The sequence below is a fragment of the Ectobacillus funiculus genome, from assembly GCF_004138295.1.
Lineage (GTDB): Bacteria > Bacillota > Bacilli > Bacillales > Bacillaceae_G > Ectobacillus > Ectobacillus funiculus.
On sequence record NZ_SCFM01000024.1, the window covers coordinates 57,672 to 105,668 of the forward strand.

General features: G+C 38.8%; 44 protein-coding genes, 1 pseudogene and 1 riboswitch (1 of these 46 cut by a window edge). Of the genes and pseudogenes, 40 read left to right on the plus strand and 5 right to left on the minus strand.

Annotation, left to right across the window (positions count from 1 at the left end):
- Nucleotides 1–494, plus strand: the 3' portion of a protein-coding gene (locus tag EP737_RS15950; RefSeq protein ID WP_205650950.1) for an FAD-binding oxidoreductase. 877 nt of this gene lie to the left of the window's left edge; 494 of the gene's 1,371 nt are visible here — the last part of the coding sequence; the start codon falls outside the window, past its left edge; it ends in the stop codon at nucleotides 492–494.
- A 362-nt stretch (nucleotides 495–856) separates the two neighbouring features.
- Here EP737_RS15950 and EP737_RS15955 read toward each other — a convergent pair whose 3' ends face one another.
- Nucleotides 857–1,777: a LysR family transcriptional regulator gene (locus EP737_RS15955; protein WP_165350824.1), complete on the minus strand. Its 921-nt coding sequence runs from the start codon at nucleotides 1,775–1,777 to the stop codon at nucleotides 857–859.
- Between the two features lie 148 nt (nucleotides 1,778–1,925).
- Here EP737_RS15955 and EP737_RS15960 point away from each other — a divergent pair, with 148 nt between their 5' ends.
- From EP737_RS15960 to EP737_RS15975, 4 genes are all read left to right on the plus strand, one after another.
- Entirely contained in the window at nucleotides 1,926–2,438 is a 513-nt protein-coding gene (locus EP737_RS15960) for a GNAT family N-acetyltransferase (protein WP_129728960.1), read from the plus strand.
- A 70-nt stretch (nucleotides 2,439–2,508) separates the two neighbouring features.
- A complete protein-coding gene (locus tag EP737_RS26945) occupies nucleotides 2,509–2,820 on the plus strand; it encodes a GlpM family protein (RefSeq protein WP_205650951.1) in 312 nt (103 codons plus the stop codon).
- Nucleotides 2,821–3,203: 383 nt separating this feature from the next.
- A riboswitch (purine riboswitch) is annotated at nucleotides 3,204–3,305 on the plus strand.
- Nucleotides 3,306–3,359: 54 nt separating this feature from the next.
- Nucleotides 3,360–3,941, plus strand: a complete 582-nt coding sequence (locus EP737_RS15970) for an HD domain-containing protein (RefSeq protein ID WP_129728962.1) — start codon at nucleotides 3,360–3,362, stop codon at nucleotides 3,939–3,941.
- Nucleotides 3,942–4,163: 222 nt separating this feature from the next.
- Nucleotides 4,164–4,412 (plus strand): hypothetical protein, encoded by a 249-nt coding sequence (locus tag EP737_RS15975; protein WP_205650952.1) that lies wholly within the window; start codon nucleotides 4,164–4,166, stop codon nucleotides 4,410–4,412.
- Between the two features lie 333 nt (nucleotides 4,413–4,745).
- On the opposite strand, the gene EP737_RS15980 is transcribed toward EP737_RS15975, so the two are convergent.
- Nucleotides 4,746–4,919, minus strand: a complete 174-nt coding sequence (locus tag EP737_RS15980) for an aspartyl-phosphate phosphatase Spo0E family protein (RefSeq protein ID WP_129728964.1) — start codon at nucleotides 4,917–4,919, stop codon at nucleotides 4,746–4,748.
- Nucleotides 4,920–5,236: 317 nt separating this feature from the next.
- On the opposite strand from EP737_RS15980, the gene EP737_RS26030 reads away from it, so the two are divergent.
- The 3 genes from EP737_RS26030 (at nucleotide 5,237) to EP737_RS15995 (ending at nucleotide 6,393) form a co-directional block, all read left to right on the plus strand.
- Nucleotides 5,237–5,518 carry a hypothetical protein gene (locus EP737_RS26030; RefSeq protein WP_205650956.1) on the plus strand — a complete coding sequence of 94 codons (282 nt, stop codon included), beginning with the start codon at nucleotides 5,237–5,239 and terminating at the stop codon, nucleotides 5,516–5,518.
- A gap of 174 nt (nucleotides 5,519–5,692) precedes the next feature.
- Nucleotides 5,693–5,950, plus strand: a complete 258-nt coding sequence (locus EP737_RS26035) for a hypothetical protein (protein WP_129728966.1) — start codon at nucleotides 5,693–5,695, stop codon at nucleotides 5,948–5,950.
- Between the two features lie 122 nt (nucleotides 5,951–6,072).
- Entirely contained in the window at nucleotides 6,073–6,393 is a 321-nt protein-coding gene (locus EP737_RS15995; RefSeq protein ID WP_205650953.1) for a hypothetical protein, read from the plus strand.
- A gap of 542 nt (nucleotides 6,394–6,935) precedes the next feature.
- Here EP737_RS15995 and melA read toward each other — a convergent pair.
- On the minus strand, nucleotides 6,936–8,261 hold the full coding sequence (melA, locus tag EP737_RS16000) for an alpha-glucosidase/alpha-galactosidase (RefSeq protein ID WP_129728968.1): 1,326 nt from the start codon (nucleotides 8,259–8,261) through the stop codon (nucleotides 6,936–6,938).
- Between the two features lie 461 nt (nucleotides 8,262–8,722).
- On the opposite strand from melA, the gene EP737_RS16005 reads away from it, so the two are divergent.
- Nucleotides 8,723–9,229: a DUF6843 domain-containing protein gene (locus tag EP737_RS16005; RefSeq protein WP_129728969.1), complete on the plus strand. Its 507-nt coding sequence runs from the start codon at nucleotides 8,723–8,725 to the stop codon at nucleotides 9,227–9,229.
- Nucleotides 9,230–9,277: 48 nt separating this feature from the next.
- Here EP737_RS16005 and EP737_RS16010 read toward each other — a convergent pair whose 3' ends face one another.
- A complete protein-coding gene (locus EP737_RS16010) occupies nucleotides 9,278–9,502 on the minus strand; it encodes a hypothetical protein (protein ID WP_129728970.1) in 225 nt (74 codons plus the stop codon).
- A 156-nt stretch (nucleotides 9,503–9,658) separates the two neighbouring features.
- Nucleotides 9,659–10,186, minus strand: coding sequence for a tubby C-terminal domain-like protein (locus EP737_RS16015; RefSeq protein WP_129728971.1), 528 nt, complete (start codon nucleotides 10,184–10,186; stop codon nucleotides 9,659–9,661).
- A 171-nt stretch (nucleotides 10,187–10,357) separates the two neighbouring features.
- On the opposite strand from EP737_RS16015, the pseudogene EP737_RS16020 reads away from it, so the two are divergent.
- From EP737_RS16020 to EP737_RS16175, 31 genes and pseudogenes are all read left to right on the plus strand, one after another.
- A pseudogene (locus EP737_RS16020) lies at nucleotides 10,358–10,579 on the plus strand (RpiB/LacA/LacB family sugar-phosphate isomerase); the annotation flags it as partial.
- A gap of 803 nt (nucleotides 10,580–11,382) precedes the next feature.
- A complete protein-coding gene (locus EP737_RS16025) occupies nucleotides 11,383–12,450 on the plus strand; it encodes a Gfo/Idh/MocA family protein (protein WP_129728972.1) in 1,068 nt (355 codons plus the stop codon).
- Nucleotides 12,451–12,465: 15 nt separating this feature from the next.
- Entirely contained in the window at nucleotides 12,466–13,494 is a 1,029-nt protein-coding gene (locus EP737_RS16030; protein ID WP_129728973.1) for a Gfo/Idh/MocA family protein, read from the plus strand.
- Nucleotides 13,495–13,499: 5 nt separating this feature from the next.
- Nucleotides 13,500–14,600 carry a Gfo/Idh/MocA family protein gene (locus tag EP737_RS16035; protein ID WP_129728974.1) on the plus strand — a complete coding sequence of 367 codons (1,101 nt, stop codon included), beginning with the start codon at nucleotides 13,500–13,502 and terminating at the stop codon, nucleotides 14,598–14,600.
- A gap of 144 nt (nucleotides 14,601–14,744) precedes the next feature.
- Nucleotides 14,745–15,698: a carbohydrate ABC transporter permease gene (locus EP737_RS16040; RefSeq protein WP_129728975.1), complete on the plus strand. Its 954-nt coding sequence runs from the start codon at nucleotides 14,745–14,747 to the stop codon at nucleotides 15,696–15,698.
- Nucleotides 15,695–16,543: a carbohydrate ABC transporter permease gene (locus EP737_RS16045; protein ID WP_129728976.1), complete on the plus strand. Its 849-nt coding sequence runs from the start codon at nucleotides 15,695–15,697 to the stop codon at nucleotides 16,541–16,543. The genes EP737_RS16040 and EP737_RS16045 overlap by 4 nt, the downstream gene beginning before the upstream one ends.
- Before the next feature lie 68 nt (nucleotides 16,544–16,611).
- Nucleotides 16,612–18,342: a sensor histidine kinase gene (locus EP737_RS16050; RefSeq protein ID WP_129728977.1), complete on the plus strand. Its 1,731-nt coding sequence runs from the start codon at nucleotides 16,612–16,614 to the stop codon at nucleotides 18,340–18,342.
- A gap of 14 nt (nucleotides 18,343–18,356) precedes the next feature.
- Nucleotides 18,357–19,988 carry a response regulator transcription factor gene (locus EP737_RS16055; protein WP_129728978.1) on the plus strand — a complete coding sequence of 544 codons (1,632 nt, stop codon included), beginning with the start codon at nucleotides 18,357–18,359 and terminating at the stop codon, nucleotides 19,986–19,988.
- A 119-nt stretch (nucleotides 19,989–20,107) separates the two neighbouring features.
- A complete protein-coding gene (locus EP737_RS16060; RefSeq protein ID WP_129728979.1) occupies nucleotides 20,108–21,424 on the plus strand; it encodes an ABC transporter substrate-binding protein in 1,317 nt (438 codons plus the stop codon).
- Nucleotides 21,425–21,666: 242 nt separating this feature from the next.
- The gene (locus EP737_RS16065) at nucleotides 21,667–22,602 is read left to right on the plus strand and encodes an alpha/beta fold hydrolase (protein WP_129728980.1); all 936 of its coding nucleotides are present in this window, start codon (nucleotides 21,667–21,669) and stop codon (nucleotides 22,600–22,602) included.
- Nucleotides 22,603–23,003: 401 nt separating this feature from the next.
- The gene (locus EP737_RS16070; protein ID WP_129728981.1) at nucleotides 23,004–23,534 is read left to right on the plus strand and encodes a hypothetical protein; all 531 of its coding nucleotides are present in this window, start codon (nucleotides 23,004–23,006) and stop codon (nucleotides 23,532–23,534) included.
- Nucleotides 23,535–23,560: 26 nt separating this feature from the next.
- On the plus strand, nucleotides 23,561–24,220 hold the full coding sequence (locus EP737_RS16075; RefSeq protein WP_129728982.1) for a YesL family protein: 660 nt from the start codon (nucleotides 23,561–23,563) through the stop codon (nucleotides 24,218–24,220).
- Nucleotides 24,221–24,299: 79 nt separating this feature from the next.
- Nucleotides 24,300–25,703: a glucuronate isomerase gene (gene uxaC, locus EP737_RS16080; protein WP_129728983.1), complete on the plus strand. Its 1,404-nt coding sequence runs from the start codon at nucleotides 24,300–24,302 to the stop codon at nucleotides 25,701–25,703.
- Nucleotides 25,704–25,734: 31 nt separating this feature from the next.
- On the plus strand, nucleotides 25,735–27,003 hold the full coding sequence (locus tag EP737_RS16085) for a nickel pincer cofactor-dependent isomerase, group 22 (protein ID WP_129728984.1): 1,269 nt from the start codon (nucleotides 25,735–25,737) through the stop codon (nucleotides 27,001–27,003).
- Between the two features lie 22 nt (nucleotides 27,004–27,025).
- Nucleotides 27,026–27,796 carry an SDR family oxidoreductase gene (locus tag EP737_RS16090; protein ID WP_129728985.1) on the plus strand — a complete coding sequence of 257 codons (771 nt, stop codon included), beginning with the start codon at nucleotides 27,026–27,028 and terminating at the stop codon, nucleotides 27,794–27,796.
- A gap of 92 nt (nucleotides 27,797–27,888) precedes the next feature.
- Entirely contained in the window at nucleotides 27,889–28,689 is an 801-nt protein-coding gene (larE, locus tag EP737_RS16095; RefSeq protein ID WP_129728986.1) for an ATP-dependent sacrificial sulfur transferase LarE, read from the plus strand.
- A 338-nt stretch (nucleotides 28,690–29,027) separates the two neighbouring features.
- Nucleotides 29,028–29,801 carry a nickel pincer cofactor biosynthesis protein LarB gene (larB, locus tag EP737_RS16105; RefSeq protein ID WP_129728987.1) on the plus strand — a complete coding sequence of 258 codons (774 nt, stop codon included), beginning with the start codon at nucleotides 29,028–29,030 and terminating at the stop codon, nucleotides 29,799–29,801.
- Nucleotides 29,782–30,813 (plus strand): nickel pincer cofactor biosynthesis protein LarC, encoded by a 1,032-nt coding sequence (gene larC / locus EP737_RS26585; protein ID WP_129728988.1) that lies wholly within the window; start codon nucleotides 29,782–29,784, stop codon nucleotides 30,811–30,813. The genes larB and larC overlap by 20 nt, the downstream gene beginning before the upstream one ends.
- 31 nt (nucleotides 30,814–30,844) lie before the next feature.
- Nucleotides 30,845–31,312 carry a nickel pincer cofactor biosynthesis protein LarC2 gene (gene larC2, locus EP737_RS26590; protein WP_129728989.1) on the plus strand — a complete coding sequence of 156 codons (468 nt, stop codon included), beginning with the start codon at nucleotides 30,845–30,847 and terminating at the stop codon, nucleotides 31,310–31,312.
- A 419-nt stretch (nucleotides 31,313–31,731) separates the two neighbouring features.
- Nucleotides 31,732–32,517 (plus strand): DeoR/GlpR family DNA-binding transcription regulator, encoded by a 786-nt coding sequence (locus EP737_RS16120; protein ID WP_129728990.1) that lies wholly within the window; start codon nucleotides 31,732–31,734, stop codon nucleotides 32,515–32,517.
- Between the two features lie 7 nt (nucleotides 32,518–32,524).
- Nucleotides 32,525–33,679, plus strand: coding sequence for a diphosphate--fructose-6-phosphate 1-phosphotransferase (locus tag EP737_RS16125; protein ID WP_165350825.1), 1,155 nt, complete (start codon nucleotides 32,525–32,527; stop codon nucleotides 33,677–33,679).
- A gap of 26 nt (nucleotides 33,680–33,705) precedes the next feature.
- Complete coding sequence (locus EP737_RS16130; RefSeq protein ID WP_205650955.1) at nucleotides 33,706–33,936, plus strand: carbohydrate ABC transporter permease; 231 nt, start codon at nucleotides 33,706–33,708, stop codon at nucleotides 33,934–33,936.
- 1,817 nt (nucleotides 33,937–35,753) lie between these two features.
- Entirely contained in the window at nucleotides 35,754–36,674 is a 921-nt protein-coding gene (gene iolE / locus EP737_RS16135) for a myo-inosose-2 dehydratase (RefSeq protein WP_129728993.1), read from the plus strand.
- A gap of 427 nt (nucleotides 36,675–37,101) precedes the next feature.
- A complete protein-coding gene (locus tag EP737_RS16140; protein WP_246040284.1) occupies nucleotides 37,102–37,323 on the plus strand; it encodes an aspartyl-phosphate phosphatase Spo0E family protein in 222 nt (73 codons plus the stop codon).
- A gap of 493 nt (nucleotides 37,324–37,816) precedes the next feature.
- A complete protein-coding gene (locus EP737_RS16145; protein ID WP_129728994.1) occupies nucleotides 37,817–38,233 on the plus strand; it encodes a hypothetical protein in 417 nt (138 codons plus the stop codon).
- Between the two features lie 470 nt (nucleotides 38,234–38,703).
- Nucleotides 38,704–41,304, plus strand: a complete 2,601-nt coding sequence (gene ppsA / locus EP737_RS16150) for a phosphoenolpyruvate synthase (RefSeq protein WP_129728995.1) — start codon at nucleotides 38,704–38,706, stop codon at nucleotides 41,302–41,304.
- Between the two features lie 135 nt (nucleotides 41,305–41,439).
- Complete coding sequence (locus EP737_RS16155) at nucleotides 41,440–42,036, plus strand: class I SAM-dependent DNA methyltransferase (RefSeq protein ID WP_129728996.1); 597 nt, start codon at nucleotides 41,440–41,442, stop codon at nucleotides 42,034–42,036.
- A 532-nt stretch (nucleotides 42,037–42,568) separates the two neighbouring features.
- Nucleotides 42,569–44,107, plus strand: a complete 1,539-nt coding sequence (locus EP737_RS16160; RefSeq protein WP_129728997.1) for a spore germination protein — start codon at nucleotides 42,569–42,571, stop codon at nucleotides 44,105–44,107.
- Nucleotides 44,104–45,204, plus strand: a complete 1,101-nt coding sequence (locus tag EP737_RS16165; RefSeq protein WP_129728998.1) for a GerAB/ArcD/ProY family transporter — start codon at nucleotides 44,104–44,106, stop codon at nucleotides 45,202–45,204. The genes EP737_RS16160 and EP737_RS16165 overlap by 4 nt, the downstream gene beginning before the upstream one ends.
- Nucleotides 45,201–46,316: a Ger(x)C family spore germination protein gene (locus EP737_RS16170; RefSeq protein WP_129728999.1), complete on the plus strand. Its 1,116-nt coding sequence runs from the start codon at nucleotides 45,201–45,203 to the stop codon at nucleotides 46,314–46,316. Before EP737_RS16165 ends, EP737_RS16170 begins: the two co-directional genes overlap by 4 nt.
- A gap of 506 nt (nucleotides 46,317–46,822) precedes the next feature.
- Nucleotides 46,823–47,997, plus strand: a 1,175-nt coding sequence (locus EP737_RS16175; RefSeq protein ID WP_129729000.1) for a cation:dicarboxylate symporter family transporter, incomplete at its 3' end; no start/stop codon positions are given.

A 47,997-nucleotide genomic window follows, 5' to 3' on the forward strand; every position in this document is an offset into this window, starting at 1 on the left:
CTTGGCTCGAGGCGGTAGAACGGATAGCGGACACACAGCCAGATTCAGAGCCATTCAAGAGCGTAGGCCCTTTCGTCAATCAACTGTTGCCAGACAAGGGTATCGACATAATCCGAAACTTCATCAATAAGCCGCCCGCCTCCTCAGTCAGTGTCAGTGTTTTGTTACACGGACTGGGAGGGGCAGTTGCCAAGGTGCCGAGCAATGCTACAGCTTACTTCTATCGCAAGGCGTTGTATAACCTATCAATCTGGTCCACATGGAGTTCTTCGGAAGGGGCAGCTCCTGGCATCCGATGGGTAGAGGAATTCCGTAAAGCCATGCTCCCATTTACCCAGGGGATATACGTCAATACACCGGACCTCTCAATCAAGAACTGGCCCAAGGCTTACTACGGCAGCAACTTCAGCCGATTGACTCAAGTGAAGGCGAAATACGATCCAGAGAATATTTTCAAATTTCCTCAGAGTATTCCTCCAGCTCGGTACTGGTGAAGAGCATTTAAACCACTGAGAAGGGAGATGGGATCTAGCACAATTGCAAATAGAAAACCAAATGATATCTTACATGATATAAACAGCAAAGCCATCTATTAGGGGCTGTTGACAAAAGGGGGGAGCGCAAAGCGCTCTCCTCTTTTTTACAAGATAAGAAAGTATAACTTTTTGGGGTGATGTCTAGCTCCCAAGACCCAAAATGACAGACTCCGGGCTGAACCTCCACAAAAGGCAAAAAGCGCCTTTTACTCCGGCCCACCCTTACGCTACCATAAAAGGTGAGCCTTGTCCGCTTTTCTTATTATCCGTGGCAAAGAGTACATTTTCAAAAAAAGAAGAGCCTATTACATACACTGACTTTATATGCTCTTCGGCATAGATTTTTCTAAAGCTACTTTCAAAAAGTCAATATACACCAAAATTTCTTCTGACAAAAATACATCGTTTCGTTTCACCAACCCCACTTGAATCAGACTGTTGCCTTCCAAAGGAATAGAAATAATATTGGGGTTCATGTAATTGTTCACAATACAGCCTGTTCCCAGATTGTAGCCATCTGTATTTGATAGAAGATTATTCATGGTGCCTCTATCCTTCAGATAGACTAGTTTTCTGATATTGTCCACATTGATGGCTTCTTCCGCAAAATGGAGCAGTACATCATCCTGCTGGTAGGTCAGATAAGGATAGTCTCTTAACTGTTCCAAAGTAATGCATGTAAGATGAGCCAAAGGATGCTCTCTTCGGAGAAAGACGTGTTGCCTCAACGAAGCTAGGGGAGTAAACATTAATGATTTTGAAATAAAATAACGCTCAAAAAAACTTTTATTTAGATTGGTCAGAGATAAAATTCCAAGAACACTTCTGCTCGCATACACATCATCAATCACATCGGTTGTCTTTCCTTCCCGAATCGTCAGCTCATATTTCCGCTCGGCAAAATAATTCATTAAATTCGCAACAGCCTCTATAACAAAGCCGTAATGTTGAGAAGAAATAGAAACCTTTGTTAAGTCCATTGTCTTCTCCTTATTAAAATGATAAACGACGGACTCCATTTGTTCCAAAAGCATTCTAGCATAGAATAATAATTCCGTGCCTTCCTTTGTAAAGAGAACCCCTTTGTTCGTTCTGTCTAAAATGGTAATCCCTAAATCAGCTTCCAGTTCACGCACTGCTTTACTGATACTAGGTTGTGTCACGTAAAGTGCAGAGGCTGCTTTACTGATAGAATTATGCTTGGCAATCTCCACTATATACCGAATTTGTTGAAACGTCATGTTCTCACCATCCATTTTTCGATTCTGCCAAATGTTTTGCTATAACCGCATTCTATGGCAAATGATGAAAAAGTTCAATTTTACGTTATGTATGGAGAGTTCTAAAATAAATATAGAAAATCAAATTTATTGTGAAAGGAAGAAAAAAATGATAAGAGAGGCAACTAAAAAGGATTTAATAGATATGTTAGAGATATATAATGATGCAATTCTGAATACCACCGCTGTATACACTTATAAACCCCAGACTCTTGAAAGCAGACAAGTTTGGTATAACCAAAAGTTAGAAGAAGGTTGTCCAATATTAGTATGTGAACAAGATGACAAAGTAGTTGGATTTGCTACATTTGGTCCTTTTAGACCTTGGCCAGCTTATAAATATACAATAGAACATTCTGTATATGTTCATAAGGATTATAGGAATCAGCGTATTGCAACAAAATTAATGCAAGAGCTAATAAAAATCGCAAATGAAAGAGAATATGCAACACTTGTTGCTGGAATTGATGCAGCAAATGAAGGTAGTATAAAAATGCATGAGAGAATGGGATTTGAATGTTCTGGTGTAATTAAAAAAGCTGGATTTAAATTTGATAAATGGCTGGATCTTGTATTTTATCAATTGGATTTAAAGGGACCTAAAATACCCTCAGAAGAATAAAAATCAGTAACAATCAGTGACTAGAAAGAAGGGATTGGATTTTCAGTTGAATTTACTTATAAAATGTATTGTGGCTGTTATTATTATGGTCATTGTTCATTATATCTCAAAGACAAATAATTATTATATTGCTGGATTAATATTAAGCTTCCCTGGTTTAAGCATTATTGCGTATTATTTCATGTATTTAGAACAAGGCGCTTCAAAAGTCCGAGTAACAACATATTTTGCTATGTTATCGGCCATAACCTTTGTAATTTTTCTTTTAGTATTAAATTTTACCTTAAAAAAATACAATATATATAATTCGCTTTTAATAGCAAGTCTAGTTTGGATAACTACCTCATCAGTATTAATTGTAATATGGAAAAGTTACAATTAATTGAATAAAACAGACATTCTTGATAATAGCAGTGTTTTAAACGTTTTTGGTACTCCTCTTGCTTTTGGGCAGAGTGTTGGATAGCTTCTTCTGCGTATTTTTCTAATAGTAAGAATTGAACTACCCCCACCTACTCGCTAACGCACCCATCACGTGCTTGAAGTGGGGGTCTTCTGTCGGAAAATGATAAAAAACAATTGACAATGATTATCACTATCGTATATTATTATCTTGTTGATAATTGTTCTCATGACAGTTGTCCGTCTTCTCAATATACATTCCGAAGGGACCAATTATTGTTCCCTTTGGAGTCCCTTTTCATAAATAAGTTCGTAACACTTGAAACATTCTGGATGATTCGCTTCATTACGATCATCAGTTTAAATGAAAACATAGAGTTGAATAGTATAACCTCGTTAATATAGGGTATGAGGGTGTCTACCAGGAGCCGTAAAATCCTGATTACAAAAATGTGTGTTTTTTGCATTGCTTTGTAATTAGGATTTTTTAATTTTTAGTTTTTGAAAAAGGAGAAAGAAATGAGAGTAGGAAAGTGTATCACAACTTATACAGGAATTGAATTTTATCCATTAGACCCACGAGTACAAGAGGTCTCAACAAGAGATATCGCACACGCCTTGTCATTGTTGTGCAGAGCAAATGGACACTATCGTCATTTTTATAGTGTGGCACAACATTCTCTCAATTGTGCCAAGGAAGCTAGATTTAGAGGCTATTCGGAACGGTTACAGTTAGCATGTTTATTGCACGATGCTTCTGAAGCATACATTTCCGATATTACCAGACCCGTTAAACAAGAATTAAGCCAATATCTAAAAATGGAACAACGCCTCCAACAGTTCATCTACACTGTTTATGGATTATCTGACTTAACGCAGCATGAACGTAGTCTTATCAAGGAAATTGATGATGATATGCTTGCATATGAAATGAGACTATTGCTACATTCTCATGAAGTATGCAAGGGGGAACTAATTGGACAACATAACTTTCAGTTTGTGATGATGAAAGAGGTAGAGGATGAATTTGTAAGGCTTGTGAAGGAGTTACAAAACAAATTATCTCTTACATCAACAATGGAATCCCTAAGTACACCATAGTACTGTTAATAACGAGAATGATGTGAACAAGGAATTCCCTCCGGCTAAGTGATCAGGGGGATTTTTATAGGATTCTTATTTTAATTTTCTTTCTACAACGGGAATTATGGAAATACCATGGGAAATTTTTTTTGTTAAAGTTAAGGGAATAAAAAATATTTTTCTTTTTACAACTGTAAAACGCTTTCTATTTGCTATAATCTTACCAAAAGTTATTTCGGAATGATGGAGGCAGAAATGGATTGTGGAGATACTATCCTTTACAGAGGAAAACAATATGTAGTTGTTCATATCTTTAATGATGGACTTATAGAGATTGGGATTCCCCAATTTGATAATTGGTTGTCTGTTGAGACCATTCCAATCACAAAGATTGAACATATTATTGCAAGAAGTAAGAAACAAAAACCCCTCTTAAATAAAGTAAGTAAAGCGACTTTCGCTTTCGAGGACTATGTAAATAATGCATAAGACTAAGATATTTTGTACATCTTAAAAACGTAGAATACCCCTAATATTCTACACCTTGATACCTAAGGGCTTTTATAAGTCAAACCAAAAGACTTCATCTTGAATGGGGTCTTTTTGTCATGTATTTCTGATAAAGAAAATTATGTGAATAAGCAACACCCTTCAGTTAAATGACCTGAAGTGTGTTTTTCTTACGAATGTTATTTGTCTGTGTTAGCTAGCAAATATCAAGGGTTTTGCTACTTTGTAACTTTCGATAATGCCCGATTATATCAATTGGAAATATATACGGTAATACAAAAAGGGTACATCTCTTAATAAAGACATATCCTTTTACAGATTTTCCTGTAATTTCATTGCTGTACTTTGCTCTTTTAGGGAGAAATTTATCAGTACATCTAATTGTTGACTGCATTCAATGGTTTTAGGATGGGTTAATCCATATAGCCTACCTAAATAAAATAGTTGCTCTCTTTTTGTTTCGATTAAATTTGTAAGACTAAACATAGTAGCGACCCTTCTGTTTAAAATGGAATATTAAATAAGTTAAATAATACCTAAAAGTAAGTCTATATAAAACAGTCCAAATTATGGTATGTCAGTCTATAATAAATTCCCATTAAGTAACTTCAAGGAGATACAAGAACAGAGAAAGGAAACTCTAATAAAACAAGGAGTTTAAATTAACATGTCTTTGAGAAATCAGTGGTTAATCAATATTGCAACGATTGTACTTTCTTGTTCATCCTTACCTTTTTTAGGAAGACACAATATAAAAAGATTTCTTCCTGCATCGGCACTTGTTGTATTTTTAGAATCATTAAATGTTCAAGTTGGAGGGAAACGAAAATGGTGGATTTTTTATAATAAGCCAAACTCAGATTGGACTAGAAGGACTGACGTGCGAATCAAGCATTAAGAAGGGAAGAACCCTGAAGATGGAGAAAGCTAAAATTAGTGCCATTCAGCTATTTGCCCTGATGTTTATGTTTGAGATGGGAACTGCATTGGTCATACCATATGGAATAGCTGCTAAAAATATTTTTCTAATTACGAACTGTATTTTTTGTATTACAGCAATAAATGAAAATGATTTATTTATGTGAACACGAATACTCTCCGGATCGCTTAGCTGGAGAGTATTTTTTGTATAATCCTAGATAGATCAAATTCTGATAATGAGCGATTATGTTAAACTACTATATATAGTATATAGAGGAAATATCTTCTCAAAAGCCCATTACTAAGATGGTAAAATAAAGGGAAGAGGTGAATAAGTTATGAGTTTTTTGATAGATATATTGACATACGAAACTTGTATCATAGCCGTCGTAAGCGTTGTGCTTGCTGTTCGATATAGAAATTACATAGATTGGTTTTACTTAATTTTTCTCTTCTGTATGGCTGGGGGAGGCGTTTCTTCGGCAAAAAATCATTTTCCTTTAGGGATGATGATTTGTAACATATTCGCTGTTATATCCCTTTTCTGTGCAGTTCGGCAGGCGAAGGAGCGTATTGGTAGTAAAACTGCCTCCTAAAGAACGGGAGGGGGTTGCTGTATGGATTTAAGTTTATAATTGTTCCAAATCCGTAGAGCCACAATAATAGGACACTGTGTTCATGAAAGGAAAAGAGTATGACTATTTTTTGGGTTATAAGCATGGTTGCGATGGTGATTTTTGGTTTGTTCGGAAGTATCGTAATTATTACGACAGGGTATAAGCTTAAAAAGTTAGATCTGATTTTATTAGGTTTGTTTACCCTTCTTATGGTGTTTATTCCAATAGTAGGTGGATTCATTGGAATAGATACACAGCAGTACACAAAGTTATCTAATCAATCGTACTGGTTCATTTTTGCTCTTTTAGCAGTTTGTATAACTCTTAATGGCATGATACGAAAAGCAAAGGTTATATCTGTAACTGGTGGAACTATGGTTTGTATGACCATAATTCAGTTAGCGTTATTTTTTTCAATATAGACTAACTGAGTGAGATGAACGTATCTGTAAAAGGCCGAAAAGAGGAATTTTCTATATCGTCTGATTATGTAACCTGACGTGAGTACCATATGTATCCTAATCTTTATAACAAATCGCTTCTGCTGAAGGGTACAATTAGGGAAAAGGAGTAGGGATATGGATCAAAGTAACTCCTGACTATATAAAAAAAGATGCGTCATGAAGGAGGCCACTGAAAAAGTGCCTACCTTGAGTAAATAAGGGAATTTTAATCAATATACAGAAATTAAAAGGAGGATAATCATCTACATATAGTAGATGATTATCCTCCTGTCCTTCTTAAATGGACTTTTTCAGTGCCCTCGTCATGAAGAGGCATCTTTTTTATATACTTACAATTATTCATTTTGCTTTTCATATTTAAGCTAATCAATTTATCTAGTTGTTAACTGCATTGGATGGTTCGGAAGTTGTTAAAATCATATATTATGTTTAAATGAATTATTTGACTTCTCTTTTCCTCGATTAAAATTATAAGGTTCGACATGGGTAATAATTTTTTGTTATACGAACGAAATTGTCTTACGATCTTCAAATTTTGGAATCCAATTACCGTGTGCTTCAATTAAATCATCGCACATCGCAATGATATCGTCCATTGATAATTCTGCGGCTGTATGAGGGTCAAGCATTGCTGCCTGATAGATGTGTTCTCTTTTTTTCGTTACCGCTGCTTCAATTGTTAAAAGCTGTGTATTAATATTTGTACGGTTAAGGGCTGCTAACTGTTCTGGAAGATCTCCTACATAGCAAGGAATGATTCCACTGCGGTCAGCAACGCATGATACCTCAACAACGGCCTTTTCCGGTAAATTGCTAATTAGGCGTCCTGTATTGAGAATGTTGCCGCCGAATTTAAATGGAACATTGGTCTCAATCGCTTCAATAATGCGGGAACCATATTCATGAGAACGAGTATGGGTAAGCTGTGTATTGTTGACCATCTCGTCGCGCATTTTTCCCCAGCGTTCAATCTGCTCTACACAACGACGCGGATACTCATCAAGAGGGATATTGAATTTCTCGATTAGCTCCGGATAATTGCGTTTAATGAAGTACGGATGATATTCGGCATTATGCTCAGATGATTCTGTTACGTAATATCCGAATTTATCCATTAATTCGAAGCGGACCATATCATCATGCTTGGTTTGTTGTTTTTCCCTCGCACGGCGTTTAATTTCCGGATACAAATCTTTGCCGTCACGTTTAATTTCAAGGAGCCAGGCCATATGGTTAATACCGGCGATTTTTTCCTCGACGCCTTCATGATCCATTCCTAAAGACTTGAACAGGTGCTCGCTGCAAACTTGTACGCTGTGGCATAATCCGACTGTTTTGACATTTGTATAGCGCAGCATTGCTCCTGTTAATGTTGCCATCGGATTTGTGTAGTTTAAAAACAGAGCATCCGGACAAACCTCTTCGATATCCTTGGCGAAATCCCACATAACCGGAATGGTGCGAAGCGAACGGAAAATTCCGCCAATCCCCAGTGTGTCAGCAATTGTTTGACGAAGGCCATATTTTTTAGGAATTTCAAAATCTATAATGGTGCTTGGTTTGTAGCCGCCGACTTGAATCGCATTAATAATGTATTTTGCTCCTCGCAATGCTTCTTTGCGGTCCGAATAGGCTTTCACTACTATGTTTGCCTGTAAGCTTTGTTTTAAATTGTTTAACATATTTTCTGAGTCTTTCAAGCGTTGTTCATCTATATCAAATAATGCGAACTCGAAACCAGCTAATGCCGGAACATACATGCAGTCACCAAGAATATTTTTTGCAAAAACTGTACTTCCTGCTCCAATAAACGTGATCTTTGACATAAATTTACCTCCTGTAAAGTGAAACCGGGACTGTCCATCTAATCTTCTAGTAGGTAAAAAATTGTTTTGAAAATCAATTACTTTCCCGGATTCAATTTTGTGTTTTTTTGTTGTTATAATCATATTAAAACGTTATCATAACAACATCAACGGTAAGTTAGTGCGATTGAAGGGTAAAATATTGTGTTTGATTTATGGGGAAGATTTTGGAATATACAGTTCTCGTTTTCAAGATGTGCTGCCTAACGATCTGGAGAGCATTTCAGTGATCAGGTCGGGAAGAAAGAATGCCGGTATACTCTATGATTTGCATAGGATAAAGCGGAGTTTAGTTGATTTCCTATAATTATTTATTATGTAAACCTGACATGTATGGAATATACATCCAAAAATCCGAACAGGTCGCTTCTTTTGAATGGTACAATAAGGAAACTTGTTTTTATTTTAAAGGAGTGTTGTTTATGAGACAGGTAATATATGTGCTTATTTTTTTACTTTTCTTTTCAGCAGGATGTGCAATGAACGAAAGTAGCAAAACAAACGATATTTATCTAATACCTGAAGGTTATGAAGGATATGTTTATGCTTTTTACAACGTAAAAGGTGCTTCTGAAGTACAAAGAGAAGGGGATTATGAAGTTCATACAATCAATGATAAAGGCTATTTTGTTACTTCTACTTCTAACATGGACTACGGTACTGTAACAGATAAATATTACTATATAGATAAAAGTGGTAAGAGAACAAAAATTAACTCAAGTTGTATCAGGGGTATGGGGACAGGAAGTACAGAAAGATATGGAGGAGGAAATTCAGAAAAAAAGATTGAAATTCATTACACAGGAATTGAAGTAAGAACAAAAGGATGTAGTAAAGAGTTTACTGTTTCAAGTAACGGGATGGACAGTGCAGATACGGAGCGTGCGTTGAAGGAGATATTACTTCAATACTACAATATTACTGAATAATACATAGAGAAACGTTAGATACATTGACTTCCGGTAACGGACTTTACGTTAACTAGTGCTATTTTTATTATTGTATAGGGTAGGATCATTTATATCTACTGGGACATTTTTTTCATCAGTGCAATCATCATCTGTATTTTCTTTGAACTGAAGCATCTGTTTGGATTCAGGTTTATTTACTGCAGGATCAAAAACAGCAAAAGCCAGCCCTAATGCAGTGCCAAAGGACACGAACCCCTTTTTTGACCGTTTCCAGCTAAAAAATTTTTTCATAGTGTTTAATAGCTCCTTTACCCTTCTAGTACACCACTGAATAAATCAAATTATACAATAAATCTTAGTACAAACAAAGTAATGACTCCCGATAATAAGATCTTATGTAAACTTCACATGTATAAGGCATTGATTAACATATCCACTTTTAATGTGTTATTTATGTAGGATAAAGGTATGATAAAGTGTTATAAGTAAAAATATATGAAATGACTCATCATATAACTCTATGGTATGTCTTCGTGGTGGTAGTAATTTATCAAACGTAATCTCAGCTATCTTTTTACGCTCACTTAAAACATGAGTTGTATGATTTAGCATATTTCGTTTGATTAGATAAGTAACATCATCCATAACAAAAGAAAAATCGTGAGCTAAATTAATTTTAGCTATGTCTTTCAGTAATAAAGAAGATGCTCCTTTATCAGTTTGATATGATACATTCCATTTGCTACGATTTGTTAGGAGTATGGATTTAGCTTCAGCTTGTTTATTTCCTTCTACATCAGTAGTGGTGACATGAAGAAACCAGTTATGAAACATAAGATCTACCATATACTCTAATTTATTCGTAAAAACACGTTGGATATAGCCTATTTTTTTATTATCTTGATTAAAAATTTCTAACTGTTTAGTAGAATTTTTAATTAATAAAGAGTCTGTATAGTAAAAGGTTTTTGTCATATCCACTTTATTCCTTAAATTGAAATTATTAATTGATTATATAGTATCACAATTTATATAAATATATTTGAACTATTACTTCCTCTTTCGCAGATTATGCGAACATGAGGGCCCCTCCAAATGGAATTAACAAAATGGAGAGAGTAAAAAATTTCTTTACCCTCTTATCTTAATAAGGTAACAGGAATCCGTTGTGCGCTTGTACATGATACATTTAGTGCTAAGGCAACGAGAGAACATAATAATACAAATATATTAGCGATGGGAGAGCGTGTCATTGGTTCGGGGCTCGCTCGTGATATCGCAAAAATATGGTTAACAACACCTTTTGAAGGCGGCAGGCACGAAAATCGTGTTAATAAAATAACAGTATATGAAGCGACCAATGAGTGAAATCATAATTTCTGTCATGCGGGGGAGCTAGACAGAAGTTTTTGAAAGCGTTAACTAGTTAATGGGTGAAAAGTAACGATAGCATCTATAAAGGTTTGTAGAATCTCAGTATCCTTTTTGCTTTATGATACCACTCCAATAGATTACACTATTAGAAAATTTATTGGGTTATATGAAAGGCATTTGAAATGGAGGGGAGAAAAAGAGGTGCATGTGATACTAGAAACGGTGTATCTGTGTCATGCAGTAGCTTTTGAAGGAAACACTATTGATTTTTATCTTAGTAAAAATAGAAATGCCAGATTAGCCAAGTGCCTTTCAAAAAGCCTTGGCTTCTTCGCATGTATCTTCTTCTCGTGCAACCACAGTTGCTGTAGTTGCAACGCCCCATAAAAGAGGAATCTCGATCGTGATGGAATTTCAGTTCTTTACTTTGCATGTAAATGTGCCATTATCCCCCGATTAACTTGTAGATTCTTACACTTTAAGAAAGTATAAATTTCTGGCTGGAAGGCAATTCGACGTAGTGAGAAATTTTAGGAATAAGTATACGAGCAACTACGCCTCTGTCTTCACCCAAGGGCGGGGCTTGCCAGTCGACGAGTTTTCTTTATTATATTTTGAAAGGATTTGTGCATTACTCTTATATAAAACCAAATGTAAGCGTTTTATAATTTGATTAAACATACAATCATACATTACTGAAAGGGCTGTAATGAAGATTTCTTTCAGGCATCAGGATGGGACACAGCGACTTGAAATCTAGCTTCGGCTCATAATTGAAATGAGAGGGGAACTGTGAAATGAATTGTGAATTCAGATTTGCCATTATCGGCTGTGGAGTCATCAGTCAAACTCATCAAGAGCAAATTGCTGCGATTGATGGTGCTTCCTTAGTAGCTGTTTCAGATATCAATGAAGAAAAAGCAAGAAGAATGGCAGAAAAGACCGGAGCAGACTGGTACGTGGATTATCGTGAAATGCTGAAACGGGAGGATATCGATATTGTCAATATCTTGACACCTAGTGGCATGCATGCTGAAATGGCCATTGAAGCAGCAAGGGCTGGAAAGCATGTGATCGTGGAAAAGCCGATGGATATCACTTTGGAAAAGGCAAAAATGATGATACAAGAATGTAGGCAAGCGGGTGTTAAGCTTGCTATTATCTCACAGCATCGTTTTGATCCGTCAACTGCAAGAGTGAAAGCTGATGTGGAGGCTGGAAAGTTCGGCGATATGGTATTAGGCCAGGCAGCTGTGAATTGGTACAGAACGCAGGGCTATTATGACAGCGGAGATTGGCGCGGTACTTGGTCTTTAGATGGCGGCGGCGCCCTTATGAATCAATCCATCCATACAATTGATCTGCTTCAGTATTTAATGGGACCAGTGGACAGCATCCAAGCTTATACCGCAACATTGGCTCATGAACGAATTGAGGTAGAGGATGTGGCTGTGGCATCCATCCGCTTCAAAAATGGTGCGTTGGGTACAATTACAGGCACAACTAGTGCTTATCCAGGTTTATCTGCACGACTGGAGGTTTTTGGTACGCATGGCACAGCAGTAATTGATAATGATCAGTTAACGCATCATTATTTACGTGCTGCTGATGAGCAGGGAGCGATGTACGGAGGTGGAGAAGCTGTCAATTTGGCTGCACAGGAGTCAGCAGCTGATGGAAGTGGGGCAGCAGATCCTGCAGCTATTAACGGCTATGCACATCGGCTGCAGATCCTTGATATGATGGCTGCCATCCGTGAAGATCGGGAACCATTGGTTAACGGGGAGGAAGGTTTAAAGCCATTAGAAATTATTCTTGCTATCTATAAATCTGCACAAACTAGAGAGACGATCACTATAGGATAGAAGGTGAAGATACCTATGAAATCTTCTCCATTGAACTTTGGTGTAATAGGGACAAGCGGTATAGCAAGTACACATCTAGAAGAACTGAACAAACTCGTAGCATTGGGAGAAGCAAAAATTGTAGCAGTTGCTGATCTAGATGAAAAGAAGGGAAAGCTTGCTGCTGAAGTTTATCAATGTGATTATTACCAAGATTATCGGGAGCTATTAAAACGCAGGGATATTGCTGTAATTAATATTTGCGTACCTAGTGGTTTGCATAGTGAGGTAACCATTGAGGCGGCACGTTCGGGAAAGCATGTGATCGTGGAAAAGCCGATGGATATTTCTTTGGCAAAAGCGGAGAAGATGATTCGGGAATGTAATAAGGCGGGAGTGACCCTTTCAGTCGTTATGCAGAATCGGTTTGCGCCAGCTGTGCAACAAGTGAAAAGCGCCTTGGAACAAGGGAGGTTAGGGCAGCCATTGCTGATTAATGCCTCTGTAAATTGGTACCGCTCTCAATCGTATTATGATGTCTCCTCTTGGCGCGGCACATGGGCTATGGATGGAGGTGGAGCGGTCCTAAATCAGGGGATTCATACCGTAGATCTTGTGCTCTATTTGATGGGTCAACACAAGGAAATGTCAGGTTTTATTGCCACTAGGGGTCATGAACGAATCGAGGTTGAAGACGTTGCTTCATGTACCATGAAGTTTGAAAATGGGGCGCTTGGTGTTTTTAGTAGTACTACCTGTGCATATCCCGGTTTTTATGTACGGATTGAGGTTTTTGGAAGCAACGGAAGTGTGGTGCTGGAAGACAACCAGATTATGCAATGGCATATTAGGGGTGAGGTAGGTTCTACACAAGAGTCTCTCCAACCCTATCCACATTTGTCCTTGCATGGAATTCAATTTTTAGATGTGATTCAATCCATCAGAGAAGGACGAGCTCCTAGCATTTCGGGTGAAGAAGGAATACGATCGTTGCGGTTTATTGATGAGTTATATCATCTGAATCGTCATGTAAGTGATGTCGAAATCCATAGAGAGGGAAAGTGATTGATATGCAAAAAAACAATGGAATGAATTATGCACCAAAAGGAAAAACAAATTCTGTCGTAGGAGAGGGAGAGTTTAGATTTGCTGCTATCAGTCTTGATCATGGGCATATTTATGGGATGTGCAACGGTCTGATTGAGGCTGGAGCTACGCTCAAATGGGTGTATGATCCGGATCAGGAAAAAGTAGCTGCATTTTTAAAAACATATCCGGGGGTAAAGGCCGCCCAATCGGCAGAGGAAATCCTGCAGGATCCTTCCGTGAGTCTTGTCGCAGGTGCCGCTATCCCTTCCAAACGTTGCGAGTTAGGCCTGAAGGTAATGGATTATGGAAAGCATTATTTTACTGATAAGTCACCATTTACTTCACTAGAGCAACTGGAGGCTGCTAGACAAAAAACAGCAGAGACAGGCTTGAAGTGGGCGGTATACTATAGTGAAAGACTGCATGTAGAAAGTGCGGTGTATGCAGGACAATTAATTGAACAAGGGGCGATTGGCCGTGTTGTTCAAGTGATTGGAACAGGGCCGCATCGTCTGAATGCGAAGAGCAGACCAGACTGGTTTTTTAAAAAGGAATATTACGGTGGTATTTTATGCGATATCGGAAGCCATCAAATTGAACAATTCTTGTATTATACCGGTGCTAAAGATGCCAAGGTTGTACACAGTAAAGTGGGCACATACAAGCATAAGGAGTATCCTGAATTAGAGGATTTTGGCGATGCAAGCCTAATTGGAGATAACGGAGCCACTGGTTATTTCCGTGTGGATTGGCTGACTCCAGATGGACTGCGTACATGGGGAGATGGCAGAACGCTCATTTTAGGTACAGATGGGTATATAGAGCTTAGAAAGTATATAGATGTCGCAAGGGATACGTCAGGAGATCACCTATTCTTAGTCAATCATGAGGGAGAAAAGCATTTTTCCCTGCAGGGGCAGATTGGTTTTCCTTACTTCGGTCAACTGATTTTGGATTGTCTCCATGGAACTGAAAAGGCTATGACGCAAGAGCATACGTTTAAAGCAGCTGAATTATGTCTCATTGCCCAAAAAGAGGCGATTTGTGTAGAGGATGGACAACTAGTGGATCAATCTTTATAAAATTTCTGAGACAAGACGATACATGATGCAAGCTTAGTAGAAAAACATATTCAGCCGCCCCAATTTTATAAAAGGCACCCTTACTTATAAGTTGGGGCGGCTGTCTCTTTTATACGAATAATCTACTTGGAGGTGGAATGTAGTATGAATCAAGTTGAAACATCCTTAAATACAGGGGCACGCTCTCAAACACAAAAGAAAAAGATAAGGAAAAGATGGGAGTCTCCAATAGCCGGTTATCTGTTTATTTCTCCATGGTTAATAGGATTTTTGCTTTTGACACTCTGGCCAATGATTCAATCTGTATACTATTCCTTTACAGATTACTCCTTGTTAGAAGCCCCTCATTGGGTAGGAGCTGCTAACTATGAAAAAATTTTTAATGAGGACAAACTATTTTTTAAATCATTAGGTGTAACGTTATGGTTTGTGGCCTTTTCAGTTCCGTTAAAATTAGCATTCGCCCTGCTTGTGGCTATGTTTCTCAATCAAAAAATAAAAGGACTATCTATCTACCGGACAGCAATATACTTTCCTTCGTTAATAGGATCCAGTATAGCGGTGGCGATTCTATGGGGCAATATCTTTGGAGGAGACGGATTAATTAATCATATTCTTAGCTTTATAGGTGTAACAGGTCCCAATTGGATTGGCAGTCCAAAGACAGCATTAGGAACGTTGGTTCTTTTGGTTATTTGGCAATTTGGTTCTTCTATGGTTATTTTTTTAGCTGGACTCAAGCAAATCTCAGCTGAATTATATGAAGCTGCATCTGTAGACGGTGCTTCTAAAGTCAGACAGTTTTTCTCAATTACATTGCCAATGCTCTCTCCAGTAATTCTTTTTAATCTCGTGTTACAAGTGATCGGTTCCTTTCAGATGTTTACACAAGCCTTCGTCATTACGAAAGGGGGCCCGGTTAACTCGACCTACATGTTTGCCCTCTATCTTTACGAAAAGGCGTTTGCGAGAATGGAAATGGGATATGCTTCAGCATTGGCATGGATTCTGTTAATCATTATTGGTATTGTAACCGCTATCATTTTTGCTTCATCTAGGTATTGGGTATTCTATGCGGAAGGGGGACGAAAAGGATGAAGAGTTATCTGAAAACAAGACAGATAGGGAAACATATATCATTAGCCATTTTTAGTTTTGTGATGATGTATCCTATATTTTGGTGGATAGGAGCTGCGTTCAAATCAAATAAAGAGTTAAGCTCTGCTAGTCTATTTCCGGCACATCCGACATGGAGTAACTTTACCGATGGCTGGAATGCGATCTCTGGGTTTTCCTTTACTCATTTTTATATAAACACCTTTGAACTGATTTTAGGTGTTTTGTTTACAAGCATTATTTCTTCTAGTTTAGTCGCCTTTGGGTTTGCTCGGTTGGATTTTCCGTTACGTAACTTCTGGTTTTCGATTGTTCTGGTTACGTTAATGCTGCCGAGTCAGGTTACTTTAATCCCACAATACGCAATGTTTAATGCGTTTGGTTGGGTAGACACATACTTGCCTTTTATCGTTCCTCACTCCTTAGCGGGGGGAATTGGCGGTTCATTCTTTATCTTCCTTCTTGTTCAGTTTATTCGAGGCATTCCGCAAGAATTGGATGAAGCTGCAAAAATCGATGGCTGTTCGTGGTTTGGCATTTATTATCGCGTCATCCTTCCTTTATTGAAGCCGCCGCTTGTAACGGTAGCAATCTATTGCTTCTTATGGAATTGGGACGACTTTTTCGGACATCTCCTCTATATCAATTCCATTGACAAATATACAGTTGGATTGGCTTTGAAAATGTTTGTTGACGCGAATTCTTCTACTCCTTGGGGGCAAGTATTTGCGATGTCGCTTGTTTCCGTTATCCCTGCTGCTATCATCTTCTTTATCGCACAACGCCATATTGTGGAAGGGGTTGCAACGAGCGGCGTAAAAGGATAAAATTTTCAATAACTGGAAGGCTGCGGCTTCGCAGCTTTCTTTTGTGTTTATAGGGAAAGGTGAAAAAGATGATGCAAAACCCTTTTAAATATTATCGTATAGGCTCTCTATTTTTTGGAAGTTTTGCTGGTTTAATTATTATTTTATTCGGTATCGTAATTTGGATCAGCTATCATTATTCTGTAAAGGAAATGGTAAATAAAACATCTTATTATCAAGAGAGTATATTAAATGGATTAAATAAACAAATGGCAATCCAAGCTAGAGATATTGAAGAGATTTCATTAGCTGCTTCCCGAAATAACGGTATTCAAAAATATATTACAGGGATAGATGATGAATATACTCGTTTCCGCACAGCCATGGATATGACATCAGACTTATCCAATCTGGCCTATAGCATCCCCATTATCTATTCTGTTCAGATGTATCTAGATAATCCTCCGGCCTCTGAAATGCAAGGACCAATAACCTATAGTGATCTTCAAAACTTGCAAAATGAGAAATGGTATACATCTGTAATAGATTCCGATTTTTCATGGATTGGACAGCATACAATTACAACCTTTAGAGGGGATATTTCTGTGGTCAGCTTTGCGAGAAAGATTTATGATACGAATGGTGAATTCAAAGCCCTGCTCGTATTTAATATAAAAGCTGCAGATTTAGAAGCCCTTATTCAAGGTGAAGATCAAGCTAGCAATCGGATCCTCTTGGATTCAGGAGGAAGGCCCATTATTTCGACTGGTAATCTATCAGTAAAGGAATATTCGCAACTGATCGAAAAAATCGGTCTACTGTCTGGGAAGGTAGATAACCAATGGTCTATGAAGTATACCGATTCCTTCATCGTGTGGTCAAAACCATTTAATTCAGATTGGCTGATACTGCAGATTACACCATGGAATGACCTTACGAAGGAAAGCCGAATGATGGCAACGATCCTTCTCTCTATTGGAATAATCGCAATTGTAATCGCTCTCTTAATTACGCTATATCTATCAAAACAGTTTACAAAACCTATCCTTATTTTAACGAAGGGGATGAATGATTATCCTGCAACATTTCGGGAGGAACAGCTGCCATCTGACTATCATAATGAATTCGGATTATTGTTTCAAGGATACCGTCGGCTGATGAATCGGATTGAGGAGTTGTATCGTTCTTTAGAAGAGCAGCATCGCCGCCAACGGAAAGCAGAGATTTTAGCCCTGCAAGCGATGATTAATCCCCATTTTCTATACAACACCTTAGATCAAGTAAATTGGATGGCGATTGAGGCCGGTCAGGAACAGATAAGCCGTGTGTTGGAACTCATGGGAAAAATGTTTCGGATTGGGTTATCCAATGGTGAAAGTGTGATTCGGATTGAGGAGGAACTCACTCATTTGGAGTGCTATATGGAAATCCAACAAATCCGTTGGGGGGAAGGATTAACATTTACAACCGAGATACCCCATCATATTAAGGAATATTATATCCCTAAATTAACGTTCCAGCCCTTTGTTGAAAATGCCCTTATGCATGGATTTCACGGAAGAAGTACCGGTTCGATCAACATTGCGGCTTACGAGATCGAAGACGATCTGCTCTTTACCGTTTCAGATAATGGCGTAGGGATTCGAGCTGATGCGGAGATGAATAAGAAAAGAAAAACAGGCGGTTATGGAATGAGGAATGTGAGGGAGCGTATGGAATCATATTTTGGGCATCCGTATGGTATAGAGGTCGATAGTGAAGAAGGAAAGGGCACTACTATATCCATTCGAATTCCAAAGCTGAGGGAAAAAAGTATCTAGGAGGGGGAATAGTCATGTGTAAGATTGTAATCATTGATGACGAGCGCCAAGTTCTTCAGGGGATGAAACGAGTCATACCTTGGGAAGAGCTTGAGGCAGAATGGGCCGGGGAAGCGATGGATGGAGAACAAGGGTTGGAATTGATTCGCGAGACACAGCCGGATATTGTCCTGACTGATATTTATATGCCGGTCATGAATGGACTAGAGATGATTGAGAAATTGCGACATGAAAATTTTCAAGGGAAAATTATCATTTTAAGCGGCTATTCTGATTTTGAATATGCCAGACATGCCCTTCGTCTCAATGTTCATGACTATCTCTCCAAGCCGGTTACTGTCCAGACAATCAGGGAAGTGCTACAATCCGCCATTTCCAAAGTAGAACAGGAAAATATGAAAAGGTATGAGCTTGCAGAGTTGGAAAAGAAGCTTATGCTCTATGAGCCATTTGTGGTGAAGGAATGGCTGAAGTCAGTAGCGACTGGTGTAGGAAATTTATCTCTTGAGAATATGAAGGAAATTACAAGTTATAAGCGCAAATGGGAGAACAATAAGCACGCCGTTATCGGTTTGCAAATTATAAAAAATGCAGCTGAGTCTGATGCTAGACTTACTGATTCCAATGGGACAAGGTTTTCTGTCCAGCGGATTGTTCATGAGTTGCTTCAGGAGGAAAGGCTGGAGTCCGAAATAATTGAACTTCACAGCCACCAAATTATTTTATGGCTTCATTTGGACCATAGCTTGACCTGTGAGAAGGCCATTTTACATTTACGAACATTTGGAAAGAAGATGATTCAACGTATGGAAGCGGAACTTGAACTTACCATTTCCGTTGGGATTGGGACAGTAAAGAACCATTGGCAGGAAATAGCGGATTCTACAGAGGAAGCCTTCTATGCATTATCAACCCAGGGTTCTGTTGCACTTTCGGGATTCAATCTGTTTGAATTTAAAAATAGAGGTGAGGATGCAGACGGGTTGAAGAATCGAGATCAGCTAATTCGCCCGATTCAATTTTATCAACAGCTCGTAGAAGCGATCCGTCATTCACAGGAGAAGGCAGCCTATGAAACAATTCAGGAGTATATAGACCGAATGCAAATGCAAGGAGTAATCTCGCCATCTTTGCTGCATCGTTTAGGTACGGAGATATGGGGGATTCTATCATACTCGCTATATGATGTTGGTATTTTCCTAGATGAGATCTTTCCAGAAATTAATCTTAAAAAAGAGATGGCAGTGATTCAAACACCGGAGGATTTTAAAAAATGGCTCATGAATAAAATTGAAGAGATTTGCGGAAATCGGCAATGGAATGAAAATTTAAAGCATAAGCAAGCTGTTGACTTTATGATTCAATATATTCATGAACACTTTAGTGAGAATATTACTTTGAACGATTTAGCGAATCAAGTCTATATTTCAAGAAATTATCTGAGCCAGATATTTAAAAAAGCAACAGGAGTCTCTTTTAATCAGTATCTTACGCAAGTTCGGATGGAGAAAGCGAAGGCTATGATATTGGAGGGAAAATACTTAATTTACGAAATCGCAGAAAAAGTAGGATTCAAGAATGTTCCTTATTTTAGTACTTTATTTAAAAAGCATACGGGTTTAAATCCAACTGAGTTAGTTAAATGAAAGCGTGTTCAACTTTGGTGATTATTGAAAGGAATTGTGCATTCTTCTTATATCTCACTCAATGAAAGCGTTTTATAATTTGGATAGATTCATTAATTTTCATTAGGGGGAGTCAGTAGATGAAAACAAAAAGCTCTTGGAAAAAATGGGGGGCCACTCTTGCAGCGCTATCTATGTCTATGACATTGCTCACGGCTTGTGGATCCAGCTCGTCAACAAAGGAACAAGCTTCTGCGGGTGGTAAGTCTGATGCTGTGAAATTAAGAGTTGTTTGGTGGGGAGCGCAAACTCGACATGATGCAACGAAAAAGGTATTAGAGCTTTATACAAAAAAACATCCAAATGTGACTTTTGTGTCTGAGTTTTCAGGCTGGGATGGTTATTGGGATAAACTGGCTACCCAAGCGGCGGGCAAAAATGCGCCGGATATTATCCAGATGGATGCGCAATATTTACAGGAATATGCGGGGCGCAATCAATTGGCGGATTTATCATCTGGAATTGAAGTAAGTGACTTGGACAAAAACTTAGTGAATACAGGTAAATATAAGAATAAATTGTATGCGGTTCCATTAGGTAATAATGCAACTGGACTGGTTGTCAATAAACAAGCTTTGGAAAAGCTAGGAATTACGCCTCCTAAATCAGATTGGACATGGGATGACTTGTTCCAAATGGCAAGAGAAATTCAGACAAAGCTTCCTAAAGGGAAATATGCTCTTGCCGATTTCAGTGCTTCTCTTCTTGGTTCCCGTACTTTATATGAGGAATATCAGCTAGGACAAGGAAAGGGCCATTTAACTTCATCGAACGGCAAGGCTAATATTGACAAAGAGACTTGGTTGAAATGGAATAAGATTTTTTCTGACTTAAGAAAAGAGGGAGTTGTTCCTCCAGCTGAAGTAAGTGTTTCAGAAAAACAGTATGATCCAAAGCAAGATTTACTACTAAACGGAACTGTTTTAATAAAAGCAGCATTTGCGGCAGAGTATCCTTCCTATGAAGGTGTCACTCCAGGAGCTTATGACCTTGTGAAGGTACCAGACGGAAAGCAAGCAAGCGGATATTTGAAGCCATCCATGTTTTGGTCTGTTAGCTCTCAATCCAAAAATGTAGCGGAAGCCAAAAAGGTTATTGATTTCTTTATTAATGATAAAGAAGCTGGAGAAATCTTAGGAACTACACGAGGAATCCCTGTTTCTACAAAGGTGCTCGATGAGCTGACACCAAAATTCTCCCAAGCGGATCTAAAACAAGTAGATTTGATTAAAGCAACAGCACCGAATGCAAATCCATTCAATGGCGGACCAACAGGATTTGGAAATTTTGATAAAGAATTTACTAATGTGGAGCAAGAATACATCTTTGGACGGGAAAGTGCAAACCAAGCTTATCAAGATATATTGAACAAATGGGACGAAACGATAAAAGAGTAACAGAAGAAAGGGATCACCATGATAAGCTAAGTAGTTTAATTAGCAGACCAAATCGTATGTGATTTGGTCTTTGCTAATCTTTGTGATACCAATGAATATTACTTTTACGTATTTAAAGTGAAAGATGCAGGTTAGGTGAGGAAGTAATTAAAATGTCCTGCGCAATATTAAAATTATTCTACAAGAATTTTTTAGTGATAATACGCATTTGTAATACTACACATAATACGAGGAGGTTCATTATGGCATTTCAAGAAATAAGTTTCCAATCATTTAATCAAAAGGACACAATAAAAGCCTGGATTTACACCCCAATTCGTAAACCACGCGGGATTGTTCAGCTTGTACATGGTTTTGGTGAGCATTCGCGTCGATATCTGCATATGATATTAAAGCTGAATGAGGCAGGTTTTGTGGTTGCAGCAGACGATCATGTGGGACATGGAAAGACAGCGTATGATTCAGGTAACTGGAGTGATTGGGGCGATAAAGGTTATATGACAATGGCAGAAGATGAACATACGCTTCGTAAAATTGTGCAGGAACAATACCCCGATGTACCTTATTTTATGTATGGACATAGTATGGGATCCATGATTGTCAGGTGTTATGCCGCTGCCTATGGAGAAGGTATTGATGGTTTGATTTTATGCGGTACCTCGGGTGTGCTTCCAAAAGCAAATGCACTTGTCCCTGTTTTGAAAAAGCTGGTAGACGAAGGTAAGGGGGAGGAAATTGACTCTGCTTATCTAGAAGAGCTTTTGAGTTGGATGACAGAGCGTTGTGAAAATCCTACCACGGCAAATGACTGGATTTGTGGTGACCCTGACGTAGTTGCAGATCATGTAAACGATCCATTTAATAACTTTACAACACCGCCAAACATCCGTTCATTATACTATCTTGTTGTAATGATGGGAACTATTATTGGAACACAGTGGGCAGAAAAATTGCCAACATCAATTCCTGTTTACAATATTGCCGGAGATCAGGATCCAGTTGGTCAGTATGGAGAAGGTATTTATGCTGTATCTAATTGGTTAGCGGAAACAGGGCATAAGGTAAAAACAAAAGTTTATCCGGGATATAGGCATGAAATACATAACTATCGGGATATTAGGGATGAAGTTGAGGATGGAATGATAGATTTTATGAATGATATTATTGAGAAAAAATAGATCATTCTGCACTTTAGTCAAATTATTAAACGATTTATTAATTTTGTGAAAAATAACTAGAGCGACATTGAAACTGTAATTCAGTTTCAATGTCGCTTTTTTCTTACACTGTAAGAAAGTATAAATTTCCAGCCAGAAGAAAATTCGACGTAGTCGGAAATTTTAGGAACACAGTATAAGTGCAACTACGCCTCTGTCTAGGGCTCGCCAATCGGCGAGTTTTCTTTATGTTGTGTCGGAGTAGTAAGTTATTCTGCATTTGTAAAAAGGTAGTGGATTCAATGTATAATAAGGCACTTTATCTGTAAATTTTGAAAGAATTTATACATCCTTCGTATATACCCTTGTTTGTAAGCGCTTTATAATTGAGGTAAATCACTACATGCGAAGGTGTTGCAAAGATGAAAAGAGTCTTGCTGATGGGAATTTTGTTCGTCTGCCTGCTGATTGTTTTGGTTGGTTGTCAGGAAAAGAAGGATAAACCTTTAACAATTTTAGTTTTCTCTAGCGTTCTTCCAACAGAGGAAGCTAGATTGAAGGCAGATATAAATAGTGTATTTGAAAATGGCAGCCATGTTGATTTGCAGCTTTATCCCTTTACCATGGAAAAATGGGCGGCAGAGCTTTCCTCTAGGAATGGCGATATTTATGTAGCTAATGAAGAGACTATCACCCAAATGTTAAACAAAAAAGGGTTAACACCTTTGGACTCTGTTTACGAAGGAAAGGAACTTCCCAATAGTACAAAGTCGTATCAGGTAACCAATCAGGAGTCTGGAGAGGTTCATCTGTATGCTGTTCCGATTCGAAAGAATTTTTACCCCAAAAATGCAGAACGCACAAACAGCAAATTGCTGGCGATTCTTCCCGAGTTCAGCGGAAATAAGGAAAATGCCTTTCGAGTATTGAAGTATTTAGCTGATGAAAATTAGAAAGTAAGTATAAAGGAGGGACTTCTATGGAGCTTTCTGGATTTTATGGATTGATTTATAAAGCATGTGTTTGGATCATGAGATTGGCGTATGTAAACATTTTATGGATTGCGTTTACACTTCTAGGCTTAGTGATATTTGGGCTAGGCCCAGCTACTTCTGCTATGTTTTCTATTTCCCGTAAGTGGATAATGGGTGAAGAGAGTGTCCCGATATTTCGTACATTCCTAGCTCAATTTCGTGCCGATTTCAGAAAGATATTTTATGTATCGGCAATTCTCTTCTCTGTTGGTACCCTTTTAGTTGCAAACTTAATGTTTTTTACAAAAGGTGATGTACTGCTTTTGCAAATAGCCAAAGTCCTCACTGTTAACGTAGCAATCGTATACGGAATCATTTTAATATATATATTCCCAGTATTTTGCCATTTTGAGTTGAAGACACTCCAATATTTGAAGCAATCCTTTTTTATAGGCTTTTTGCATCCTGCATTTACTCTTTTCCTAGTGTTAGGGCTGCTAGGAATGGGATTTGTTTTTCTAAAAGTTCCGGGGTTAATGTTGTTTTTCAGTGGTAGCAGTTTTTCATTGTGGTTAACGTGGGGAGCTCACAAGGCTTTCAGAAAACTAGAGAGCAAGAAGGATCGTTTACGTGTGGCAGCACCATCTAAGCGTACTGCTTCATAATTTTGAAAGGGGTTACATTTATTAAGGATTTCGCTAGCATTTCATGAATGTCGATACTAAAAAGATGGGGGAAGGAAAGATGAAAACATTTTTGGACAAGGATTTTCTATTAACGAATTCTACAGGAGAAAAACTCTACCATAGCATCATGAAGGAGCTGCCGATTTTTGATTATCACTGTCATTTAAATCCGAAAGAAATATGGGACAATCAATCATTTGAAAACATAACGCAGCTTTGGCTGGCTGGTGATCACTATAAATGGCGTGCAATGCGTATCCATGGGGTGAGTGAGGAGTTTATCACAGGTGATGCCAGCGATTGGGAGAAATTTGAGGCATGGGCAGAAACCGTTCCGCATTTATTTGGAAATCCGTTATATCACTGGACGCACATGGAACTGAAAACTTTTTTTGGGATTGATCAGTTATTATCTCCAGAAACGGCTCACGCCATATGGGAGGAATGCAATGAAAAATTGCAAACACCAGATTTTAAGCCGCGGCGTTTTATTGAAAGATCGAATGTGCAATTTGTTGGAACAACAGATGATCCAGTTGATACGCTTGAATATCATCAATTATTACAGAACGATCCAACGTTTCATGTAGAAATTGTTCCAACATTCCGTCCAGATGGTGCCCTGTTTATTGAGAAACCGACCTTTCAAAATTGGCTCAAAAAATTAGAGAATGTTTCAAACATATCCATTCACTCTTTTAGTACATTACTCGAGGCATTACGGCAAAGAGTTGATGTTTTTACTGAGCATGGATGTTGTGCTTCTGACCATGATATTCCGCAAATGGTTTTTAAAGAGAGTACAAAGGATGATGTAGAAGAGATCTTTAAGAAACGTTTACGTCATGAAGAACTCACAGGCGAAGAGATTATGAGTTATCGATCCTATCTTCTTGTTGAATTAGGAAGAATGTATGCAGAAAAGCAATGGGTTATGCAATTGCATATGGGCGCGTTAAGAAATAATAACACTCTTATGCAGAGTTTAATAGGATCTGATGGTGGTTTCGATTCAATCGGAGATAACCTCATGGCTGAAGGATTGTCACGTTTCTTAGATGCTTTGGATAAGACTCGATCCTTACCGAGAACAGTACTATATAACTTAAATCCTCGTGACAATTATGTCTTGGGAACGATGATGGGAAACTTTTTTGAAGAGGGTATTCCAGGAAAAGTTCAGTTTGGTTCGGGCTGGTGGTTTAATGACCAAATGGACGGAATGGTTAGACAGATGAAGGACTTAGCAAACCTAGGAGCTCTGAGTCACTTTATTGGAATGACAACAGATTCACGCAGTCTTCTATCTTATATACGTCATGAATATTTCCGAAGAATTGTATGTAATATCCTTGGTGAGTGGGTTGAAGGTGGGCAGGTACCAAATAACAAATTAGTTCTGGAACAAATGGTTAAAAATATCGGTTTTTACAATGCAAAACAATATTTTCAAGAACGCTAAGAAAGGCTTATAGGAGGAGTGAAGAGAGCGCATGGGTATTCTACAAGATTTATTACGAGATATTCCAGTACCAAAAATGGCAACAGTAAAGGTGAAGTTTGACGATACAAAAATTGATAAGCTTGAACAAGCCTTACTGGACAAGCTGCAGCAAGACCATATTCAAAAGAAAATCCAGCCGGGGATGGAAATCGCGATAGCGGTAGGAAGCAGAGGACTTGATCGTCTTGTGGAAATTACCGCGGCAACAGTGCGCTTTCTGCAAGAATTGGGAGCCAAGCCTTTCATTGTGCCAAGCATGGGAAGCCACGGCGGTGCAACTGCTGAAGGTCAGCGTGAAGTATTAGCTCATCTTGGCGTGACTGAAGAAAGTGTGAATTGTGAGATTCGTTCTTCGATGGAGGTCGTGAAAATCGGGGAATTACCGAATGGACTGCCTGTCTATGTTGATCAATTTGCTTTTAAAGCAGACGGTATTGTCGTAATCAATCGTGTGAAACCGCATACTGCATTTCGGGGACCTGTTGAAAGTGGCATTATGAAAATGATCAGTATTGGTTTAGGAAAGCAAAAGGGTGCGGAAGCATGCCACCAATTAGGATTTAAGTATATGGCAGAAAATGTACCAGCGATGGCTAAAAAAATCATAGAAAAAACGCCGATCTTATTCGGAGTAGCGACGATAGAAAATGCTTTTGATAAAGTTGCACGGATTGAGGTACTGGCGGTAGAGGAAATTGAGGAAAAAGAAGTAGAACTGCAAAAACTAGCAAAACAATTATTGCCAAAACTGTACTTTGAACAATTGGATGTCCTTGTAATTGATCAGATCGGTAAAAATATTAGCGGTGATGGGATGGACCCTAATATTACGGGACGTTATCCAACACCGTATGCGCAAGGAGGACCAGATGTCAATAAGATGGCGGTGTTAGATTTAACACATGAAACAGAAGGAAATGCTAACGGCGTGGGAACAGCTGATTTTACAACGCAGCGTTTGGTAGACAAAATGGATTTAGAATTCACGTATGCAAACGGCTTAACTTCAACGGTTTGTGCTCCAACAAAAATTGCGACCACCTTAGCTAATGATAAAGAGGCAATTCAGGCATCTATTAAAACGTGTAATATCTTAGATTTTACAAAAGTAAAAATGGTTCGCATAAAAAACACATTAGAAATTAGTGAAATCGAGGTATCGGAAGCTTTACTTGAGGATGTGGTCAATCATCCGTATATGGAGCTTATATCCGATTTATATGAGCTACCATTCAATGAAAAAGGAAACTTATTTTGAGTGAAAAAGGGGGAGTAGGAGCATGAAACAGTTATTTGATTTATCTGGGAAAACAGCAGTTGCCATTGGGGGAAATAGTGTACTGGGGTCCTCAATTGTTAAAGGACTAGCAGCACATGGGGCGAACATTGCAATCGTCGGGCGCAACTTGGAAAAGGCACAGGCGGTAGCTGGGGAAATAGAAGAAAATGGGGGAACTGCAAAGGCTTTTCAAGCCGATGTCAGCTCGCGTGATTCTTTAATCGGAGTGGCTAGTGAAATTGAACAATGGTCTGGTGGATGGGATATCCTTCTAAATGCACCAGGTAAAAATAGTACAACGCCTTTTTTTGAGCTTGAAATGGAAGAATGGGATGACATCATGGACGTGAACTTAAAAGGAATTGTACTCACTTGTCAGATTTTCGCGAAGAAAATGATTGAGCAAGAGCGAAAAGGAAGCATTATTAATATTTCATCCGTTTCTTCTACAACACCATTATCAAAAGTATTTACATATTCTGTATCAAAGGCTGGTCTTAATAGCGTGACGCAATATTTAGCACGTGAATTTGCCCCAAATGGAATTCGTGTAAACGCAATTATTCCAGGCTTTTTCCCTGCTGAACAAAACCGTAAAATCCTAAGCGCCGAAAGAGTCGAGTCTATTATGAACCATACACCTATGAAGCGTTTTGGTGCACCTGAGGAACTCCAAGGGGCAGCTGTTTGGTTAGCTTCAGAAGAGGCCTCCAGCTTTGTGACAGGGACTCTTATTCGCGTAGACGGCGGATTTGGAGGCATGACTATTTAACTGCAGGTTAAAAAGGAGAATTGAAATAAATAAGCTAACAGTAATTGCAACTAGGGATGGATATAGATTACTAGTAAAGAGGGGATGACACGATGTTGACAGAGAAATATGAAAAGCTAACGTCTATTCTCGGAGAAATGGGTTCTGTTGTTGTAGCATTCTCTGGGGGAGTAGATAGCACATTTTTATTAAAGGCAGCTGTTGACACGTTAGGAGCCGACCGTGTACTTGCCGTAACAGCTGATTCCGAAACTTATCCAACAAGTGAACTGGAGGAAGCAAAGCTACTGGCCGAAAAAATGGGAGCCAAGCATCAGGTGATTGAAACATCGGAACTAGCGATTCCTGGTTATACAGAAAACAATAAGAATCGATGCTACTTTTGTAAGAGCAGCTTATTCGATCATCTAATCCCGATTATGGAAGAAAAAGAGTTTCGGAATGTAGTATACGGAGTTATTGCTGATGATTTAAATGAACATCGGCCGGGCATGCAGGCCGCGAAGGAAAAAGGAATCCGCGGACCTTTGCAAGAAGCGAATTTGTTTAAGAAGGAAATTCGAGAGCTTTCACGTGAGTTAGATTTACCGACATGGGATAAACCTTCATTTGCATGCCTTTCCTCTAGGATTGCCTATGGGGAGTTGATTACGCAAGAGAAGCTGACTAAAGTTGAAAAGGCAGAAGCGTACTTAAAAGGCCTTCAGATTCGACAAGTACGGGTTCGAACACATCAAGATATTGCGAGAATTGAAGTAGAGTCAAATGATATGAAGGTTGTTTTAGAGTATCATGATGCTATTACAAAACAGCTTCAAAGCTATGGATATAAATATATTACCTTAGATTTAATTGGCTATCAGAGCGGCAGTATGAATAAGGTTTTATCGTAATAGTGTGGGGAAGACATTTACGGCAACCCAAAAAGAATGCATGTAAGTGGTGGATTAGCCAGATCCGTTCTTTGGCTGCAGATGTTGGCCGATATATGGAAGCAGAAATTTATATTTCAGAAAGCCATCACAGCGCTGCATGGGGAGGGCATGGACAGCTTTAGTCGGTATTAGCAAAGTGAGCTCCTTTGAGGAAATTAAAGGAAACTATCCCACTGGGACAGGCTGTTATTCCAAATAAAGAACGCAGCGTAATCTGCAAAGAAATTTACGAGCGGTATGAACAATGAGCAAAGGATTTATCTAAGTATTTTTAGATAAGAAGGTGGGGAAGCCAAATGTTAGAGGATATTTTGGAGCAGGTTCAAAAAGGAACGTTGAGTATAGCGGAGGCAAAGGAACAATTAGCTACATTTGAGAATTTAGGTTTCGCAAAGGTTGATCATCATCGAAAAAAACGGCAGGGCTTCCCTGAAGTTGTGTTTGGTGAGGGAAAGACCGCAGAACAAATCATTTCTATTAGTCAGTCATTACGCTCTCGAAACAGCCAAGTGCTCATTACACGAATCTCAAAAGAGAAGGCTGAAATCGTGAAAAGGGCCTGTCCAGAATTTATCTACCATGAGACGGCACAAATCCTATTTTGGAGAGAAAACACTGCCAGCGAAGACACTTCACAAGGATATATTGCTGTCGTTTGTGCTGGAACCTCTGATTTAAAAGTAGCTGAAGAGGCTGCAATTACTGCTGAAGTATTAGGGAGCAAGGTAAAACGCATTTATGATGTAGGAGTTGCTGGGATTCACCGGTTGCTCAGTCATCTTGATGATATACAGCAAGCTACCGTCATCGTGGTAGTTGCCGGTATGGAAGGGGCACTTCCAAGTGTAGTTGGCGGGCTTGTCTCTGCTCCGGTAATTGCCGTTCCAACAAGTGTTGGATATGGTGCCAATTTTCAAGGGCTATCCGCTTTACTTACAATGTTAAATTCCTGTGCTTCAGGAATCAGTGTAGTCAATATCGATAATGGTTTTGGCGGAGGCTATAACGCCGCACTTATCCATCAACTTGCGCAAAAAGGAGCAAAAACGTATGAAAACACTATATTTTGATTGTTTTTCAGGAATTAGCGGGGATATGGTAATTGGAGCTCTTATCGATGCTGGTGCAGACCCGAACGTGCTCGTAGAAGAATTAAAAAAGCTTAATATTGAAGATGAGTATGAATTGAAGTGGAACAAGGTTGTGAAAAATGGGATAACCAGTACAAAATTTGATGTAGTGTTACTAGGGGAAAGTCATCATCATGGGCATCACCATGACCATGATCAAGGACATCATCATAGCCATGACCACGAGCACGGCCATCACCATGGGCATAACCACGAGCACGGTCATCATCATGCCCATAGCCATGACCACGAGCACGGTCATCATCATGCCCATAGCCATGACCACGAGCATGGCCATCACCATGGGCATAGCCACGAGCACGGCCATCATCATGGGCATAGCCATGACCAAGAGCACGGCCATCATCATGCCCATAGCCATGAGCACGAACACGGTCATCATCATGAGCATAGCCATAACCACGAGCACAGTCATCACCACCATCATCGTGCGTATCAGGATATCGTAAAGCTTATTGAAACAGCTGGTTTTTCCGATCAAGTAAAGGATACAGCTTTAAAGACTTTTAAAAAAATTGGTGAAGCAGAAGGACATATTCATGGAATTTCACTAGAACACGTTCATTTTCATGAAGTCGGTGCCGTAGATTCGATTATTGATATCGTTGGAGCAGCTATTCTCATTCACCAATTAAATATATCCACAGTGAAATCAGCGCCAATTCCGGTAGGGACAGGGAAAATTCGTATTGATCATGGTATCTATCCAGTACCTGCACCTGCTACTTTAGAGATTTTGAAGAATGTACCGATTGAGCAATCCGATATTCGCTTTGAGCTTACTACTCCAACGGGGGCAGCGATTGTATCGGTGCTTGCGGAAGAATTTTGTGCTATTCCATCAATGAGAGTGAAGTCAATTGGATATGGTGCTGGGACAAAAACCTTTAAAAATCATCCTAATGTGCTTCGTGTCATCATTGGGGAATAATTATCACATTGTACGAGAGGGAGTATGCTAGATGGTTTCTCAACCGCCTCCAAATCACGAACATCTCGATGATCAAATGATCAAAATGGAAGTAAACCTTGATGATGTTTCAGGAGAATGGCTTGGTTATGTAATGGATTTACTTTTCGAGTCTGGGGCAAATGATGTCTTCTATACCCCCATTTATATGAAAAAGAATAGACCAGGGGTTTTACTGCAGTTGCTTTGCTCTCGTGAAAAGCTAGCTAAGATGGAAGAAATACTATTCAAAGAGACTACTACACTCGGAGTCCGTTATTATCCGTTGACTGTTCACAGATTGGAAAGAGTGTTTAAAAAGGTTACAACAGAATGGGGAACGGTGACCGTGAAGGAGGGGATGCTCGCTGGACAAGTCGTGCAAAGAGCACCCGAGTTTGAGGAATGTAAACATATTGCCCGCCTTTATAATGTTCCTTTGAAAAAAGTGTATGAACAGGTCTGGAAGGCATTGGAATAAGAACAGGATTCTTGTTTCTGAAAAATAAAAAGGTGAGGAGGTGACTGATCTTAGCTTTATATCAGTACTATTGTTAGGGTTTATTTTAGGAATTAAGCATTCAATTGAACTAGATTGATATTTATTGCATGAAGGTCATCTTTTAGTCACGCTCTACGCTGACTGCCAAACAGTTTTATCCTGCGAATCCTTCCGTTTCTCTCCTTTTTGAACAAAAACAATCAATCATCTTACAAAAACACTTTTGTTAATTTTTTACCATAAAAATACAAATAAATAAATAATTTGACTAAAAATTTAAAATTTTCTAAAAATATATTTACAAAATTAGGAAAATGGATATATAATAAAATTCACAATAATGATCAATTTCTAACAAATGTAAACAATCCATTTTAGTGTGAGAGGGATTGAACATTATGATTCCAGAAAAAAGGCAGGATGCGATCCTAGGATTGCTGAAGTTGAGGAAGATGATCAGCGTAGAAGAGATTGCAAAAGAGCTGAATATCTCAGAAATGACGGCTCGCAGGGATTTAACCCGCATGGAAGAGAGCGGCCATCAGATTGTGAAGGTTCGGGGAGGCGCTAAGTTATTAGAAGATCCAGATGAAGCAGGTACAAACTACTTAAATAACCGATTTTATCAACAATGCCTGACATGCCGAAGAGAAAAAGAGGCGATTGGGAAAATGGCCGCCTCCTTAGTACAAGAGAATGAAACGATTTTAATTGATGCAGGTTCCACGACCTTCCACTTTGTAGGGTATTTAGGGGGAAAAGCTGTGACTGCAATTGTAACCGCTACCAATATTGCAGAAAAGTTGGAAGGGCAGGAAAGGGTCACAACCATTTTAACAGGGGGCATTTTCCGCTCAAAGACGACAACACTGATTAATCCGCTTCTGGCTCAAAGCTTGACACAAGTATATGCAGACAAGGTGTTTATGGGAGTTACCGGCATTTCGATGAGTCATGGTTTTATGTGCCATGATTTTTTGGAGGCGGATGTCAAAAAATTGCTTCTTCAGTCTGGCAAGGAGATTTATTGGCTCGCTGATTCTTCCAAGCTGAATAAAATGGGAACGATTCAAATTGCGGATTGGCAGCCGCATGATTATTTGATTACAGATGATGGTATCGAGGCTGACATAAAGGAGGAGCTTACATCCAAATGTCGTCTTCTTATTGCTACAAGGAGGTGAAGTACGAGTGAAAACAAATATAATCATTGGCCAGGCAGGAGGGCCGACACCAGTCATTAATATGACGTTAAGGGGAGTGGTAGAGGAAGCGTACTATGCAGAGAGTATCGATCAAATATATGGAATGAGACATGGCCTTGAAGGGATTCTTGGAAAAGGAATGATTTCCTTACACGAAAAAATGGAAGCGGTTACAAATTGGTCTGAACAGCCGGGAGCAATCCTTGGTGGATCAAGGTACGCACCGGATGAGACAGATTTGGAAAAGATTCTGTGTTTTCTTGAAGAAAAGAATATCGGGATTTTTTGTTATATTGGGGGAAACGGTTCTTCCCGTACAGTAGCAGAACTGCATCGCCGTGCGAAGAAAGCCGGCAAATCAATCCGCTTTGTCCATATTCCGAAAACGATTGACAATGATTTGTCTGGAACGGATCATACTCCCGGTTATGGGAGTGGGGCCAAGTTTTTATCCGAGACAGTCAAATGGATCGGCACAGACATGGCTTCCATGAGAACATACGACAAGATAGAAGTAATGGAAGTGATGGGAGGGAACTCAGGCTGGCTTGCTGCATCGAGTGCCTTGTATAAAGAGCATCAAGACGACTACCCGCAGCTTGTGTATTTACCGGATCAATCTATTCAGCTTACCAATATTTTAATCGATATTGAAAGAGTTTATGAACGAACAGGAAGCGTCATGGTGATCATTCCAGACCATCTTCATATTGCAGGTCTCTCTCTACATACACATGATCCTACCGGAAGGAGATACAACGGAGGCATTGGTTTTAGACTTGTTCAGCAAATCCAGGATTATCTTGGATTGAAGACGAGGTTTACGGCTCCTTCGACCTTGTTTCGTACAAGTGTCAATCTCGTTTCTGGCACGGATCGTTTAGAAGCGTACCAGCTCGGCAGACAGGCTGTCCGCTATGCTCTTGCCGGGTATTCCGGGGGAATGGTCGGACTGCACCGTTTGTCTAATGAACCGTATGAATGCACGATTCAATGGGTCGATCTATTGGAACATACAAGCCTCGAAAAACCGCTGCCTTCGCATTATTGGGATCGAGAGAAACATATGCCAACAAGGAAGTTTATTGAATATGCTTTTCCGCTTATTGATAGTGAGATTCCGCATTCTATTTTTTTATAACCTCTCCCGGCTTAATTGCGACAGGCGTGTATACGTTTATCCTCGCCTGGAATGAATTTTTGTTTGCGGTCGTTCTCACGAATACGATTGATGCGCGTCCGTTGACCATTGGAATCGGCACATTAATTGGTGAGTATTCGACCGAATGGAACCAACTGATGGCTTTATCTTTTATGGCAGGTATTCCGATCATTCTCGTATTCCTATTCCTTCAGAAGTATTTTCTTCAGGGGCTTACGGCAGGAAGCGTAAAGTAGGCAGATCTTCTTCGCATAAGGAACAAAGAGTCTAGCCGTGGTACAGAATAGAAATGAATTTATTGTCCATGGTGAGAAGCTGGATGTTGGATGTAAAGAAATCAGCCCTATGCAAAAGAACCAGTGAGAGAATTACTGGTTCTTTTGCATTGTGCTAGTATGGGGGCAATCTCTAGGTGGAATTCTCAAGGGGTGAAGGTAGTCATAGTGGTTAGTTTAATACAGGGATATTCCGGAAAGAGGAAATTTTCAACAAACGGGAAGTCTGTTCAAAGCAAGATTGAATTCATATATAAATGATTTGGAGTAGTATCATAATTTTTAGATGAAAAGGGTATTGAGGTTCTGTGTCTCTAACAAGTCATATTTGCACCAGAACTGATATGACTATCTAGAGGTCTTTTGTTCTGAACAAAGACAATCGAGACAACTAGCCATAGCCATGCTCAGTAGCCACGCTAAAATAGTTGGTTCAGGACTATATTCATTATTATAATAAAAAGAGCGTATTTCAAAGAAGTTAGATTATCTCTTATAGGTTGTTTTTCCAAGTTTTAACTCGTCGAATTGGCTCGCTTTCTATGGGCAAGCTAGAGCGTATATAAGGTTCAATCCCATGATAAATGGGGTAATTTCTACTTTGCCCTGTTGATGTTTTCAAAAGTCATTCTCATTTCCATAGTAAGAAATAGGGAATATACATAAACCGCTTCTAATAGGCATAGGGTATTTTTCTTTAGGTTTGCTAGATGTAATTTCATATCGGTCATCCTCCTTGTGTTGTGGCTAGTAGTGATACAAGTATCATACTATTGATTTTCCGAACGATGTGAGTTCATGTCAGGTTTTCTTTCATGATTTTTTCGCATCCCTTGCGGAGCAGATTAGATATTGGGAATAATTTTTCAGGATGTCGGATTCGTAACGTCTTTTTGTGTCTAGAGGAATTGTTATTTAGGGTGAAGGAATGCCACTTTTTATATTCTTATACCTATCAATCCCTAGCTAGCCAGAGTGTAACAAAATCATGTGAGGATAGGGAAAGAGGGAGAAAGAATTAGATATGACAGTATGAATACAAGGAGATAAGTTACGAGACCAAAAAATATGACACATATTTATTCCTGCTAAAGTTAATTCGTGAATGAAGCAATATCTCAAGATAGGGCTTATAGCAGGTAGGGAAAGTAGCAAATGAGGGTAATCGATAGCCCTTATTATGCCAAATTGGGAATTTTTCTACAGGGGGTCTGTTTAAAGACTAAAATGATTCTTGTTAATCTGAAAGAGTAATGCGAGATGAAGGTCACGATCAATGATGTTGCGATAGAAAAAATTAAAACGGCCACATGAGTAAACAACGTATTCTCCCTTTCTCCGGAGGCTGTTATGTGAAACACAGCAGCTCCATCTAAGGGGAAGATAAGGGGGGTTAATGTGCGTACAAGTTACTTTCGGCACCCTATGTAAAACTACCGTCAAAAAAAATGGTCTGAATATAAAACTTTTTAAAAAAATCATTGAAATATAATGAAGTATGAGCTAAGATTAAATCAACTTAGGGTAATCGATAACCTTGATTGCCGTATCAAAGAATACTAAGATTTCAGCTGTAAGGAAGCTGCACTTCAACAGATAAGGGCAACTTTAAAAAATAGTGACCAAAGAAGGTTACTGTGTTGTTTGCCTGAAGGATATCGTATTTGTAAATTTGTTGAATTTGTAAGCGTTGTCCATCTGATTATGAAATCAATAGAAAATGAAAGCAAGAAAAAAACTAAAAAAGCGAAAGCAATATTAATAGGAGATGAGTAGTTATGAGTAATCAGGATATTTTATGGGGAATCGCTCCAATCGGTTGGCGTAATGATGATATACCAGAGATTGGTGCAGAGAATACATTATCTCACCTGCTGGGCGACATTGTAGTAGCGGGTTTCCAGGGAACCGAAGTAGGCGGCTTTTTCCCAGAAGCAAAAGTGTTAAATAAAGAACTCAAACTTCGTAACTTAAAAATAGCAGGTCAATGGTTCAGCGCTTTTATCATTCGAGATGGAATTGAAGAGGTATCCACAGCGTTCCATAAGTATTGTCAATACTTGCAAGATGTCAATGCTGCAGTGGCGGTTGTATCTGAGCAAACATACAGTGTGCAGGGGACTGATAAAAATGTTTTTTCTGAAAAACCTTGCTTCACGGATGCTGAATGGAAAACTTTATGCGAAGGTTTAAATGAACTAGGAAAGATTGCAGAACAATACGGTTTAAAATTAGTGTTCCACCATCATATGGGAACAGGTGTCCAAACATTGGCAGAAATTGACCGCCTTATGGAAAACACGGATTCGAACCATGTGCATCTGTTATATGATACAGGTCATATCTACGTTTCCGACGGTGACTATATGACTCTATTAAACAAGCATATGGATCGCATTAAACATGTTCACTTTAAAGATACGAGAAGAAACGTGATGGAAGATTGCAAGAAGCAAGGCAAATCGTTCATGCAGTCCTTCTTAAGCGGCATGTTTACAGTACCGGGCGATGGCTGCATTGATTTTACAGAGCCGTATAAGAAATTGCTTGAGTGCGATTACAAAGGATGGATTGTAATTGAAGCTGAGCAGGATCCATCTGTCGCTCATCCATTGGAGTATGCATTGCTAACTCGGAAATATATAGATGAAAACCTGCTTATCCTTTCCAAAAGCGATAAGGCAGTAACTATTAAATAAAATCAGTGTAAAGGTAATCATAACACATGTGTACAAAACAAGGCCTCGCTATATGGGGGCGGGGCCTTCGTTACACTGTAAGAGCGTCTATTATGAATGACAGTAGAGTGTTCCCTCCACTAGAAAAAATGAAAAGGTTTTCGAAAAAAAGCTACGAAAAATACCAAATTTCTGATCATTATACCATAAATGAGATGTAGGAATCGGTATAATATGCTTAAGGAAGAGAATGAAAGCGTTTGCTAAAGCGGTATCATTTGCAAGACGACATTAGAAGTAAAAGTGAGCTTAACTTGTTCTTCGTTTGTTGTTGAAGTGGTAGACTTTGGAATCGAGAATTGATGGATAATAAAAATTTGTATTCGTTTTATGCATTTGTCTAGGAACTTTTAAATTGGGTAGTGTGAAAAATAATAGAAGGGAAAGAATGATAATGATTTTGAAGAAGGCGCTAGAATTAACTAAGAGTATCGAGGACTATCGTTTGGATATGGACGAATTAGCAAAGAAGAAGGGTTTTTCTAATCCAGATGTAATAACAATCAGCCAGAAATTAGATCAGAAAGTGTTAGCAGTTCAAAAAATTCTATATACAATTTACACTCCGCAAACAGGTACACTTGATTATCAGAGTCACAAACATGGTTGAGACTTGTGAGTTGTGAGTATTGCTTCTGATAATTTGATTGGAATTAGCAGTATTCATTTTTAACAAAGATTCCAGATTTATGAAGCTTCACTAAATAGCAGTAGACTATGATGTGATGAGATGAAGTGAAAAAGTGTGTTTTGTGAAATTCTACAATTGCATAAAATGCTCAATGTATGATGTTTAGAGTATTTATATTTACTACAGGTGATGGTATATGCAATGGTAGTTGCGCTCGGGGTGTCACCCGTAACGAATTATATACTTTGAAGTTGCATTTACTCATGTATGCTCTATTTTGGTGGAACCAAGACTGAATGAAGGTTTTACAGTATCTTTTTTGCTATAGAGATAAAAAGCTTATACTGAAGTATAAAAATTAAAAAAGAATCTTAATTAGGTCTATGCGAACCCTACAATACTAGTGAAATAATCAGAAAAGCGTTATGGAAAAAGTTTGCTTAGTAAAGGAGCTATATGAGGTGAGGTGTGATTGAAAACAACTATAATCATTGGCCAGTCGGGAGGGCCGACACGAGTCATTAATATGACATCAAGAGGGGTGGGAGAGGAAGCGTACCAGACAGAGAGTATCGATCAAATATATGGAATGAGACATGGTCTTGAAGGGATTCTTGGAAAAGGAATGATGTCCTTATATAAAAAATGGAAGCGATTACAAATTGATCTGAACATCCGGGAGCAATCCTTGGTGGATCAAGGTACTCACCGGATGAGACAGAATACAGAAGAGCCAGTGAGAGAATTGCTGGTTCTTTTGCAGTTTGCCCGACATGGGTGCAATCTCTGGGATGAAGGTAGCATAAATCTAATGACTCTAAGTAATCTTTTGAATTTCAATTACCGTAATTATTTTACAAAATTAAAATATTACAAAACACAACACTAGAGTTTTTGAATTGTATTCCGGTTGATGAACTACCGTACTTAAAACTTGTGGTACTCTTAGGTGAAAATGTAAAAGAAGAAGGTCTTTATACAGACTTTAAGAAGCGAATGGAAACCGCTAGTGATCAGCTGACTGTTGAATGAGTTGACTGAGAAGATGTGCAAGAAAGAAAATACCAGGGGATAGTCCAGAAGTATCAACAAAAACATGCTGGGATTAACTATGCAGTGACGGAGTCGGTTTGAACCAGTTTTTTGATGTGAAAAATAGTAGCAGGAAATCAAAAAAGAACCTGGACAGCTTTACCAGGTTCTTTTATATTGCACAAAAATAGACACAACGATATAATTAGATTACGACTGAGTTTTATCGTATAGACATAATTATCTCATCTTACAATTTAATTGTACCACGCCGGTAAGCTCTTGTCAAATGTTTTTTCCCAATTTTATGGTTAGGAGAGATGTTGAATGAGTTCTTTGGTTCTCGGTTTTCAGGAAATGGATAAAACACAGCTTTTGCTCGTTGGTGGAAAAGGGTTAAATTTAGGGGAATTATCAAAAATTCAAGGAATACAAGTACCAGAAGGATTTTGTGTTACGACAGTGGGATATCAAAAAGCCATCGAACAAAACGAAACATTTCAAGCGTTGTTGGATCAACTAACACTGCTAAAAGTAGAGGATCGAGATCAAATTGGTGAAATCAGCAGGAAGATTCGACAAATCATTATGGAAGTGAAAATTCCTTCCGACGTTGTGAAAGCAGTTACTCACTATCTCTCCCAGTTTGGCGAGGAGCATGCTTATGCAGTGCGTTCTAGTGCGACCGCTGAAGATTTACCACATGCCTCTTTTGCTGGTCAACAAGACACCTATTTAAATATCATCGGCAAAGAAGCAATCTTGCAGCATATCAGCAAATGCTGGGCTTCCCTATTTACGGATCGCGCGGTAATCTACCGTATGCAAAATGGATTTGACCACAGTCAAGTTTATTTATCCGTTATCGTTCAAAGGATGGTTTTCCCGCAGGCTTCAGGGATATTATTTACCGCTGATCCGATTACATCTAACCGAAAGCTGCTATCAATCGATGCCAGTTTTGGACTTGGAGAAGCATTGGTCTCTGGCTTGGTATCTGCCGATTGCTATAAGGTGAAAGAGAATAAAATCGTCGATCAGATGATAGCAACCAAAAAATTAGCTATCTATGGACGAAACGAAGGCGGAACAGAGACACACGACATCGCTCCTGATCAGCAAGAGAAGCAAACACTTACTGACCAACAAATTTTACAACTGGCACGCATCGGACGACAAATCGAAACTTATTTTAGCTGTCCGCAAGATATTGAATGGTGTTTGGTTGATGATACGTTTTATATTGTCCAGAGTCGGCCAATCACTACTCTTTTCCCCATCCCTGAAGCGAATGATCAAGAAAACCACGTGTATATATCTGTCGGCCATCAGCAAATGATGACAGATGCTATGAAACCATTGGGATTGTCTTTTTTCCTGTTAACGACTCCTGCACCCATGCGGAAAGCCGGTGGAAGGTTGTTTGTTGATGTCACACATCAACTGGCTTCACCCGTCAGTAGAAACAATTTATTAAATGCGATGGGTCAACACGATCCGCTCCTCAAAGACGCACTTATGAACATCATTGAGCGTGGAGATTTTATAAAATCGTTACCAAATGATACTACAGCACCGAATCCCACGAGAGGCAATACCGATATGTTGGCACAAATCGAAAACAATCCATCAATCGTTTCTGATTTGATTCAGCGTAGTCAAACATCCATAGAAGAGTTAAAACAAAACATCCAAATGAAGTCAGGTTCAGATTTATTTGACTTTATTCTTGAAGATATTCAGGAATTAAAGAAGATTTTATTTGACCCACAAAGTTCAGCTGTATTTATGGCTGCTATAAATGCTTCAACATGGATCAATGAAAAAATGAACGAGTGGTTAGGTGAAAAAAACGCGGCAGACACGCTTTCTCAATCGGTACCAAACAATATTACTTCGGAAATGGGTTTAGCACTATTGGATGTCGCCGATGTGATTCGTCCTTATCCAGAAGTAATTGATTATTTACAACATGTAAAAGATGATAACTTTTTGAATGAACTGGTTAAGTTTGGTGGTGGACAGGAAGCTAGAGACGCAATAATAGCTTTTGTCAACAAATACGGAATGCGATGTGCCGGAGAAATCGATATCACGAAAACTCGGTGGAGTGAAAAACCAATTACACTTGTCCCCATGATTCTTGGTAACATCAAAAACTTTGAACCGAATACCAGCAAGCGGAAATTCGAGCAAGGGCAGCGTGTTGCTTTGAAAAAGGAACAAGAGTTATTAGACCGATTGAAACAATTACCGGATGGTGAGCAAAAAGCCAAAGAAACCAAACGTATGATTGACCGAATCCGGAATTTCATCGGTTATCGTGAATATCCAAAATACGGCATGATTCATCGCTACTTCGTTTATAAGCAAGCTTTACTGAAAGAAGCCGAACAACTCGCACAAGTGGGCGTTATTCTTGAAAAAGAAGATATATACTATCTCACTTTTGAAGAACTTCTTGATGTTGTACGGACCAATAAATTGGATTACCAGATCATTAACAAGCGAAGAGACGAGTACAAATTATATGAAAAACTGACTCCCCCGCGTGTGATCACATCTGATGGTGAAACACCCTCAGGTAAGTACAAACGAGAAAATCTCCCAGCTGAAGCTCTTGTGGGTCTGCCTGTTTCTTCCGGAATTATAGAGGGACGGGCGCGTGTAATCTTAAATATGGAAGATGCTGATCTAGAAGATGGAGATATATTAGTCACATCCTTTACTGACCCTAGCTGGACACCGTTGTTTGTATCCATAAAAGGCCTAGTAACCGAAGTTGGTGGACTGATGACCCATGGAGCAGTTATCGCACGTGAATATGGCTTACCAGCAGTTGTTGGAGTGGAAAATGCCACCAAACTGATAAAAGACGGGCAACGAATTCGCGTGCATGGAACAGAAGGTTATATTGAGATATTGTAACAGCTGAATATTTTGTACCCACCGGAGCCTATACGGAAGGGCTTGAGGGGAGAATCGCCCCTCACGGTTTTGGTTTTTGCTATAATAACCACTATGTAGCTTTAATTTTTAATAAATAGGGGAGCGGAGTGGGATATGGAAAATAACGTTTTTGAACAGATGGCAAAAAGATATGATACAGAAGAAAGAATCGAATTAGCCAAAGTTATAGTTAAGGAAGTAAGACCAGAATTACGAAATAGTAAATCAAAATCTTTAATAGATTATGGGAGTGGTACTGGTCTAATTGGTTTAGAATTATCAGATTTAGTACATTCTATTTTGTTGGTAGATTCATCAGAACAAATGTTGGAGGTTGCGAAAGCTAAAATTTCTCACAAAGGAATTACCAACTCAAAAGTCCTTTATTCAGATTTTACTCAAGAAACTCCTGAACTTAAGGCAGACATAGTTTTAATGTCACTAGTCCTTCTTCATATTCCGGATACTAAAAAAATTTTACAAGAATTGTTCAACATTTTAAATAATGGTGGCAAGCTAATTATTATTGATTTTGACAAAAACGATAAAATAAATCATCCGAAGGTTCATAACGGTTTTTCGCATGAAGAACTGAAAAAAAGATTATCCGAAGTTGGATTTAAATCAATTGAAATTAAGACATTCTATCATGGTAATTGTATTTTTATGAATCAGGATGCCTCAATGTTTATATCAAGTAGTATAAAGTGATTTCTTATTTTTTATTTCTTCGTTCACATAATCTCTAAAAAAGAACCATTCATATCAAGGGTTTTGGCCTTTGACATTGTGAAATGTCATTGGTCTAGTTTATTCCCTGTTGATGTGACTGGTTCTTTTGACATTTTTGGTTAGTTAACTTTCTGTTCTTGATCGTTTCTTGGTGTTATTTTTATTTTTGGAATTAAGGTTTAGAAACGAGATTTCGCAGAGCGAAAATCGAATTTCTTCTTTTCTTGATATGTTATGTAGTATATAACCTTTTATATGGGATTCTGACGCATGCCTATCAAGCTAATTTCCATATTCCCCTAAAACGAAAAAATGAATTGAATTCCTACAAACAGCTGTGGCGAGATAAAGTTTTTGGTTTTGGGGGATTTCAAAATATTAGGTTTGATGAGTATACATCAGGGGAGATTCATGAATAAACTGAAGGTCGTTTAAATCGAACTGTACATGAATTATATTTCCGTAAACAGGGGATAATGATACAAATTTACTTTATATAGGCGATGGTAAGATGAAGATTTTTCGCAATAGACGACCAAGAAGTAATTTGTATGAGCCTCAAAAACAAGTAAAGGACATTCAAAATAAAAAGATAAGCATAACCTTATCAGAGAATCTTGTAGATTTGTATACCCTTTTCACCCATACTCCTGATTTAATTGTACGACACTTGGATATTCAGAAGAGTGGTGAGAAAGCGATTCTGATTTACCTTGCAGGTCTAACTAATTCAGACGCCATCCATGACCATATCCTTCGCCCGTTAATATATGGAGATGAAGATAAGGAGAATCCCAATTTACCGATATCGATTGGTCACATAGAATCATCGAATGATTGGAAAGCGCTTGAGAACAGTATCCTGCAAGGAAAAAGTGTATTGTTAGTCGAGGGACGAGACAATGCAATGATCTTTGACACCCAGGGATGGCCACAAAGAGCGATTGAAGATCCACAGCTCGAAGCCTCTTTAAAGGGTGCGCATCAAGGGTTTGGAGAAACAGGCAGTAAAAATATCGCGTTAATCCGCCGCTATATTCCTAGCCGTGAGCTAAAAATCAAAGAGGCCACAGTTGGACGCCGAGGAAAGTGTAAGGTTTCCATTCTGTACTTAGAAGATGTTGCACATCCAGAGGTATTGCAGGAGCTGGAGGATCGTATCCGCCAATTAGATGTCGACACGATTCTTAATGCAGGAGAGTTAGAGGAATTTATTGAGGATAATTCTTATTCTCCATTTCCGCAATTTATCTCAACGGAACGACCGGATGCGGCTGCTTCTCATATTTTGCAAGGAAGATTTGCTGTTATGGTGGATGGGTCACCCGCAGTATTGATTGCACCGGTAACGCTGATAGCTTTTTTTCAAAATGTGGATGACTATAGCTCACGCCTGCTAACTGCTAATTTTATACGGTTACTGCGGTTGCTTGCTTTTTTTATGGCTATTTTTTTGCCTGCACTTTATATATCTTTGATTTCATTTAATTATGAGTTAATTCCTGTCAAATTGTTGCTCAACATTGGAAAATACCGGGCTGAGGTGCCTTTTCCGCCGCTAATTGAAGCGCTTATTATGGAGATTGCTCTTGAAATGCTGCGCGAAGCAGGGGTACGCCTTCCCGCTCCTATCGGGCAGACCGTAGGGATTGTAGGGGCTATTGTGATCGGTCAAGCCGCTGTACAAGCTGGGATCGTCAGCAACATGATGATTATAGTTGTCGCCTCTACCGCTATTTCTTCTTTTATTATACCTAATCATGATATGAGTGCAGCCATCCGGATATTGCGATTTCCAATGATGTTGATAGCGTCTTTGTTTGGGATTGTAGGTATTGTGGTTGGTTTGATTACTTTGATTGGGCATCTTATTTCTTTGGAATCGCTGGGCACTCCATATAGCAGTCCATTTGCTCCAGCCCATTTTTCCGACTGGAAGGATGGTGTTTTTCGTGTTCCACTCTGGAAAATGAAGCAGCGTCCTATGAGCACAAGAGCGATTCAAGCAAAGAGGCAAGGCTCCAATCACCCTCAGGGGGATGACAAGTGAAAAAGTATGCTTACAATGAAATTACCCTAATGCAATATATTTTTTTAATACATGGCGCGCAAGTGGGAATCGGTGTACTGCAGCTCCCGCGAATCTTGGCAGAAAAGGCAGGTACGGATGGTTGGATTCCTGTTATCTTTGGTTGGCTGTTATCTGTTATCTCAAGCCTAATCATTGTTCAAGTAATGAAGAAATATCCAGAGGGAACTCTATTTGATTTGTTAACAAATTATTTTGGAACATGGGCAGGAAAAGCCATTGCTCTTTGTATGGCTCTGTATTTCGCTCTGAAGGCATTTTCTGTTATTCAACGGTCAATTCTCTTTATTCAAGTATGGATTGTACCAGGAGTAGCTGGTTATGTGCTCATGGTTTTATTCGCTATCCCTATTTATACGATTGCTCGTAATGGGATTCGCATCATCGGCCGGTATGCAGAGCTCGTTTTTTTTCTTATATTATGGATGCCTCTCTTTTACTGGTTTGCTTTGCGGGAAAGCCATCACTGGATTTACCTTCTCCCTTTGTTCAAAGATATGGAGAAAGCACTATTGGCTACTCAATCTACTACATACTCTTTTTTGGGCTTTGAAATTGTGTTTTTGCTATACCCATTTTTACAAAAGAAGCAAAAAGCTTCCATCGGTGTTATCATCGCCAGTTCATTATCAATGCTCGTATATTTATTTGTAACTCTTGCTAGTTTTATCTTTTTTAGTCCAGACGAAATTACTCTATTTAACGAACCGACATTGAGCATATTAAAAGTAGTGGAATTTCGATTTATAGAGCGAATGGAGATTATTTTTCTTGCGTTTTATTTGTTAGTGCTTTCTAGGGCCTGGATGATTCATATGTATAGTGCTGTTTTCTGTACAAGTTGGCTGTTCGGGAAACAGGATCACAGCAAACATTTGCTCTTATTATTACTGGTGATGGTGATGATCATGTATTTTGTCACTCCTACTTTTAATCTAAATGACCAATCGCAAGGACTGGTAGCGAAAATTGCATTTCCCTTCATATATACCGTTCCTTTATTTTTATGGATTTATTTAAGTATCCATGAACGTATTCGCGGAAGGGTTACCAAATGAAGTGGTGGATTGGACTTTTGCTGTTGCTATTTTCTCTAATAGTCCTTCCATCAGGAATTGTACAACAACCATACTTGGAGGATATAGCGTTTACCTTAGCATTTGGTGTAGATTTGAATAAAGAAAATGAGTTGGTGTTTTATGAAACTAGTCCTGTATTCGGTAAAGAGGTGAAAGAAAAAGTAGAAAGATTTGATGTCAAGGCAAAAACGATCCGGCAATCCAGAAACGAATTCGACAAGCGCAGCGCTAGTATGTTCATCGATTCAAAGCTTCAAGTTCTGCTTATCGGGAAACGATTGCTTCAAAATCCTAATTGGCTTTCCTTATTAGATGTCTTTTATCGTGATTCTAAAGCTACAGTCAATCCTAGAATCATGATCGTAGATGGTCCTGTCTCAGAGATCATGCACTTTAATCCTAAAGACAAACCCATCACCTCGATATATTTAAGGTCTCTAGTCGATACTTCACATGCAAGAGGGGAATCTGTAAAAACAACGCTGCAGAATCTGCATCAGCAGATGTTTGATAAAGGCATCACTCCCTCCATCCCCAACATTAAAATGGGGAAAGAGGTTATATTGACTGGCAGTACACTGTTAAACGAGAAAGGAACGTACAGTACTTCGCTTAATTCTCAGGAAACAACCTTGTTAGAAATACTGCAAGGGGACAAGTCCGATTTCTACCTTACCCTTCCTGTTGTAAAAGGGGAAGAGGAAAATGCAATCGAAAGAAACATGTTAAGCTTTAATGCTCATAGCGTAAAAGTGAAGATTTATCCTGGATATAGTCATGATAAATTCAAATTTGACATTCATGTTAATATGTACATCGAATTAATGGAACGTCTATTTCCATTTGATATGAGAAAGAATACTGACAAACTAGAACAGCTGGTAGAAGAACAACTGAAAATGGAGCTGGGCAATTTTATAAAGAAAATCCAAAAAAATAAAATTGACCCAATTGGCTTAGGGGTATATGCCAGAGCCTATCAAAACAGATATTATGAGCAAGTGCAGAATCATTGGGGCAAAGCGCTAGAAGAAGCAACTATCAATATTTCTGTAGATGTAACAACACGATCCATGGGGTCTATCAAATAACCAAAGAAAAAGGCGTTTACATTCTTTCAAGGAAGAAAAGAATGTAAACGCCTTTTTATAACACTGTAAGAAAGAAATTTCTAGCTGGAAGACCATTCGACGTAGCGAGAAATTTTAGGAATACAGTATAAGTGCAACTATGCTTCTGTCTTTGTTTAAAGGCAGGGCTCGCCAATCAGCGAGTTTTCTTTATGAAGGTGCATTATTTGTAAGCAATTTTATCCCTCTACAGTTATTTATGAGAATTCAGCTCAATTTTTTATTCTGAAGAACAACGAATTTCTTAGGTTGATAGATATAGGGAGGGTCCCCTAAAAGAGGGGATAGAAGCTATGTCCAAGGTTGCAAATAAGATAAGAAAATGGTCTTTTCTCATTATGAAATATGTAAACGCTTAAATTTTTTAAAAATAATTTTGTGTGTTTTTGTCTCTTTTTGTAGATAGCCTTATAAGATGAGTTCAGATTCATTGATTCAAAGTGAAAGTGTTGATAAGGGGGATGTACATGAAAAAGTTTGGCTTAGCTACACAAATTTTTGTTGCACTTGTACTAGGTATTATTGTTGGAGCTGTTTTTTATGGAAACCAAACAGCAATTGCTTATATTGTACCAATTGGTGATATTTTCATTCATGCAATTAAAATGATCGTTATGCCGATTGTAATAGCTGCACTGGTTGTTGCGGTAGCGAGTGTAGGTGATATGAAAAAGTTAGGGAAGCTCGGCGGCAAAACGCTCCTTTATTTTGAAATCGTTACCACGATTGCACTTGGGCTCGGATTACTGGCTGCAAACCTGTTTCATCCAGGTTCTGGTGTAGATATAACTCACCTGGCAAAAGGGGATATCTCAGCATACGAACAAACGGCAACCGCCACACAAAAGAATGGTTTTGCGGAAACAATCGTTCATATCGTTCCAAAAAACGTCTTTGAATCAATGGCGCAAGGCGATCTACTACCGATCATTTTCTTTTCCGTTTTATTCGGCTTAGGAGTTGCGGCGACTGGAGACAAAGGGAAGCCAGTGCTTCATTTCTTTGAAGGTGTGCTAGAAGCAATGTTTTGGGTAACAAATCAAGTGATGAAAGCTGCACCGTTTGGAGTATTCGCGCTAATTGCGGTGACAGTTGCCAAATTCGGCGTGGGTACGTTGCTTCCGCTTGGAAAGCTAATCTTAGTTGTGTATGGAACTGTAGTATTTTTTGCTGTTGTGGTGTTGGGGATAAACGCGAAATTGACAGGAACGAATATTTTCACGCTTATAAAAATTTTGAAGGAAGAACTTATTCTTTCTTTTACAACTGCAAGCTCTGAGGCAGTGCTTCCGAACATTATGAAAAAGATGGAGCAATTTGGTTGTTCGAAGGCGGTCGTTTCTTTCGTTATTCCGACAGGCTACACATTCAACCTGACGGGCTCAGCGATTTATCAATCACTTGCCGCGCTGTTTGTTGCGCAAATGTACCATGTTCATATGTCACTGACAGCGCAAATCACATTATTATTTGTGCTCATGCTAACTTCCAAAGGTATGGCAGGGGTCCCGGGCGCTTCTTTCGTTGTTGTACTGGCAACACTCGGTTCTATGGGACTGCCGTTAGAGGGAGTTGCTTTAATTGCTGGTATCGACCGTATTTTAGATATGGTTCGCACCTCTGTGAACGTATTAGGAAATGC

Excerpts from the sequence above, each read along its gene's own strand:
- melA (WP_129728968.1), bottom strand. The coding sequence starts at position 8,261 with ATGTCAAAGATCACGTTTATTGGAGCAGGAAGTACAGTTTTTGCAAAA.
- uxaC (WP_129728983.1), top strand. The coding sequence starts at position 24,300 with ATGAAAACATTTTTGGACAAGGATTTTCTATTAACGAATTCTACAGGA.
- EP737_RS16075 (WP_129728982.1), top strand. The coding sequence starts at position 23,561 with ATGGAGCTTTCTGGATTTTATGGATTGATTTATAAAGCATGTGTTTGG.
- EP737_RS16120 (WP_129728990.1), top strand. The coding sequence starts at position 31,732 with ATGATTCCAGAAAAAAGGCAGGATGCGATCCTAGGATTGCTGAAGTTG.
- EP737_RS16140 (WP_246040284.1), top strand. The coding sequence starts at position 37,102 with ATGATAATGATTTTGAAGAAGGCGCTAGAATTAACTAAGAGTATCGAG.
- larB (WP_129728987.1), top strand. The coding sequence starts at position 29,028 with ATGTTAGAGGATATTTTGGAGCAGGTTCAAAAAGGAACGTTGAGTATA.
- EP737_RS16025 (WP_129728972.1), top strand. The coding sequence starts at position 11,383 with ATGAATTGTGAATTCAGATTTGCCATTATCGGCTGTGGAGTCATCAGT.
- EP737_RS16070 (WP_129728981.1), top strand. The coding sequence starts at position 23,004 with ATGAAAAGAGTCTTGCTGATGGGAATTTTGTTCGTCTGCCTGCTGATT.
- EP737_RS16015 (WP_129728971.1), bottom strand. The coding sequence starts at position 10,186 with ATGACAAAAACCTTTTACTATACAGACTCTTTATTAATTAAAAATTCT.
- EP737_RS16045 (WP_129728976.1), top strand. The coding sequence starts at position 15,695 with ATGAAGAGTTATCTGAAAACAAGACAGATAGGGAAACATATATCATTA.
- EP737_RS16055 (WP_129728978.1), top strand. The coding sequence starts at position 18,357 with ATGTGTAAGATTGTAATCATTGATGACGAGCGCCAAGTTCTTCAGGGG.
- EP737_RS16155 (WP_129728996.1), top strand. The coding sequence starts at position 41,440 with ATGGAAAATAACGTTTTTGAACAGATGGCAAAAAGATATGATACAGAA.
- EP737_RS16085 (WP_129728984.1), top strand. The coding sequence starts at position 25,735 with ATGGGTATTCTACAAGATTTATTACGAGATATTCCAGTACCAAAAATG.
- EP737_RS16065 (WP_129728980.1), top strand. The coding sequence starts at position 21,667 with ATGGCATTTCAAGAAATAAGTTTCCAATCATTTAATCAAAAGGACACA.
- EP737_RS15975 (WP_205650952.1), top strand. The coding sequence starts at position 4,164 with ATGATGGAGGCAGAAATGGATTGTGGAGATACTATCCTTTACAGAGGA.
- EP737_RS15970 (WP_129728962.1), top strand. The coding sequence starts at position 3,360 with ATGAGAGTAGGAAAGTGTATCACAACTTATACAGGAATTGAATTTTAT.
- EP737_RS16010 (WP_129728970.1), bottom strand. The coding sequence starts at position 9,502 with ATGAAAAAATTTTTTAGCTGGAAACGGTCAAAAAAGGGGTTCGTGTCC.
- EP737_RS15995 (WP_205650953.1), top strand. The coding sequence starts at position 6,073 with ATGGTTGCGATGGTGATTTTTGGTTTGTTCGGAAGTATCGTAATTATT.
- EP737_RS15955 (WP_165350824.1), bottom strand. The coding sequence starts at position 1,777 with ATGACGTTTCAACAAATTCGGTATATAGTGGAGATTGCCAAGCATAAT.
- EP737_RS16030 (WP_129728973.1), top strand. The coding sequence starts at position 12,466 with ATGAAATCTTCTCCATTGAACTTTGGTGTAATAGGGACAAGCGGTATA.
- EP737_RS16005 (WP_129728969.1), top strand. The coding sequence starts at position 8,723 with ATGAGACAGGTAATATATGTGCTTATTTTTTTACTTTTCTTTTCAGCA.
- EP737_RS16035 (WP_129728974.1), top strand. The coding sequence starts at position 13,500 with ATGCAAAAAAACAATGGAATGAATTATGCACCAAAAGGAAAAACAAAT.
- EP737_RS16090 (WP_129728985.1), top strand. The coding sequence starts at position 27,026 with ATGAAACAGTTATTTGATTTATCTGGGAAAACAGCAGTTGCCATTGGG.
- EP737_RS16170 (WP_129728999.1), top strand. The coding sequence starts at position 45,201 with ATGAAGTGGTGGATTGGACTTTTGCTGTTGCTATTTTCTCTAATAGTC.
- larE (WP_129728986.1), top strand. The coding sequence starts at position 27,889 with ATGTTGACAGAGAAATATGAAAAGCTAACGTCTATTCTCGGAGAAATG.
- EP737_RS15980 (WP_129728964.1), bottom strand. The coding sequence starts at position 4,919 with ATGTTTAGTCTTACAAATTTAATCGAAACAAAAAGAGAGCAACTATTT.
- EP737_RS16040 (WP_129728975.1), top strand. The coding sequence starts at position 14,745 with ATGAATCAAGTTGAAACATCCTTAAATACAGGGGCACGCTCTCAAACA.
- EP737_RS26035 (WP_129728966.1), top strand. The coding sequence starts at position 5,693 with ATGAGTTTTTTGATAGATATATTGACATACGAAACTTGTATCATAGCC.
- larC (WP_129728988.1), top strand. The coding sequence starts at position 29,782 with ATGAAAACACTATATTTTGATTGTTTTTCAGGAATTAGCGGGGATATG.
- EP737_RS15960 (WP_129728960.1), top strand. The coding sequence starts at position 1,926 with ATGATAAGAGAGGCAACTAAAAAGGATTTAATAGATATGTTAGAGATA.
- EP737_RS26030 (WP_205650956.1), top strand. The coding sequence starts at position 5,237 with ATGTTCAAGTTGGAGGGAAACGAAAATGGTGGATTTTTTATAATAAGC.
- EP737_RS16160 (WP_129728997.1), top strand. The coding sequence starts at position 42,569 with ATGAAGATTTTTCGCAATAGACGACCAAGAAGTAATTTGTATGAGCCT.
- EP737_RS16060 (WP_129728979.1), top strand. The coding sequence starts at position 20,108 with ATGAAAACAAAAAGCTCTTGGAAAAAATGGGGGGCCACTCTTGCAGCG.
- iolE (WP_129728993.1), top strand. The coding sequence starts at position 35,754 with ATGAGTAATCAGGATATTTTATGGGGAATCGCTCCAATCGGTTGGCGT.
- EP737_RS16050 (WP_129728977.1), top strand. The coding sequence starts at position 16,612 with ATGATGCAAAACCCTTTTAAATATTATCGTATAGGCTCTCTATTTTTT.
- larC2 (WP_129728989.1), top strand. The coding sequence starts at position 30,845 with ATGGTTTCTCAACCGCCTCCAAATCACGAACATCTCGATGATCAAATG.
- ppsA (WP_129728995.1), top strand. The coding sequence starts at position 38,704 with ATGAGTTCTTTGGTTCTCGGTTTTCAGGAAATGGATAAAACACAGCTT.